This window comes from Sphingomonas qomolangmaensis, assembly GCF_024496245.1.
Classification (GTDB): Bacteria; Pseudomonadota; Alphaproteobacteria; order Sphingomonadales; family Sphingomonadaceae; genus Sphingomonas; species Sphingomonas qomolangmaensis.
Genome location: NZ_CP101740.1, coordinates 2,871,986 through 2,926,524, shown reverse-complemented (window position 1 = coordinate 2,926,524; position 54,539 = coordinate 2,871,986). Strand labels below are relative to the sequence as shown.

Genomic DNA, 54,539 nt, shown 5'->3' with positions numbered 1-54,539 from the left:
GCCGACGCTCGCGCGGCTGGCGATGACCGTGTCGAGCGCGCCGCCGAGCGCGTCGATCGCGCCCTCGGGAGATTCGCCCTCGCGCAGCGCCGCCGCCATCGCGCCGAGCGAGGCGAACAGGTCGCCGAGCGCGCGGTCGCCCGCTTCGGTCACCTGGATGTCGCCGCCGCTGCCGATCGGGATCGCGCCGGCGCCGGCGCCGCCGACATAGGAGATCGTGCCGTCGGCAGCGCGCGCAAATGCCTCGGCACCGCCGCCGCCGAAGATCGCCTGGCCGCGCACGTCGCGCGTATTGGCCAGCGTGAAGACATCATCGATGATGTCGTCGACCGACGTCGCGATCGCCTTGCGATCCTCGGCCGACAGCGTGCCGCTGCTCGCCTGCAGCGCAAGTTCCTTGGCGCGCTGGAGCTGTTCCTCGATCGCCGCGAGCGCGGTGTCCGACTGATCGAGCACACCCTGCGCCAACACGATATTGGCCTTCGCGCCGACATCGTCGGCGGTGGCTTGCTTGAGCGTCGACAATTGCTGATAGCCCGCGGCGTCGTCCGACGGCGCGGCGATCCGCTTGCCGGTGGCGATCTGCGTCTGCAACTGGTCGGCGGTAACGCTGAGCGCGCCCATCTGGCTGGTCGAGCGCGCGTAGAATTGGCTGGTGGAAACTCGAATCATCGTATTCACCTGATATCGAGGATCGACTGGATCGTTTCGCGCGCGACCTGGATCACCCGGCTCGACGCCTGATAGGCCTGCTGGAAGCGCATCAGGTTTACGGCTTCCTCGTCGAGATTGACCCCCGAGATCGAATCGCGCGATGCAACCGCCGACGATTGGATCGCGCTCTGCGCCTGCGCCACCGATCGCCGCCCGCTGATCGCCGCGCCGTTGCCAACGACCATGTCGGTGAGCGTGGTTTCAAAGCCGCCGCTGGTGCGCAGATCGGCCAATGCCTTGAGGTTGCCATTGTCGCGCGGGCCGGCGCCGACGCCCGCGGCGGCGATGCCCTTGGGGTCGGCCAGCACCATCGTCACCGATGCCGCGGTTTCGCCGGCGAACATCGCCGCGCCCGGGTTGCCCGCGGGATCGCGCCCGCCCGCCTGGACAGCGTTGACGCCGGCGACGAACTGCGCCGCGATCGTGTCGGTCGCGCTGCGCGCCGCGGCGATCCGCTGCGCGCCGTCGATGATCCCGGCGAGCTCGCCGCCATTGACCGGGGCGTTGGCGCGTTCGCCCGCGCGGTGCACCGCGATCGAGGCGGCGCCTTCGCTGTTGGTGGCGAAGGTGACGCTGCCCGCTTCGTCGCCGGCGACCAGCACCGGTCCCGAAGGCCCACCGATGCGGAGCGTCGCGCGCCCAGCGGCGTCGAATTCGGCACCGACATCGACCAAAACGCTCATCTGTTCGAGCAGCCGATCGCGTTCGTCGAGCAAACCGGCATGGCCGGCGCTGCCCGCACCGGTGCGGCCGAGCCCCGAATTGACCGTTCCCAGCGCCTTTGCCAGCGAATTGATTTCGCCCACTGTCGCGTCGGCCTGACCAGTCAGATCGGCGCCAGCGGCCTCGAGCGCAGCGCCGGTGCTGCGGAATGCCGAGGCGAGCCCGGCAGCCTGTTCGAGCATCACCGCGCGCAGCCCGCTGGCGGCGGGATCGGCGGCGAGATTCTGGCCGGCGTTGAAGAAGGCGGCGAGGCGTTCGTCGAGCTTCGAGGCGGTCAGCGCGCCCTCGATCCGTTCGAGCCAGACCAATCCGGCTTCGGTGCGCGCCAGGTCGCTGCCCGCGGTGCGCACTTCGGCGTTGCGAAAGGCGTCGGCGGCGCGGTCGATGCCGGTGACCAGCACCCCCTGCCCCGCCTGTGCGCCACCGTTCAACAGGCTGCTGTCCGAGGCGTTGACTTCGCCCAACGCCGCCGCACGGCGCGCGTAGCCGAGGGTGCCGGCGTTGGCGATGTTCTCAGACGTGGTGGTCAGCGCGCTTTGGTAGGCACGCACGCCGCTGGCGGCGATCGAGAGCATGTCGCTCATGTCGACGGCCCGCCGCTAGCAGCGCTCGGCGGCGTGGGCGATGCCCCTGCCTCCGCGGGCACCGACTTCGCGAGGAAATCGGTCATCGCCTTGCCGATTCCCAGCGGCGCGTGCGCTGCCATCGCCTTGGCGGTCTGCTGATCCTGCATGTCGCGAAACTGATCGAGCGCGTTCGATTCGAACAGCGATTCGCCCAGATTGGCCGAGCGCATCGATTTGAGCATCATGCCGACGAACAGGCTCTCGAACTGCTGCCCCGCCTTGTCCAGATTGTCGCGCGTCGCCAGCCGGCCGGTGTCGGTCGACACCGTCGGCTGGTTGACGCCCGGAAGCTGGACGGCGGGGATCGTCACAGGATGACGAGCTCGGCCTTCAGCGCGCCGGCTTCCTTCAAGGCTTCGAGGATCGCGACCAGATCGGCGGGCGACGCGCCGATCGCGTTCACCGCCTTGACGACGTCGGCGAGCTTGGGTCCGGGATCGAGCAGGAACATCGGCTTCACTTCTTCTTCGACCCCGATCGCGCTTTGCTGTTCGACCGCGGTCTCGCCTTGGCTGAACGGCGCGGGCTGAATCACCCGCTGGGCCTCGTCTATACGTACCGTTAGTTTACCGTGTGTTACCGCCGCCGGGCTCACGCGCACCGCCGAGTTGATCACGACGGTGCCGGTGCGCGCGTTGACGATCACCCGCGCCGCCGCCTCGGCCGAATCGACGGTGAGGTTCTCGATGTCGCTCATCAGCATCGTGCGGACGTCGGCGCCCGGCGGTGCCGACACCGACACCGACACCGCATCGATCGCGCGTGCGCGCATGGTCCCGAAGCGGCCGTTGATCACCGCCGCCACGCGCTGCGCGGTGGTGAAATCGGCGCGCGCCAGGTTGAAGGTGAGCGTAGGTGCGGTCGCGAACCCGGTTTCGACCGCGCGCTCGACCGTCGCCCCATCGGGGATCCGGCCGGTCGAGGGAACATTGACGACGATCTTCGATCCGTCGGCACCCTCGGCGCCCAATCCGCCGACCGCGAGATTACCCTGCGCCATCGCATAGATCTGGCCATCGGCACCGAGCAAGGGCGTCAGGATCAGCGATCCGCCGCGCAGGCTCTTGGCGCGCCCCATCGACGACACGGTGATGTCGATCCGCTGGCCGGGCTTGGCAAAGGCGGGCAGCTCGGCGGTGATCATGACGACCGCGCTGTTCTTGAGGCTGGGGTTGATCCCCGGTGGCAGCTGAAAGCCGAAGCGCGCGGTGACGCCCTTCATCGACTGGACGGTATATTCGAGATTGTCGTCACCGCTGCCGGGCAGCCCTACGACGATGCCATAGCCGGTCAGCTGGTTCGATCGGATTCCCTGGAAGCGACCGATATCCTTGACTCGCTCGGCGGCGAGCGCGGGTTGGGCGGCGAAGAGGGTGAGAAGCAGGGCAGTGACGAAGGCGCGAAGCATGTGCTGGCTCCAAGCGAAGAATGGCGGATGCCGCCGACCAAGCTCCCGTTCGCCCTGAGCCTGTCGAAGGGTCGGCCCGAACCATCCACTGGCGCGCGCGCGGATTATGCGGGCCGGCCCTTCGACAAGCTCAGGGCGAACGGGATTGGAGGTAGTGCGCATCAGAACGGGCTGATCGTCTGGAAGAAGCGGCTGAGCCACCCCTGGCGGCTGGCGCGGGCGACGTCGCCCTTGCCGGTATAGCTGATCCTGGCATCGGCGACGCGGGTCGAGGCGACGCGGTTGTTGGCGTCGACGTCGATCGTGCGGACGATGCCCTTGATCTGGACGAATTCGTCGCCGCGATTGAGCGTCAGCCGCTTTTGCCCCTGCACCAGCATCGTCCCGTTGGGATAGACTTCGGCGACGGTCACGCTGACCTCACCCGTCAGCGCATTGGCCTGGTCGGCGGCACCGACCCCCTGAAAGCCGCGATTGCCGCCGGCCTGCGCGTCGGTGGGGCGGAACAGCGACAGCGGACCGGTCGAGGGACCGGTGAGCCCGAAACTACCCTTGCTGTCGAGGTTCGACGCCGCCGATTTGGACGCGGCGGTACGCTCGACCAGCACGATCGTCAGCGGATCGCCGCGACGGCGCGCGCGCTGGCCTTCGTAGAGCGCGGCATAGCCGTCGGCGGGCTGGAAGATCGAGCCGTTGGCGGGCGCCGCGACCGCGACGGGCGTGGGCAAGGTTGCGGCGAAATCTTCGGGCGCTGCCTTCTTGCCGAAGATCTGCGCGTTGGCAGGCAATGCACCGACGCCGGCGAGCGCAAGGCCGCAGGCGAAGCGAAGCCAATTCGCCGGCATCTCAGAGGTTCTGGTTGACATATTGCAGCATCTCGTCGGTCGCGGTGATCATCTTCGAATTGACCTCATAGGCACGCTGGGTCTCGATCATGTCGACCAGCTCCTCGACCACGTTGACGTTCGATCCCTCGAGCATCCCCTGGCGGATCTGGCCGCGGCCATCGAGCCCGGCGACCCCCAGATTGGCGGCGCCGCTGGCGGCGGTTTCGATCAGGTAATTGTCGCCGGTCGCCTGCAGCCCGGCGGCGTTGGGAAAGCCTGCGACCTGGAGCTGGCCGATCTGGCTCGCCTCGGTCTGGCCCTGGATCGTCGCGCTGACGGTGCCGTCGGCGCCGATCGTGATCGTCGTCGCACCCTCTGGGATCGTGATACCGGGCATCACCTGATAGCCTTCGCTGGTGACCATCAGTCCCTCGGGCGAACGCGCGAAATTGCCCGCGCGGGTGTAGCCGAGCTGGCCGCCGGGCAATGTCACCTGAAAGAATCCGTCGCCGTCGAGCGCGACGTCGAGCGAATTGCCCGTCGTCTGCAGCGACCCTTGGGTGTTGATCCGCGCGGTGCCCTGGACGCGAACGCCGGTGCCCAGCGTCAAGCCGGTGGCGTAGTTGGTCTCCGAGGTGCTCGCCGATCCAGGTGCGGTCACCACCTGATAAGCGAGCGTTTCGAACGCCGCACGATCGCGCTTGAACCCCGTCGTGTTGACGTTGGCAAGGTTGTTCGAAATGACCCGCATGCGCGTATCCTGGGCGTCGAGCCCGGTCCGCGCGATATGCATTGCCGCACTGCCCATGAAATCGCTCCCTTAGCCCTGAATCCGCATCAGCGATGCGCTCGATTCGTCCATTTTCTTGGCCTCCTTCAACAAGTTGGCCTGCACTTCATACGATCGCTGGTTCTCGATCATGTCGACCAGCGCTTCGGTAAGATTGACGTTCGACTGTTCGAGCGACCCGCTCGCCACCTTGGCTTCCAGGTCCTGCGGCAGCACCCCGCCGCCTTCGACATGGAGCAGGTTGTCGAGCCCCTTGAGCGTCTGCGTCCCCTGGGTGCTCACCAGCTTCAGCCGGTCGATCACCTGCGGCGCGCTGCCGGGTTCGGCGCCGCGCGGGGTGATCGATACCGTGCCGTCGTCGGCGATCATGATGCGATCGTGCGGCGGGACGGTGATCGGGGTGCCGGTGGCGCCCAGCACCGGAAAGCCGTCCCCCGTCTCGAGCAGTCCCGACAGCGCGACGTTGAGGTCGCCGCGCCTTGTATAGGCCTCGCTGCCGTCGGTCGCCTGGACGCCGATCCACGCATCGGTGGTGACCGCGACGTCGAGCGGTCGCCCGGTCGACATGATCGTTCCCGCGCGGCGATCGGCGTCGGTGACTTCCTTGGCCGATGGCTGGCGCGAGTCGAACGCGCCATCGCCCTTGAGCATCAGCCGCTCGAAGGTGACGCGGTCCTGGCGATAGCCGATGGTCGATGCGTTCGCGATGTTGTTCGCGATCGAGGCTTGCGCCGCCATCTGGCTCTTGAGCCCCGACATCGCGGTGTAGACCAGACGGTCCATCGGCTATCGTCCCCCCGTCCGCTCGATCAATTGATGTTGAAGATCGTCTGCGAAATCTGGCTCGAGGTATCGAGCGCCTTCGCATTCGCCTGGAAGTTGCGCTGTGCCGCGATCAGCGCGACGAGCTCCTCGGTGATGTCGACGTTCGAACCCTCGATGATCCCCGACATCAGCCCGCCGAGCCCGCTCTGATTGGCCTCGCCGAGCACGACGTCGCCCGCCAGCCCGGTCGCCGACCAGGTGCCGTTGCCGAGCTGGCGCAGCCCCGATGGGTTGGCGAAGTTGGCGAGCGCCACCTTGCCGAGCGCGGTGTTGTCGCCGTTCGAGAAGCTGGCGAACACCATCCCCTCGCCATCGACCGAAACCGATTCGATCTGGCCGATCGCCGCGCCGTCCTGCGAACGGCTGTTGACCACGAAGGGCGCCGCGGTGAGCGTGGTGTCGATCCCGAAATCGAGCCCGAGCTGCTGCTCCGAATTGCTGCCCGACGGGGTGAACGGATCGAACAAGGTCGGCGTCGTCGGCGTCGTCAAGGCGCCGGTATCGTCGAAGGTCAGCGTCACCGCGGCGGCACCGCCGGCGGCGAGCGGCTGATCGCCGACGAAGCTGTACACCGCCCAGTCCGAGGTCGGCTCGGCGACGGTGGGCGCAGTCTGGCGGACCAGATAGCTGGTCATCGTCAGCGGGCTGCCATTGCCGTCATACACCGTGGTCTGGATCGACTGGTTGTAGCTGGCGGGATTGAAGCGATCGAAGGTCGTCGCCGACGGGATCGACGCGCCCGAATTGAGGTTCACCGACAAGGCGACGTTGCTGGTCGGGGTCGGCGTGCCGCTGGTCTGCGGCAGGCGCAGGCTGATCAGACTGTCGATCCCCGCCGCCACCACTGCGCCCGATCCGTCGACCGGATAGACCTGGAGGTTGTTGCCGTTCGAATCGACGACAAAGCGTTCGTTGTCGATCAGCATGCTGCCGTTGCGGGTGAAGTTGACCTTCGAACCATCGGCATCGGGCTTGACCGCGAAGAAGCCGTCGCCCGAGATAGCCAGGTCGAGGGTCGAGCCGGTCTGGATCAGCGTGCCCTGGCCGAATTGCTGGCGGATCGCCTTGGTGACGACGCCCGAGCCCACCACGCTGGTGGGGTTCACCGACACGCTCGAGGCGATGACGTCGGCGAATTCGGTGCGGCTCTTCTTGAAGCCGTCGGTCGCGACGTTCGCCAGATTGTGCGAAATCGTCGACATTTCCTTTTGGCTGGCCTGCAGCCCGCTGAGCGACGTGTAGAAGGACATGGCAGTGGCTCCTGTGCTTGGATTTCAGCCGATCGAACGGATGGCGGAGGATTTGACCTGGCCGATGCCAGGCAGGGTGAGGACGGGTTCGCCGGCGACGAGGCTGACCGAGCTGACCGGTGCCCAGACGAGCGTCTTGTTGTTCACCGCGGCGGCGCCGTTGCGCGCGGTCGGCACGATGGTGAAGGGACCATCCCCCGCCGCGGCGCCGGTCTCGGTCTTGCCGTCCCAGTCGAAGGTGACGGTGCCCGCCTTTTGCGCGCCCAGATCGAGCGTGCGCAGCGTGGTGCCGTCGGCTGCCTTGATCGCGACCGACAATTCGCTGGCATCGCCCGCCAGTTCGATTCCGCCCTGCAGCCCGCCGGTGGTGCGGCCATAGGCGACATTGCCCTCGGCGAGCACGGTGCGCCCGACCAGCGCGGCGGCGTCGGTCATTCCCGAGGCGCCGAGCTTGTCGGCGATCGCCTTCAGCGTCGACGACATCTCGGTGATACCTGCGAGCGAGGAGAATTGTGCCATCTGCGCGACCATCGCGGTGTTGTCGACGGGCTCGAACGGGTCTTGGTTCTTGAGCTGCGCGGTCATCAGCGACAGGAAATCGCCCTGGTCGAGCGTCTGCTGCGCGTTGCGCGTCGTCAGTTGCGGATCGGTGGCGCCGCTGCGCGCGATGCCCAGATTGGCGAGCGTGGTGTCGAAGCTGCTGGCCATGATCAGCGACCCAACCGAAGCGTTTCGGTGATCAGCGACTTGGCGGTCTGCATCACCTCGACATTGTTCTGATAGGTGCGCGCCGCCTCCATCATGTCGACCAGCTCGCGCGTTTCCTCGACCGCGCTTTCGTAGACATTGCCCTCGCCATCGGCGAGCGGGTTGCCCGGATCGTAGCGCTTGGTCGGCGCCTCCCCCGCGGTAACGATGCTTTCGACATCGACCGTCGCCATCTTCGACGCAGTGTCGAAATGGGTGCGGAACACCGGTTTCATCGTCCGGTATGCCGCCTCGGGCGTGGTCGCGACCGCGCCGGCGTTGGCGAGGTTCGATGCGGTCGTGTTCATCCGCACCAGCTGCGCCGACATCGCGCGCCCGCTGACCTGGAAGATGTTCATCGGGTTGGGACCGTTCATGCTCATTCGCCCTTCAGCGCGCGGGTGATCGTCGAGATGCGACCGTTGAGGAACGCCAGCGTCGTCTGATAGGCGACGGCGTTTTCGGCGAAGGCGGTCTGCTCGGTCGAAAGCTCGACGGTGTTGCCGTCCATCGAAGGCTGGGTTGGCACGCGATATTTGGTCGCGGCGCCGATCGCGCGATCGGTCGAGCCGCCGGGCGCGTCGATGCGCTTGAGCGCCGCTTCGAAATCGATGTCCTTGGCCTTGAACCCGGGGGTCGAGGCGTTGGCGATGTTCGACGCGAGAATGCCCATGCGCTGCGACCGCACCGACAATGCCTGTCCGTGTACGCCGAAGAGCCCTTCATTCGCCATCTGCCGGTTCCTTGTCCGAGGTCATGCGGACGGGGTTCAGCAAGGTGCGTGCCAGTTTGAGGGGCGGGGCGGAGAGGCGGCAGTAGATCGTCACCACAGCCATCCCAAAATCGTCACCCCACTTCGTCACCCCAGCGAAAGCCGGGGCCTCTCTCGGCAACCGCGCGCTCCATAACAAGAGAGCCCAGCTTTCGCTGGAGTGACGGGTTGGTGGGCCCGCCTCCCCCCGGCCAACCGGCAACGCCTTGCCGCCCCCGGCAATGCGCTGCCCGCGGCGGCAAGCGCGCAAATCGGCACGGTCCTTGCTGTAGTGCTGGCATGATCGATGCCCTCGCCCCCTTTCTCGACCCGATCGCCGCCGCCATCGTCGTCGGCGGGACGCTCGCGGCGTGCGTGCTGCGCTTTTCGCTCGTCAATCTGGCGCGCGCCGTCGGCGCCTTGCGCGTATTGCCGCGCGCCGAACACGACGCCGAACCCCAGCTCGCACAGATCGCCGCGCTCGGGAGGATTGCGCGCAAACATGGCGTGATGGCGCTCGACCGCTCGGTGATCGACGATTTCGACGTTGCGCTGGGTATCGCGCAGATCGTCGACGGCGCTGGCCCCGACGAGGTCGCCGCGACGCTTGCCCATGCGCGCGAGGCGCGGATCGAGCGGCATCTGGGCGCCGCCGAGATATGGTCCGCCGCTGCCGAGGCGGCCCCCGCCTTCGGCATGATCGGTACGCTGATCGGCCTGGTGCGGATGTTCACCGCGATGCAGGACCCCGCGGCGATCGGCGGCGCGATGGCGGTGGCGCTGCTCGCCACGCTGTACGGCGCGCTGATCGCCAATCTGGTCGCCGCGCCGATCGCCGGGCGATTGCGCCGGTTGGCGCGCGCCGAAGCATTCGAGCGCGCGCGGCTCGAGGCGCCGCTGGTGGCGCTGGCAGCGCGCGAGATGCCGCGCCGGCGCGAGATCGCGGCATGAGCATGGCGCGCTTCGATGCGGCGGCGCCCGCCCGACCGGTGTGGCTGATGACGCTGGCCGACCTTGCACTGTTGCTGGTCGGCTTCTTCGTGTTCGTGCAGGCGAGCCAACTCGACCGCGGGACGCTCGCCAGCGCGATCCGCGTGGGGTTCGATTCGCCCGAGCCGACCGCGCCGATCGCCCTCGACCGCGCGATCGTGCGCGGGTTCGCGGTAGGCGAGGCAGCACTGCCACCGAGCATCGTCACCGCCAGCCGCTGGGCGATCACCGCGGCGCGCGATCCGCGCACCCGGCTGCTGGTGACAGGCCATGTCGACGGGTCGCTCGCCGACCGCGACGCACTTGGCGACAATGCCGCGCTGCTCGCCAGCGACCGCGCGCGCGCGGTTGCCGCGGCTTTGGTGCGCGCAGGCGTAGTCGGCCGCGACCGCATCGTGATCTCGACCGACCCCGCGCCGCGCGGTCGCCACGTTACCCTCGCGATCGGCTTCGCCGGTAGCGATCCCGCCCCCCGGCAAGCCGCTGCCGCCCGGCAACCCTTGCTTGCCGCCCCCCAAAATCGGAGCCAGAAATGATCCGCCTGCTGATCCCCGCGCTGCTGATCGCGGCACCCGCCGCCGCGCAGCAACGCAGCTTCCAGAACACCGCGCTGCTCGATACCGCGGTCGCGCAATTCACCGGCGCCGCGATCGGCAGCGATGGCGGCGCGGTCGCGGCGATCGACCGCCGGCTCAAGCTCGCGCCTTGCGCGATGCCGCAGTTCGAGTGGCGCAGCCCGGCGCACGACACCGTAGTGATCCGTTGCATGGCGCCGGTGTGGCGGATCTATGTGCCCGTCATCGCTGAGCCCAAGGCCAGCGCCCCCATCCTCGCCGCTGCCGCTCCGGTCGCCCCCGCGCTCAAGCCCGCGATCGTCGTGAAGCGCGGCGATCCGGTGATGGTCGAGGCCGGATCGGCGGGGTTTTCGATTACGCGCGACGGCGTGGCTATGGGTGATGCCGCCGCGGGCGCGCGGCTGATGGTGAAGGTCGATCCCAAGAAGCCGCCGATCCAGGCGGTGGCGGTCGAAGCCGGGCGCGTCACCCTGCCCGGCTGGGCGGAATAATTTCTTCTAAAGCTTTTCGTAATGGCGTCGTTCCTTCCCTTGTCGGCAGCTATCGGGATGAGCGGACGTGGTGGATTCAATCGGCCCAAAGCCAATCGCAACGAACGGGGCGCAGCGCATCGCTGCGGTCGGTGCCGCGACGCGCGCCAAGGGAATGCAGACCGGGACCGATCCCCAGCCCGCCGATACCAAGGCCGCGACGTCGCTGTCGCAGACCATCGCTGCGCTGGCGAGCGAGCCGCCGGTCGACGCTGATCGCGTCGCGCGCATTCGCCGCGCGGTCGAGGATGGCAGTTTTCCGATTTCCCCCGCGACGATCGCCGATCGCATGCTGGCCCTGAAGCTGAACTGGAAGCCCAATGACCCGGCATGACGCATTGGTGCAGGTGATCGAATGCCTGCACGCCGAAATCGCAGCGCTCAAGGCGAGCGATGCCGCCGCGCTCGAACGCGCGACCGCCGAGAAGCTCGCCGCGATCGAGGCGGTGGCGTTGGCCGAGGAAGAAGCGATCACCCCCGGGCTTCGCGCGCTGGCCGAGGAAGCGCACCGGCTGAACGAAGCGGCGCGCATCTATGTGAACCTGATGGCGGCAAATGTTCGCCGCCGGTTGCAGGTGCTTGCCGGCAATGGCGCCGCGCCATATCGTGCGGGGGCGATGGCCGCGTACGCGTGAGCTGATTTCAGCCTTCTTCTCTCCTCCCTGGAAGGGAGGGGGACATGTTGTCCGTGGGCGAGCGCGCCGCATAGCTGCTATCTGCATCTGGCACGCTCCTTGCTGATCACCCCCCGCAAACCGGGGGCTTCATCAGACCAATGCGCGCACCACCTGCCGTTCCTACCGTCTCCGCAGCAACCGGCGTGCAGGGCGCGATCGCCAAGGCGAGCGCGAAGACCGGCGTCGATTTCTCCTATCTGCTCGGCCAGGCGCAGATCGAAAGCGGGATGCGCACCAATGCGCGTGCGCGCACCTCGAGCGCCACCGGCCTCTACCAGTTCATCGAGCAGAGTTGGCTCGGCGTGATGAAGCGCCACGGTGCCGAGCACGGCATGGGCTGGGCCGCCGACAGCATTCAGCAGACCGCCAGCGGCCGTTATGTCGTAAGCGATTCAGCAACGCGCAGCGCGATCCTGTCGCTGCGCACCGACGCCAACGCAGCCTCGCTGATGGCTGCGGAACACGCATCGGACAACAAGGCCGAGATCGAGGGCAGCCTTGGCCGCGAAGCCAACGGCACCGACCTGTACATGGCGCACTTCCTGGGGATCGGCGGCGCGAAGAAATTCCTGTCGGCGATGCAGGCCGCGCCCGATCGCGGTGCCGCCAGCATGTTCCCCGCCGCCGCACGCGCGAACCGCTCGATCTTCTACGCCGCCGACGGTAGCCAGCGCTCGCTGGGTGACATCTACCAGCGCTTCGCGGGCAAGCTCGATCGCGGCGCGCAAGCCGCCGGCGCAACGGGCACCGCATCGGGCAACTTCCTCGCGCAGGCGCAGGTGCCTGCCTTCGCGGCTCCCTTCCCCGGCGTCGACGTGATCCTGGGCAACGAAGCTAGCGGCGGCGACGATCGCTGGCTGCAGACGACGATGGCCAATCTCAACGTCGTGCGCGCCGCCGACCGCACCGACCAGGCCCGCGTCAACGCGTTGCGGCCGACACCCGAGACCGCGCGACTTGCGTATCTCATGCTCGCGAACCTGGGGGCGTGATGAACGCAGGCATGTTCTCGATGGCCAATCTCGGCCCGATGGTCCGCTCGACCGCGCTGCCCGGCGCGATCCTGCTGCTCGTCGTGCTGATGGTGGTGCCGATCCCCGCCTTCCTGCTCGACGTGTTCTTCATCCTCAACATCATGATCAGCCTCGCGGTGCTGATGGTCGCGCTCAACGCGCAGAAGCCGCTCGATTTCTCGGCTTTCCCCACGGTGCTGCTGTTTGCCACCTTGTTCCGCCTCGGCCTCAACGTCGCCTCGACCCGCGTGGTGCTGGTGCACGGGCATGAGGGCGAGGCGGCGGCGGGGCATGTGATCGAGGCGTTCGGCAGCTTCCTGATCGGCGGCGACTATGTCGTCGGGCTGCTGGTGTTCTCGATCCTGCTGATCATCAACATGATCGTCGTGACCAAAGGCGCCGGCCGCGTGTCCGAAGTATCGGCACGCTTCACGCTCGACGCCCTGCCCGGCAAGCAGATGGCTATCGACGCCGACCTGAACGCCGGGCTGATCACCCCCGACGAAGCCCGCGCGCGCCGGATCGAAGTGTCGACCGAGGCCGATTTCTACGGCGCGATGGATGGTTCGTCGAAGTTCGTGAAGGGCGATGCGGTCGCGGGGCTGCTGATCCTGGCGATCAACATCGTCGGCGGGCTGATCCTGGGCATGGTCAGCCATGGCATGGCGGTGGGCGAAGCCGCGCAGACCTACATATTGCTGGCGATCGGCGACGCGCTGGTGGCGCAGGTGCCCGCGCTGATGCTGTCGATCGCCGCCGCCGCGATCGTCACCCGCGTCAAATCGAGCCAGGATCTGTCGGGCCAGATCGGCGCGCAATTCGCCTCGCACCGCACCTGGACGCCGGTTGCGGGCATCCTCGGGCTGCTGGCGTTCCTGCCGGGGATGCCGACGCTGGTGATCCTCGCCGCCGCGGGTGCCGCAGGCTATGGCTCGTATCGCCTGCGCGCGATCGCCAACCGCCCGCCGCCCGCCGAGCCGCTGCCGCCGCCCGCCGACCTTTCGCGGATCGGCTGGGACGAAGTGACCGAGAACATGCAGGTGATGCTCGACATCGGCTATGGCCTCGTGCCGCTGGTCGACGAGCGCAAGGGCTCGCCATTGATGAGCCGGATCACCGGGGTGCGCCGCCAGCTTTCGAAGGATCTGGGCTTCGTCGTGCCGCAGGTGCGCGTGCGCGACGATATCAACCTGGCGCCCTTCACCTATCGAATCGTCGTCGGCGGCGTGATCGTCGGCGAGGACCATGTCTCGCCCGATGAGATGCTCGCGCTCAACACCGGCCAGGGTTTCGGTCGGCTGACCGGCAAGGCGGCGAAGGACCCGACCTTCGGGCTCGACGCGACCTGGATCGCGCCGGGCGATGCCGATGCAGCGACGGGCGCCGGCTATCTGGTGGTCGATCCGGGTACCGTCATCGCGACGCACCTCAACCATCTGTTGCTGCAGAACGCGACCGACCTGCTGGGGCCGGATGAAGTCCAGGCGCTGCTCGACGGGCTCAAGGACAAGGCGGGCGCGCTGGTCGCCGCGCTTTGCCCGGCGCCGCTGTCGCTCACGACGTTGACGCAGATCCTGCGCGGGCTGCTGGCGGAGAACATCCCGCTCAAGGAATTCCGCCGCATCGCCGCCGCAATCGCGGTCGCGGCGCAGCGCACCCACGACGCCGACGAGCTGATCGAGGCGATCCGCCCCGAGCTGGGCGCGCTCATTATCCAGAAATTGTGCGGGGTTCGCGAACCGCTGCGCGTCATGACGCTGGAGGGTCATTTGGAAGCATTGCTTGGCCAAGCGGTCCGTTCGGACCCATCGCGCCGCCACACGATCGAACCCGATCTCGGCCGCCGAATCGTCGACGCGCTGCAGCAGGCGGCGCAGCCTTTGCTCAACGAGGCCAAGCCCTTCGCGCTGGTCGTCCAGCCCTCGATCCGCATCGCGATCCGCAAGCTGGTGAAGACCTGCCTGCCCGACACCCCGGTGATGAGCTTCTTCGAAGTGCCCGAGGACAAGTCGGTCGAGGTCGTCGCGGTGATCGGCGCGCCCGAGGCGCTGGCGGCATGAACAACGCTGCACAGGCATTGGTCTATACGCCGACCACGACCGCGCGCGACATCGAGGCGCTGGTCCGCGAACATCTGCCGCTGGTGCGGCGGCTCGCCTGGCATATCCATGGCAGCATGTCGTCGCTCGTCGAGGTCGAGGACCTGGTGCAGGTCGGCATGGTCGCCTTGGTCGAGGCGGCGGGCGCGTTCGAGGATCGCGGTGCCGTCACCTTCCGCCAATATGCGATCACCCGGCTGCGCGGCAGCATGATCGACGAGCTGCGCCGCCAGGCGACGCTGACCCGCGGCGCGATGAAGCGCCGGCGTGCGTACAGCGAAACGCTGGCGGCGCTGACCGACGAGACGGGCAAGCGTCCTGACGACGCGGCGATCGCCGAGCGGCTGGGGGTGACGACCGAGAAATTGCGGCTCGATTATTCGGCCGCCGAGCCACTGCGCTTCGATTCGATCGACGATGTGTACACCGACGAAGGGCCCTGGTTCATGGACGATGGCCCCGACGCGTTCGAGCAACTCGCCGAGGGCGATCTGCGTACCGCCTTGGTGGCGGCGATCGCCGCGCTGCCGGTGCGCGAGGCGCAGGTGGTGCAGCTTTATTACGTCGAGGAATTGAACCTCGAGGAGATCGGCCAAGTGCTCGGCGTCGGCGCCGCGCGGGTGTGCCAGATCAAGGCGAGCGCGCATGCGCGGCTGAAGAAGGCGCTGGCAAGCGCGGTGTAGCTTGCGCTCTCCGCAAACGCGGTACCATGCGCTCGATCCTGCAGCGCGTTCGTCGTCATTCTGTCACCCCAGCGAAAGCCGGGGTCTAGAGCGGCTGGCGCGAACCATCTGCCTCGCGTGCCCGGACACAGTAGCCCGTTGGGCGACCGGTTCGCCACGCTTCCGGAGACCCCAGCTTTCGCTGGGGTGACGGGGAATGTGCAAGGCTTGAGAGCAACGGCTTCTCTTATGCACGCGCCTAAAAGGTCACGCACAAAACCCCGGTGACGGCAGAACCGTCACCGGGGTTTCGCGTGCACGCTCCGCTGGGAGGAAGAGCGGCTGGCCCCGACACCCCCGCCCTTTCGTGGGGGGAGGCGGCGGTGCCGGGAGGGTCGATTAACGCAGCAGCGACAGCACGCCCTGCTGGCTCTGGTTGGCCTGCGCCAGCATCGCGGTCGATGCCTGGCTGAGGATCTGCGCCTTGGCGAGTGCGGTCGTCTCGGCCGAGAAATCGGCGTCTTCGATGCGGCTGCGTGCGTCCGACAGGTTGGTCGCGTTGCTGGTCAGGTTGTTGACTGCCGATTCGAGGCGGTTCTGCGTGGCGCCGAGGTCGGCACGACGGTTGGCGATCGTCGCGATCGCGTCGTCGTAATTTTCGAGCGTCGCGGTGGCGACCGAAGCACCGGCGGTTACGACCGCGGCGATGGTGGTGTCGGCGGCCAGGTCGTCACCCAGGTTCAGCTCGATCGCATCCGAAACGTTGGCGCCTGCCTGGATCGAAACCACGCCAGCGGTGCCAGCGCTTGCGTCGAACAGCTTCTGGCCATTGAATTCAGTGTTGGTCAGCACATTGTCGATCTGCGCAGCGAGTGCGTCCTGCTCGAGCGTGATGTTGGCGATGTCATCGGTCGAATAGGTGCCGTTCTCCGACTGGACCTTCAGCTCGCGCATCCGCTGCAGCATGTTGCCGACTTCATCGAGCGCGCCTTCGGCGGTCTGCGCCATCGAGATGCCGTCATTGGCGTTGCGGATGCCCTGGTTCATGCCGCGGATCTGACCGGTCATCGACGATGCGATGGCGAGGCCAGCGGCGTCGTCCTTGGCCGAGTTGATGCGCTTGCCGGTCGACAGGCGTTCCATCGCCGTCGACAGCATGTCGGTGGCCTTGCTTGCCGCGTTCGACGAACGCAGCGCCGAGATATTGCTTCCGATAACCGTCATGTCCGTATCTCCATTTCCCGTACCGCCCACCTTTCCCCCCACAAGCGGGAGCCGAGCAGTCACAGCAAGGAACGGCCGCGCGGCGCGGGGCTTAAACGAAAAATTCGGACCGGCTTCCCGGTGATCGCTCTCGCGCGGGGAATCTACGCTCGCGTGCGCAAGCGGATGACAGAAGCAGAAAATTATTGCGGAGCCGGCACGACTTTACCCGGCGTTAACCAGCAAGCGGCCATAGGATGATTCGCAAAACGGGGGAATTTCAGTGGGTTCGATCTATCCAACGGCCGCAGTCATGCGGCTGCACTATCCTCTCGTTTCCACGCTCCGCGCACAAGGCCTCGCCGTCGCAACGACCGAGAGGGAACGTCCGCAGCCCGGCGACCATTTCCTGGTGGTAGAGGGTGAAAGCCCGCCGATCGCGGCCCGCACCCTGGTGCTGGGCGGCGGACCGGGCTCGGTCATCCCCTTCGTCGATGGCCATGCCGCGCGCGTGGGGTTCGATGCCGAGGATGCGGCGATCGCTTCGGGGTTCGCCAGCGCGCTGCTCCGCGGCGCCGAAGTCCCCGTTGCCGCCGACCCCGAGAGCCTGGCGCTGCTAACGCTCGCCGAACGCGTCGCCAAGGCCGACATCACCGTGCTGATCAACGGCCCCACCGGCACCGGCAAGGAAGTGCTGGCGCGGACGATCCACCGCGCATCGCCGCGCGCGAACGGTCCGTTCATCGCGATCAACTGCGCCGCGCTACCCGAGACGATGCTCGAAGCGATGCTATTCGGTCACCAAAAGGGTTCGTTCACCGGCGCGTCATCGGGCGGTCAGGGTTTCTTTCGCGCCGCCAATGGCGGCACGCTGCTGCTCGACGAAGTCGCCGAGATGCCGATCGGGCTGCAGGCAAAATTGCTGCGCGCGCTCCAAGAGCGCGAGGTCGTGCCGATCGGCGCGACCCAGGCCGAGGCGATCGACGTCCGCGTCATCGCGTGCGCGAACCGCGACCTGCATGCCGAGGTGCAGGCGGGCCGCTTCCGCGCCGATCTTTACTACCGGTTGAGCGTGTTCCCGCTCACCACCCGCCCGCTCGCCGAGCGGCTCGACGACGTGCCCGCGCTGGCGACCGCGATGATCGTCCGCCACGCCGGCGGCCGCAACACGCTGCCCTGGCTGTCGCGCGCCGCACTGGCGATGCTCGAGGCGCATGACTGGCCGGGCAATGTCCGCGAGCTCGAAAATGTCATCCAGCGCGCGTTGCTGCTGTGCCACGGCGACGCGATCGGTCCCGCCGACATCATCTTCGACCGCCCGACGCAGCTGCGCGCTTCGAACGATGGCCCGGCGCGGCTGAGCAACATCGTCCAGATGAGCGAATTTCAGGCAATCCGCGACACGCTGGCGGCGTGCAACGGCAGCCGGATCGAGACCGCGCGCCGGCTGGGGATTTCCGAACGCACGCTTCGCTATCGCCTCGCCAAGGCGCGTGAACAAGGTGACGATATCGGCCGCGCGCAGGATTGGAAGGCAACCGCATGAGCGTCAACGGCATCGGGGGCGGCGCCATGAGCGTCGACCGGATCATGGCGATGCGCGCCCAGATCCTCGAAAAGAACCAGGCGCTGTCGCGCGCCAACCCGGAGGTCGCGGTACCCGCGACCGAAGCGCCCAAAGGCAACAGCTTCACCTCGACGCTCGAGGGAATGCTCGGCGACGTCAACAAGGCGCAGAACCAGGCGGGGCAATTGTCCGCCGCCTATGAGCGCGGCGAGACGATCGACATCGCCAAGGTGATGCTGGCCCGCCAGCAAGCCTCGGTCGGGTTCGAGGCGACGCTGCAGGTCCGCAACAAATTGCTGTCCGCCTACAAGGACATCATGAGCATGCCGGTGTAATCGCAGATGGAAAACGCCCTCACCCCGCTCACCCCTGCGCGGCTCGCCGCGCCGCTCGCCCAAGCCAAGGGCTTCTTCGCGCAACCCGCGGTCAAGAAGGCGCTGCCGCTGGTGCTGATGATCGGGCTGATCGCCTCGGCAGCGCTGGCCTGGCTGATGCTGGCAACGCCGCCGCAGCGGGTGCTGTTCACCCAACTCGCCGACAACGACAAATCGGCGGTGAGCGACGCGCTTGCCGCGGCGAGCATTCCGACGCGTTTCGACCAGTCGGGCGCACTGACGGTGGGCGAGGATGATTACCACAAGGCGCGGATGCTGCTGGCGGGGCAGGACCTGCCCAAGGCGGCACCGGGCGGCTATGCGATCCTCGACGAACTGCCGATGGGGGTCAGCCGCGCGGTCGAGGGCGAACGGCTGCGCCAGGCGCGCGAGAGCGAGCTGGCGCGATCGATCGGCGAGATCGACGCGGTGGCCGATGCGCGGGTGCATCTGGCGATGCCCGAATCCTCGGTTTTCGTGCGCGACAATGCGCAGCCTTCGGCATCGGTGATCGTCCGGCTCGAACCCGGTCGCACGCTATCGGACGCGCAGGTGCGTTCGATCGTCAACCTCGTGGCATCCTCGGTGGGCGGCATGAAGCCCGACAGCGTGACGATCGTCGACCAGATGGGCGCCTTGCTCAGCCGCGACGACGACGAGCGCGGCACCAGCGTCGGCGATGCGCGGATCGATTATCAGCGCCGGGTGGAAGACAAGTTCCGCCTGCAGCTCAACAAGCTGCTGACCCCGTTGGTGGGGGCGGGCAATTTCAGCGCCGAAGTCCAGGCCGATGTCGATCTCGACGAAGCGCAGGCAACGCGCGAACGCTATGACAAGGAAGGCGTGATCCGCGCCGAACAGGGCAATTGGGTCGGGCCGAACGGCACGCCGGGCGCCCCCGGCGGGATCCCCGGTGCCCTATCGAACACCCCGCCCGCCGCGGCGTCGCTGACCAATCCCAATGATCCCGCGACCCAGCCCGGCGCCGCGGTGACCACCGCGCCCGCCAAGGCGAGCGAGGAGTTCGCGCGGACCTATGACCTGGGCAAGGAAGTGTCGGTCACCCGCACCGCCCCCGGCGGGATCAAGCGGCTGTCGGTCGCCGTGCTGTTGCGCGACCCCGAGGGCAAGGCGCGCACCCCCGCCGAAATCCGCCAGATCACCGATCTGGTCCGTGCCGCGGTGGGCTACAATGCGCAACGCGCCGACCAGGTGACGGTCGTCAGCCGCGCCTTTTCGCCCGCAGTCACCGATGTCGAGCAACCTGCCTGGTACGATGCCGCGTGGGTGCCCATGGTGGCGCGCAACGCGACCGCGTTGATCATCGCGCTGCTGGTGCTGTTCGTCGGCGTCCGCCCGTTGGTCAAATCGATGGGCAAAAAGCGCGAAGAGGTAACGGCGACCGATCGCGCCGCGCTGCCGCTGCCCGGTGCCGACGGCGGGCCTGCGCCCGAACAGCCGAGCGGATCCGCGCCGGTGAGCATCGACATGCTGCAAAATGCGCGCGGCTATGACGATCGCGTCGGCATGGTACGCGGCTTCACCCGGGACAATCCGGCGCGCGCTGCATTGGCGGTACGCGACATGATCAAGGCCGACGCGTCGTGATCGAGACCGCGGTTCGCCACTATAGCGGCGTCGAACGCGCTGCGGTGCTGATGATGCTGGTGGGCGAGGAGGAAGCCGCCGCGATCCTGCAGAAGCTCGATCCCGAAGAGGTTCGCCAGCTGGGCAAGGCGATGTTCGCGGTCGCCGATGTCAGCGAGATCGAGGTCGAATATGTGCTCGACGATTTCATCGACCGCGCGCGCGAGCGTACCGCGATCGGCTTCGACCCACGTCCGCGGATCGAAGGGATGATGAACCGCGCGCTCGGGCAGGACAAGGCCGACAGCGTGCTGGCGCGGATCACCCCGCCCGAGGCAGCCTGCGCGATCGACCTGCTCGACTGGCTCGATGCCGGCGAAATCGCCGCGCTGATCGAAACCGAGCATCCGCAAATCGCCGCGGTGCTGATCGCCAACCTCGATCCGACGGTGGCAGCGCAGGTGCTCGAACTATTGCCCGAAGCGATACAGCCGCAGATCGTCCACCGCGTCGCGCGGCTGGGGCCGATCACCCCCGAGGCGATCGAAACGCTCAAATCGGCGCTGTCGTCGCGGATCGGGCAATCATCCTCGAGCGCAGGCCTGCAACTGGGCGGCACCAAGGACGCCGCCAAGATCCTGTCGAGCGGCCGCAAGACCACCGAAACGCGCGTCATGCCCAAGATCGCCAAGATCGACCGCGAGACCGCGCGCGCGATCGAGGAGGCGATGTTCGTCTTCGACAATCTGCTCGACCTCGACGACAAGAATCTGGGCATCCTCATCCGCAACGTCGACACAGACCTGCTGGTGCGCTCGCTCAAGGGTGTCGACGAGGCGGCGCGCAACCGCTTCCTCGGGTGCATGTCGGCGCGTGCCGCCGACGGCATCCGCGACGAGATGGAGGCGCGCGGACCGATGCGATTGTCCGAAGTGCTCGATGCGCAAAAGGCGATCATCGCGATCGCGCGGCAGCTGGGCAAGGACGGCACGATCATGATGGGCGGGGGCGAGGACGATTATGTCTGAGTTCACCGCCGGCTTCGCCAGCCGCCACGCGCAAGCGGGCGAGGCGCTGCGCCGCGCCTTTGCGCCGCCCGAAGGATTTGCGCCGGTCGATCCGGGTGCGCGGGTCGCGCAAAAGGCCGCGCCCAAGCAGCCGCGCCATTTCGAACCCGCCGATCGCAGCGCCAAGCCGACGCAAGGCTGGGACATGTTCGATCCCGAGATCGAACAGCCGATGGCGGCGCCGGCGCCGCAGCCCTTCGTCGATCCGATCGCGGTCGCGCACGACCAGGGCTATGCCGAGGGGCTGGCAGCGGCACGCGCCGAGATCGAGGTGGCCGCCGCGCGTGATCGTGCGCTGGTCGATGCGCTCGGCCGCGGGCTTGCAGATGCCGCGCATTTCGATCGCGAACGCTTCGCGCAGCAATTGCGCCAGACGGTGCTCCACCTCGTCACGCGGCTGGTCGGCGAGATCGGGGTGTCGCCCGAACGGCTTGCTGGGCGGATCGACGCGGCGGTCGACCTGCTTGCCGACGCCGCCGAATCGTCGCTGGTGCGGATGCATCCCGCGGATGTCGTGCTGGTCGAAGGCAGGTTGCCCGCGACGGTGTTCGCGTGTGGCGATCCGGCGATTGCGCGCGGCAGCTTCGTGATCGAATCGGCATCGACGATCGTCGAGGACGGGCCCGAACAATGGATCGAACAGCTCACCGCGGCGATCGACCGCGTGCCGCTGCCCGCGCAATGCTGAGCCACCGATGCTGAACACCTTCGCCGACGATTATCTCGAGCGGCTCGCCGCGCCGATGTTCGTTGCCAAGCCGCGCGTTTCGGGACGTCTCGCGTCGTTCGACGGGTTGCTGATGGAAGCGGTCGGGCTGTTGCTACCGGTGGGGACGGTGTGTGCGGTCGGCAGCGGCAAGGGCGCGGTCGAGGCCGAGGTGATCGGCTTTCGCAACGGGCGCACGCTGCTGATGAACCTCGGCGGCCCCGCGCCGCTGCTGCCCAATGCGCCGGTCCGGCCGATCGGCCCGCCGGGCGAGGCCGAGGTCGGCTCCGCGCTGCTGGGCCGTGTTATCGACGGCGCGGGCAAGCCGATCGACGGCTTGGGGCCGATCCGCGGCGCCGACCACTGGCCGCTGGGGGGCAAGCTGCAGAGCCCGCTCGATCGCGGCCGGGTGCGCGAGCCGATGGATGTCGGGGTGCGCGCGATCAACGGGCTGCTGACGATCGGCCAGGGCCAGCGCGTCGGCATCATGGCGGGATCGGGGGTCGGCAAATCGGTGCTGCTCGGCATGATCGTGCGAGCAGCGCAGGCCGATGTCGTCGTCATCGGTCTGATCGGCGAGCGCAGCCGCGAAGTTTCGGACTTCCTCGAAACCAAGATCCACGGCGCCGCGCGCCAGCGTTCGGTGGTGGTGGCGGTGCCCGCCAACCACTCGCCCGTCCTGCGCATCCGCGGTGCGCTGCGCGCCACCGCGATCGCCGAGGCGTTTCGCGACGAGGGCAAGCGCGTGTTGCTGATCATGGATTCGCTCACCCGGGTGGCGCATGCCGGCCGCGAGATCGGGCTGGCGCTGGGCGAGCCCGCGTCGGCACGCGGCTATCCGCCGAGCGCGATCGCGATGCTGCCAAGTTTGATCGAGCGCGCGGGCACCTGCGTCCATTCGGGCGGGTCGATCACCGCGATCTATACCGTGCTCGCCGATGGCGACGACGGTAACGACCCCGTCGTCGATTCGGCGCGCTCGATCCTCGACGGGCATATCGTGCTCAGCCGTGCGCTCGCCGAACGCGGGGTGTACCCCGCGATCGACGTCGGTCCCTCGGTCAGCCGGGTGATGACCGACATTGCGGCCAAGCGCCACGTCCATGCCGCGCGGGTGCTGCGGCGGCATCTGGCGACCTATGAGGAAAATCGCGACCTGGTGCTGATGGGCGCCTATCGCGCGGGCGCCGATCCGGCGATCGACGCGGCGATCGCGGCGCATGGCGCGGTGCTCGAATATATCCGCCAGGACGCCGATTCGATCGTGTCGCTCGACGCCGCGATCGAGGAGCTGACCGGCGTGTTCGCCGATGGCTGAGCGATCGGCGAAGAAGCTCGAACGCTTGCTTCGCGTGCGTACGCTGCAATTGGGGCTGGTACGCGCCGACGAAGCGCGTGCGGCGGAGAAGGTGGCGAGCGAAACCGCGCTTCGCGACCGGATCGCGCAGCTGGCCGCCGAGGTGGCGCCCGCCCCCTCGCCTGCGCCGGCTGCCGCCTTGTCGCTGATCGCGGGGGCGCAGTATCGCGATCGGCTCCACCAATCGGCGTTCGCCGCCGAGCGCCGCGTCACCGTCGCGCAGGACAGCCTGGGTCAGGCGCGCGACGCCAGCCGCGAGGCGCGCCGCGACCAGAATGCGGTCGAAAAACTGATCGACCGCGCCGAGGTGCACGCCGCGCTCAAGGCGCTGCGCGCGCTCGAGACCCTGCCGCCCAGCGCCCCGCGCAAACGGCACGATCCTTGCTGATCGCGATAGCGATGCAGCCGACGACCAACCTTCCAAGTTCGAACCCGCTGGCGACCCTGTTGTCGCCCGCGCCCGCTCGTGCAGGTGTTCTGCAAGCGCCGCCGCGCGACGGGCTGCTATTCGCCGACGCGCTCGCGGGCGTGACCGCGGGTCCGGCGCCGATCGCCGTGCCCCCCCTGCCGCCGCTTGCCGCCCCCGGCAAAACCCTGCCGGTGGCGGCAGTGGCTGCGGTGGCCGCGACGGCATTGCCGGTCGCCGAAACGATTGCACGATCCAACCCGCCGCAAGCACCGCTCGATGAACCGGTACCGACCGAGCCGGCGGCAGCATCGCTGTTTGCGGGGCAGATGCCCAAGGCGACGCCGATCGTCGAACGCCCAGCCGCGAGGCGTCAGCCGGCGCGGCACCCCGCTCCAGAACCCGAAGCGCAGCAAAAGGCAGACGCAGCCGTTTCGGCCGGCGTGCCACTGCCGCTGGCTTCGCCTGCCTTGGTCGCGGCAGAGGCCATCCCGCCAACGGTTGTCACCAAGCCAGACCCGATGGCGCGCGACGCTTCGACTGCCACGCCTTTGGCCGATACCGGTGCGCTGCCGCCGATGGCGCTGCCGCTCGTCGCGGCCCCCGCGGATGGGGTAGCAAGTTTACCGCCTTCGTTGCCCGAAGCGGTGCTCGATCACCCGGAAGCGTTGACACCAGCCTCGATAGCGGTGCGAGCGGATCACGCTGCACCAGCGCTTATTGCTCCGCCGGTAGGCGTGCCGGTTATCGCAGGCGGCCGGCGATCGCCGACTGCGCCAACCGCCGATCGTGTCGCGCCAGCTACACCCCACCGCCATATGGTGCAGGCAGCCCTCGCGCAGCCCGACCCACCGGAGGCACCTGTGTTCGCAGCGCCGGACCGGTCGCTGGTGGAAGGCAGGCTGGATGCGCCGGCAGGCGAAACGCCCAACCATCACCCTGCCATCGCCGAAGCCGCAGCGTTGACAATTGCGGAGCAGCCAACAACGATCTCGCCGCTTGCGGCGCCGCAGGTCGGCGAAAGACCGAGCGTTCCGTCAACTACCAATGGCGATCGGGCCGACGCCGCGCCCACGACGATCTTGGGCAATGCGCCGCTTCCAACCATCGTCGCGTCGGTACCGGCTGACATTGCGCAGCCGCGGCAACCCGCGATGGTTCCGCCAGCGTTGCAGGTTCTGCCCCGGACTCCCGAGCCCGCGCTGCCGGCGCAGGATGCGATCGCGGCGAGCCAGTCGCCGGTCGTCGATCGTGCCGCTGCTCGCACGATTGCCGAGAGCGCAGCAACGCTCGCAGCGGCTTTCCCGGCCCCGCAGCCCGGGGCGGTGGCCGCGCCGGCGATCGGCTGGCGCTCCCCCGTGCTTCGCGAGCCGATCGACGAAACGGCATCGACGCCGACACCCGTCGACAGCGTCGATACCACGCAGGCGCTGCGCGCTCGGATCAACGTCGCCTTCGCCGACGCGGCCCCCACGGTGCCGCCAACCGAAGCACCCGAGCTCGACCTACGCGCGATCGATCCGATATCGGCAGCCACCGCGCCGCCGATCGATCGTACCGCCGCGATCGACGCACCTGCGGTCCTCGCCCCGGTCGCGACCAATGATCCGGCCTGGACCGCCGCGATGATCGATCGGATCGAGACGCTGCGCGACACCGCGGGGGCGCGCGAAACGCGGATCCGGCTCACCCCCGATGCGCTCGGCGCGATCGAGGTAACGATCCGCGAGACCACTGAGGGGCTGCAGGTCCAGCTGACCGCCGACACCCCCGCCGCGCGCGCGCTGCTGACCGAAGCCGCGCCGCGGCTGACCGAAATGGCCGACGCGCGCGGGTTGAAGCTCGGCCAGCACGATTCGGGCACCGGCCAGCAGGGGCAACAAGGTCATCAGCGCGCATCGCCCGAGCAGCAGCGCGCGCAACCCAATCGCAGCGCCGGCGGCGACGCCACCGACACCGACGAACGAATCGCATGAACGGGGACACTGAAACATGAGCGACAAGAAGGACGAAACGCCCAAGAAGAAGGGCGGGATCGGCAAGTGGATCGGCATCGGCGTCGCATTGGTGGCGCTGGTCGGCGGCGGGGTCGGCGCGGGGCTGTATGCCAGTTCGTCGGGGATGCTCGGCGGCGGCGAGGCCAAGGCCGAAGGACCGCGGCTGGTCCCCAAGGAGGAAGAAAAGCGCGCCGCGAAGAAGGAAGGCGAGGAAGGCGAAGCCCAAGCGAGCGGCGAAGCGCCGCCCAAGGGCGAGGGCGGCGACAGCTATGCGTCGAACTATTACGCGCTCGAAAAGGAGTTCACCTCGAACCTGCTGGGCAGCGTCCACTTCGTCCAGATCGGCGTCGCGGTCTCGACCCCCTATGACGACAGCGTGATCGAAGGGCTCAAGACGCACGAGATCGCGGTCCGATCGGCAATCCTGATGGCGCTCGGCGAAACCGACGAGGAACAGGTCTTCAGCACCGAAGGCAAGCGCCAGCTGCAGAAGCGGCTGGCCAAAGCGATCAACGACACTTTGAAAGAAAAAGAAGGATTTGGCGGCATCGGTAACGTCTACTTTACCAATTTCGTTGTTCAGTGAGGCATGGTTAACGGCCCATCAGGAACTGCGGCGTTCGATCGACGCGAACGCCCCCGGCACGACGCGGCACATGCCGCGTCGCTGGGGATCGCGAACCTGAATCCGTTCGGCGACCTCCACACGCTCCAGCACCTCTCGGCGCGGATGGCGCGCAGCATGCGCGGGGTGTTCGAGCCGGTGCTGCGCCGCGCGGTGCGCACCTGGGCGGAGCCGCTGTCGGTCGAGCGCTTCGGCAGCTATTGCGCCGAACGGCCCAAGGGAATGACGGTCTGGCTGCCGCTGGCGATGCAGACGCCTTCGCAGGCCAATCCGGGCCAGGCGCTGATGGCGATCGACGCGAAATTCGCGCTCGAGCTGCTCGACCTGTTCTTCGGTGGTACCGGCGAGGCACCGCACCCGATGCCGAGCGAATTGTCGCCGGCTGCGGAGGCGATGGTGAAGCGGATAGGGACGATGATCGCCGAGCCGCTTGCCGCCGCCTGGGAGCCGGTGGCGCGATTGTCGTTCGCGCCGGGGCATCCCGAGACCAGCTGCGCGATGCTCGCCAACCTCGACGACGACGATGCGATGATCGTCACGCGTTTCGGGATTGCGGCGGGCAACGACAAGCCGGTCTTCGTCGACCTGGTCTATCCAGTCGCGGCGCTCAAGCCGATCGGCCCATCGCTCAACGCCAAGGTCCATGGCCGCACCGCCGAGCCCGAGCCGCAATGGCGCACCGGGCTGACGCGCGCGGCGATGGCGGTGACCTTTCCCGTCCGATCGGTGCTCGCCGAGCCCACCATCTCGCTCGGCCGGCTGCTCGAACTCAAGGAAGGCGACGTCATCCCGATCAGCTTTGGCCAGCATGTGCCGGTGATGATCGGCACGCATCGCCTGGGCACCGGGATCGTCGGATCGGCCAACGGCCATGCCGCGATCTGCCTGCATTCGATCGAACGACTCGATGAAGAGGATTATCCATGAACGACATGACCGGCGCATTCCCGGTCGACTCCGCGGTCGCCGCCAATTTCCGGCTGCTGCAGGACGTCGACGTGAAGCTGACCGTCGAGATCGGCTCGACCAACCTGACGCTGCGCGAATTGCTGGCGCTGGGCGAATCGAGCGTGATCGAGCTCGATCGCCAGTCGAACGAACTACTCGACGTGTTCGTCAACGGCACGCTGATCGGTCGCGGCGAAGTAGTGACGGTGGGCGAGCGCTTCGGCGTGCGGATGACCGAACTGGTGAGCCCCGAGAAGCGCGTCCGCTGAGATGATGTGGTCCTATATCCTCAAGCTGCTGGTGCTGCTGCCGTTGGTGTGCGGGCTGCTGATCGGCTGCCTGTTCCTGTGGCGGCGGCTCGAATCGCGGCTGCCGGGCAACCAGGGCGACCGGCTGCTGAAGGTGCGCGAGACGATGATGCTGTCGCCGGGGCTCAAGCTGGCGGTGATCGATTTCGAGGGCCGGCGGTTGCTGGTGTCGGTGGGTCGCGGCGGGGTTTCGCTGCTCGACAAGTCCGACGCGTGATGGGCTTCGTGACTGGCACTGCTGCCCTATCCCCGATCGTGCTGAGCTTGTCGAAGCACTGTTTTTCTTTCGCCGGTCGAGAGGAAGAACGGCACTTCGACAAGCTCAGTGCGAACGGGGTTGGGGTGGTGGTCCAAACATTGGCGGTGCTTGCGGCAGCCGTTTTGGTCGCCCTCCTGTTCGCTGACCCCGCGATCGCGCAGACCGTCGCCCCGCCCGCCGCTCCCGTCCCCAATGCCGGCGACGCGATCGACCGCGCGCTAGGCGACCTCGGCGGAAACGGCGAGGCGCCGCTGGCGCTGTCGCTGCAGGTCCTCATCATCATGGGGCTGTTGTCGGTACTGCCCGGCATCCTGCTGATGATGACCAGCTTCACGCGGATCATCATCGTGCTGTCGGTGCTGCGCCAGGCGCTGGGGCTGCAACAGACCCCGCCCAACCAGGTATTGATCGGGCTCAGCCTGTTCCTGAGCTTCTTCATCATGGCGCCGACGATCAGCCAGATAAACACTCAGGCGATCCAGCCCTATGCCGCCGGCCAGATGGGCGCGACGCAGATGATCGAGGTGGGGGGGCAGTCGCTCCACGCCTTCATGCTCAAGCAGACGCGCAAGAAGGACATCACGATGTTTTCGGACATCGCCAAGACCGGCCCCTATGCGACGCCGCAGGACGTGCCCTTTTCGGTGCTGCTGCCCGCCTTCGTGACCAGCGAGCTCAAGACCGCGTTCCAGATCGGCTTTCTCATCTTCCTGCCCTTCATCATCATCGATCTGGTGGTGGCGACGGTGCTGATGAGCCTTGGCATGATGATGCTGTCGCCGACGATCATCTCGCTCCCGTTCAAGCTGCTGCTGTTCGTGCTGGTCGATGGCTGGGCGCTGACGATGGGGTCGCTCGCCAATAGTTTCGTGAGTTGAGGGCGATGGCTCGCCTTCTCCGCGCAGGGCGGCGCTGATGGACGCCGATTATTTCCTCACCGTCGCCCGACAGGCGATGTGGATTCTGGCGCTGGCGTCGGCGCCGATCCTGTTGCCGGCGTTGCTGTCGGGACTGATCCTGGGGATGATCCAGGCGGCGACGTCGATCCAGGAACAGACGCTGTCGTTCGTGCCCAAGCTGATCGTCGTGGCGATCAGCCTGGTGATCTTCGGGGGCATGATCCTGACGCTGATCGGTGATTTCACGATCAGTATCTTCGAGCGGATTCCGGATCTGGTGCGGTGAGGGATGTGTCTTCTTGCTCCCCTCCCGCTTGCGGGAGGGCCTGTTCGAACGACAGCCGAGCCTTTGTTGACATGCCCTCCCCTAACCCCTCCCGCAACCGGGAGGGGGATTTGGTGCCATGCTAGGCTTCGGCCTCTCGATCGAACCCGCGCTGTGGACCTTGGTGTTCACGATGGTGCGCGTGGGGGCCGCATTCATTGCCGCGCCGGTGTTTAGTGCGGTTTCGGTGCCGGTCACGGTTCGGATCACGCTGGCAGGCGCGATCGGTATCCTGGCGATGAACAGCAACGCGATCATCGCGCCCGAGCAGGTCTTTGCGTTCGAGACCTTCCTGTCGATCGCCGACGAGGCGTTGGTCGGGCTCGCGCTGGGCTTCATCCTGCAGATCGCCTTCGCCGCACCGTTGCTGGCGAGCGAGGTCATCGGCACCTCGATGGGGATCGGCTTCGCCGCGGCGATCAATCCGCAATCGGGCACCTCGACCCCGGCGCTCGGCAATTTCCTGTCGATCCTGCTGACCTTGCTGTTCCTGGCAGTCGACGGGCATCTGGTGCTGGTCGAGCTGGTGGTGCGCAGCTACGAGGTGCTGCCGCCGGGCGCTGCCTGGCTGAGCGTCGCGGCACTGCGCAACATCGCGTTCTTCGGCGGTTATGCGTTTCTGGCCGGGTTCCTGCTGGCGTTGCCGGTGGGGTTCCTGCTGCTGTGCCTCAACCTGATCGTCGGCATGCTGTCGCGCTCGTCGCCGTCGCTCAACCTCTTCGCGGTCGGGCTGCCCGCCAGCCTGCTCGCGGGCGTCATCGCGCTGTTCGTCGCGATGCCCGCGATGGGCGATTACATGCTGGTGATCATCCGTGAAGCGCTCGAGGCCGCGCGCACGCTGGTGCTCGGCTGATGGCGGAGAATGGCGGCGAAAAGACCGAAGCACCGACCCAGAAGCGCAAGCAGAAGGCGGTCGACGACGGCGATATCCTGAAATCGCGCGAGTTCGGTACGGCGATCGTCGTGCTGCTGGGGTGTAGCTGGCTGGTGCTGCTGGGGCCGGCAGTGCTGGGGGCGTGCCGAGAGGTGATGGCCGCCGGCTTCCAGTTCGGTCGCGCCGATGTCGAGGATTTCCAGCCCTTCCGCCCGATCGGCGAAGCGCTGTGGACGCTGGCCCCCAGCGTCGGCGGGCTGCTCGCGCTCACCTTCGTGGCGTCGATCCTCAGCCAGGCAGGGCTCGGCTCGATCCGCTTCAACGGCAAATTGCTCGTGCCCAAGGGATCGCGGATCAATCCGGGCGCAGGATTGAAGCGGATCTTCGGCGCGCAGGGGTGGATCGAGCTCGGCAAGTCGCTGCTCAAGGTCGTCCTGCTCGGCAGCATCGGCTGGTGGCTGCTCAAGGGCACCGCCGAATCGACGCTCGGCTATGTTTCGTCGGACCTGCAGCATGCGCTGGGCGGGCTCGGCGAACAGCTGACGCTGCTGTTGCTGTGGATGTCGGCGGGGCTGGTCGCGATCGCGGGCATCGACCTGCCGATCGCGGCCTTCCGCCGGATGCAGAAGCTGCGGATGAGCAAGCAGGAGCTGAAGGAAGAGCACAAGGAGAGCGAAGGCTCGCCCGAGGCCAAGGGGGCGCAGCGCCAGCGCCAGCGCGAGATGGCCAAGCGCGGTTTCCGCAAGGCGATGGGCGAGGCGCATGTGGTGCTGACCAACCCGACGCATTTCGCGGTCGCGCTGCGCTACGAACAGGGACGCGACCAGGTGCCGGTGGTGGTGGCCAAGGGGCGCGGCGCGACCGCGCTGGCGATCCGCGAGCTGGCGGGCGACATGGCGGTGCCGGTGCTCGAATATCCGACGCTGGCGCGCGCGGTCTATTACACCAGCCGCGAGGGGCAGGAGGTGCGCGACGACCTGTATCTGGCGATCGCGACCGTCCTCGCCTTCGTCTTCGGGGTGAACGTGCAGGCAGGCGGCATCCAGCCGCCGGTGATGGTGCCGCCGGGCGCGCGCTTCGACGAAAACGGCAACGCTTCGCCGCAAACGACTTAAGAAAGCGCGCGCGCGGTCGATCCTCAGCAAGACAATAGCCGGGAAAGATTTGCGCGATGGCCATCGAATCGATTGCGAAGACGCTCGGTACCGGATCGGGGATCGACATCGGCGAACTGGTCGGCGGGCTGGTCGATGCGCAATTCGCCAACAAGACCGCGACGCTCGATCGGCGCGACACCGCGCTGGCGGCGCAGATCTCGGCGGCTGCCGACCTCAAGAACGCGATCTCGGGGTTTTCCTCGGCGCTGGCGGCGCTGGCGCGCAACGGGTCGCTATCGACCCAGCCTACGACCTCGGATTCGAGCGTGCTGAAGGCATCGACCTTGTCGGGCGCGACCCCGGGGGCGATCGACGCGACGATCGAAGTGCGCCAGATCGCCTCGGCACAGGCATCGAACAGCGCGCCGCGCGCCGACCGCACCGCGGCGATCGGCACCGGCACGCTGACGCTGACCTTCGGCAGCGCGACGGTGGTCGATGGCGAGATGACCGTATTCAACGTCGGCCCCGGCACACCGATCGACATCGCGATCGATGCCGCCAATTCGAGCCTCGACGGCATCGCCGCGGCGATCAACGCGAAGGGCGCGGGCATCACCGCGAGCATCCTGAGCGATTCGGCGGGATCGCGGCTGATCCTGAAGGGCGCGACCGGCGACAGCCAGGCGTTCACGCTGACCGCCGATACCCCCGCCCTCGCCGCGCTCGACGTCGGTGTCGGCAAGACCGGGACCACGATCGGCACCACTGCACAGGACGCGATCGTCGCGGTCGACGGGGTGACGCTGCGTCGCGCGAGCAATTCGATCAGCAACATCATCGAAGGCGTGCGGCTCGACCTGGTGTCGGCCAAGCCCGGGACGAGCGTGCGGCTGGGCACGCAGGCGCCGACCGCGGGGCTGACGCAGGCAGTCGAGGATTTCGTCGCGACCTTCAACGAACTGCAGAATATCCTGCGGACCGCGACCGACCCGATGGGGGGCGCGCTGCGATCGGACAGTGCGGCATCGGCGCTCCAGCGTTCGCTGCGCCAGCTGATCACCGCGCCGCTGACGACCGGGGGCGCGGCAGGTTCGCCGAGCACGCTGGCGCAGATCGGCGTCGGCACGCAGCGCGACGGCAGCCTGCAGGTCGATGCCGCGGTGCTGGCGCGCGCGATGGCGAGCGACCCCGCGGCGATCGAGGCGATGTTCGCCAGCGGCAGCGGCCTGCCCGCCGCGCTGTCGGCGGTCGCGACCGCGGCGACCAGCCGGACGACCGGGCTCGGCGCCAGCGAGGCGCGCTACACCGCGCAGCAAGGCGACCTAGCTGACGAGCGGCTCGACATCGCCGAGGCGAGCGAACAGCTGCGCACGCGGATGACGCAGCAGTTCGCGAGCATGGATGCCAAGGTCGCCGCGTATAAATCGCAGCAGGACTTCCTGACCCAGCAGATCGACGCCTGGAACAGCCAGGATTGATGCGATGACACGCTATGCCACCGCCTTTGCCGGCGATCCCGCCGCGACCTATCGCACGATCGAGCTGGCGAGCCGGACCGGCGGCGCCGATCCGCACCAGCTGGTCGAACTGCTGTACGAGGAACTGGTGCGCGCGCTGGGCACCGCCGCCTGGGCGACCGAGCGCTGCGACTTCAAGCTGAAGGGCGAGCGGGTGACGCGCGCGACCGCGATCCTGTTCGCGCTCGAAAACGGGCTCGATTTCGAGCGCGGCGGCGACGTGGCGCGGACGCTGGCGACGCTGTATCGCGGGGTGCGGCAGCAGGTGGTCAACGCCAGCATCGGCGACGACCCCGCCCCCTTTCGCGCGGCGGCGAGCGACCTGGCCGAAATCGCCGCCGCGTGGCGCAGCCTGCGCGCGGGGTGAACGTCGACCTGAACGTCGGCATGGCGTCGGCGCGCTGCATGCGGTAGCGGGTGGGCGATGCAGCCGTTCCATATCGTCGCCATCGGCGGCACGCTCCGCGCCGAATCGGGTACCAGCCGCGCACTTTCCGCAGCGCTAGCGCATGCCGAACGCGGCGGCGCGCGCACGACCTTGCTGACCGGTTCGGCGATCGACTTCCCCAATTTCGATCCCGACCAGGCGCTCGCCAACGACGCGATCGTCCGCTTCCTCGAGGTGGTGCGAACCGCCGATGCGCTGGTGATCGGATCGCCGGGCTATCACGGATCGCTGTCGGGCTTGGTGAAGAACGCGCTCGACCATATCGAGCTGCTGCGCGGCGATTCGCGCGTCTATCTCGATTCGATGCCGGTCGGGATCGTCGCAGTGGCGGCGGGATGGCAGGCGGCGGTCTCGACGCTGCAGACGCTGCGCACGATCATCCACGCGCTGCGCGGCTGGCCGACGCCGATGGGGGTGGCGATCAATTCGTCGGCGCCGGGCGATCCGCTGGGCGATGCCGATTCGCAGCTTGGGGTGATGATGCAGCAGATCGATACGTTTTTGCGGCGGTGAGCTGGGGCTAACCCCGTTCGTCCTGAGTAGCCGCTGAGTAGCTGCGCAGCAGCGTATCGAAGCGGCGTATCGAAGGACGCGTCGGCGCGCGGGGCGGTGCTTCGATACGCGCCCTCGATACGGCTTCGCCTACTCGTTCGCTACTCAGCACGAACGGGTTGAGGGGACCGCTCTAGCGTATCATCGCCAGATCGACCGACAGGCCTTCGCCCGGATCGGCGGGCGGGGCGGCGCAGGCGATGCGGATCGCGTCGGCGCGGGCGCGGTCGAGGATCGCCGGCGGCACGCCCGGGCGGTGATAGACGCGGTCGGCCTGCGCCAGCATTCGTGCCGCGCGCAGCGTGAGCGCGTCGGGTTCGGCCGAGACCAGGTCGATCCGCACCAGCCGCGGCAGGCGCGCGCCCTGTTCGTTGGCCAGCCAGCGATCGACGCTGCCGGCGTCGATCCGCCCGAAGGGGTCGAGCGCCCCGCCCTCGCCCAGCGCATCGGAGATCGCGTTGCGGCGGGCGCGGCCGTCGGGGAAGCGCTTGCGCATCGCGCCGCGCGCGGCGGCGAGCGCGGTCGCTAGCGGGCCGAGCGCCTGGGGGAGCAGGCCTTCGAGCCGCTGGCGGAGTGCTGCCGCGAGCCCCGCCGAGGCGCCGCCGGTCGCGACCGCGATCAGCACCGGCGAGCGATCGACGATCGCCGGGAGCGTGAAATCACAGAGCTCCGGGCGGTCGACGACGTTGACCAGCTTGCCCGCCGCCTTGAGCGCGGCGGCGATGCGCGCGGCTTCATCGCCGTCGTCGAGCGCGACGATCGCGAGGCGGGCGGTATCGCTTTCGGGCACGGGGATGGCACCCGCGCGTTCGAGCAGGCGGCGCTTGGCGTCGGCGGCCTCGCCCTCGCCGACCAGGATCACGGGTTTGCCGTCGAGGCGGACGATGATCGGGAGGCCGGTTTCGCGCATGGCTTACCCGCGTGCCCCCGGCCCCGTCACAGCCACTCGGGAATCCGCTCGGCCGCAAGAATCGCCTGCGGGGTCACCCGCTCGGACACTACCGCGAACCGCGCACCGTCGACCAGCACTTCGGGCACCTTGGCGCGGCTATTGTAGGTGCTCGCCATCGTCGCGCCATAGGCGCCCGCGGTGCGGAACACCGCGAGGTCGCCGCTCGCCATCGCGTCGATCTCGCGGCCCATCGCGAAGGTGTCGCCGCTTTCGCAGACCGGCCCGGCGATGTTCGCAATCAGCCGCTCGCCGGTCGGGCGCACCGCGACGAAATCGTGATAGGCGTCGTACAGCGCCGGGCGCGCCAGGTCGTTCATCGCGGCGTCGACGATGACATAAGGGTGGCCGCTCGACGGCTTCACCCACACGACGCGCGTCAGCAGCACCCCGGCATTGCCCGCGATCACGCGGCCGGGCTCGAACATCAAGGTGACGTCCCAGCCCGCGGTCACGTGCGCGACCATCGCGCCGAACGCGGCGGGTTCGGGCAAGGTCTCGCCGGGGCGATAGGGTACACCGAGGCCGCCGCCGAGATCGACATGGCTGATCGCATGGCCCGCGGCGCGAAGCTGGGCCACGAGCTGCCCGACGCGTTCGAACGCGCGTTCGAGCGGGGCGAGATCGGCGAGCTGGCTGCCGATATGCACCGCGACGCCGCGCAGGTTCAGCCCCGGCTCCTTCGCCAGCCGGTCGAACATCGCCGGCGCCTGATCGATCGCGACGCCGAACTTGTTCTCGGCGCGACCGGTCGAGATCTTGGCGTGGGTGCCGGCATCGACATCGGGATTGACGCGCAGCGTCGCGGGCGCGCGCTGACCGCGGGCGGTGGCCAGCGCGCCGAGGACGCGGCCTTCTTCCTCGAGCTCGAGGTTGAACTGGCCGATCCCGGCATCGAGCCCGGCGGTCAGCTCGTCGCGGGTCTTGCCGACGCCCGAGAATACGATGTCGCCGGGCGCCATGCCCGCCGCCAGCGCGCGCGCCATCTCGCCGCCCGAGACGACGTCGGCGCCATAGCCCTGCCCGGCGAGGACCTTGAGCACCGCCAGGTTCGGATTGGCCTTTACCGCGTAGGCGACATGCGTCCGTCCCGCGGGGGCGACCGCGTCACGGAACACCTGTGCATGGCGTTCGAGCGTGGCGCGCGAATAGATGTACACCGGGGTGCCGACCGCCTCGGCGATCGCCTCGACGCTGACGTCCTCGACGTGGAGCACGCCGTCCTTGTGCGAAAAATGGTCCATCGGTTCAGCGCGGCGGCAAAGCGAAGGGGTCGTTGGGCCGCTCTTCGGAGGTGGTGAGGAGTTCGTCGCTGCGCACCGGGCGCTGCTGCGAGGTCGAGGTCAGCAATTCATCGGCATTGGGCCGTTCCTGCGCGCCATAGGGCGCAACGGGCAGCGTCTTGCCCGGCGCGGGTTCGAGCCGCCCGCGCGAGCCGCAGGCCGATAGCGCGAGCAAGGCGACGGGGATCAGGAGGAGGCGGATCATGCCCGCTTCTCGCGCAACGCCCGGCCTGCGGCAATGGCTTCGCGCACGCGATCCGGCGCGGTGCCGCCGAAGCTGCGGCGGCTGGCGACCGAGGCATCGATGCTGAGCACGTCGAACACCCGCGCGTCGATCCGCGCGTCGATCGCGGTGAGTTCGGCGAGCGGCATCGCTTCGAGCTTGCGACCGAGCGCTTCGGCGCGTGCGACGGCGCGGCCGGTGACGTGATGCGCCTCGCGGAAGGGCAGGCCGGCCTCGCGCACCAGCCAGTCGGCGAGATCGGTGGCGGTGGCGAAGCCCGCATCGGCGACCGCGCGCATCCGATCGGTGCGGAAGGTCGCGCTTTCGATCATCCCGGTCATCGCGGCGATCGACAGGCCGAGCAGGTCGTGCGCCTCGAACACCGGCGGCTTGTCGTCCTGCATGTCCTTCGAATAGGCAAGCGGCAGCCCCTTCATCGTCACCATCAGCGCCATCTGGCAGCCCAGGATCCGCCCCGAATGGCCGCGCACCAGCTCGGCGGCGTCGGGGTTGCGCTTTTGCGGCATGATCGAGCTGCCGGTCGACCATTGGTCGGACAGCGCGACGAAGCCGAAGGGCTGCGACGCCCAGAGCACGAATTCCTCGGCGAGCCGGCTGAGGTGGAGCGCGCATTGCGCAGCGCTGGCAAGATAATCGATCGCGAAGTCGCGGTCGCTGACCGAATCGAGCGAATTGGCGGTCGGGCCGTCGAAGCCGAGCGCGGCGGCGGTGGCGTCGCGATCGATCGGGAAGCCGGTGCCCGCCAAGGCGGCGGCGCCGAGCGGGCAACGGTTCATCCGCGCGCGCGCATCGGCGAAGCGGCTGGCGTCGCGCGCGACCATCGCGTGATACGCCATCAGGTGATGGCCGAGCGTCACGGGCTGTGCCGATTGCAGATGGGTGAAGCCCGGCATCACGTCGCCGGCATGCTGTTCGGCGCGGGCGAGCAATGCGTCCTGCAACGAATCGAGCGCGCCGAGCACTTCGTCGATCGCGTCGCGCACCCATAGCCGAAAGTCGGTCGCGACCTGGTCGTTGCGGCTGCGCGCGGTGTGGAGGCGCCCCGCGGCGGCGCCGATCTTGTCGGTCAGCCGCGCTTCGGTCTGCATATGGATGTCTTCGAGCGCCAGATCGTCGGCGGGACCGCCGCGCTCGTAATCGGCGGCGACTTGATCGAGCCCCGCGAGGATCGCTGCCACATCGTCTGCGGCGACGATGCCCTGCGCGCCGAGCATCGTGGCATGCGCCTTCGACGCGGCGATGTCCTGGCGCCACATTCGCTTGTCGAACGGGATCGATGCGTTAATCTCGCGCATCACCGCCGACGGGCCTTCAGCGAAGCGCCCGCCCCACATCTGATTGGAACTGTCCGTGCGTCCAGCTATCACGCTTCTCCTCGGGCTCGGCCTGCTTGCAGGCGGCTGCGATAGGCAAGACGGGGGAGCGGAGCAAGCGAACAGCGTCGTCCCCGCCAACACCGTCGCCGCCGCGCCTGCCTCCCCGGCGACCCCCGCAGCCCCGGGTGCCGACAACGCGATCGGCATGCTCGACCGCAGCCACAAGGGCGAAGCCGCCCCCGATTTCGCCTTTGCCGATGCCAAGGGCGTCAAGACCACGCTGGCGGCGTTCGCTGGCAAGCCGGTGCTGCTGAACCTGTGGGCGACCTGGTGCGCGCCGTGCGTGAAGGAAATGCCGACGCTCGATGCGCTGGCGCAGCGCGAGGGCGCTGCGCTGAAGGTGCTGACGATCAGCCAGGACCTCGACGGGCCGGCCAAGGTGGTGCCCTATTTCGAGAAGGCCGGGTTCGAGGCGCTCGAGCCGTGGACCGACCCCGACCTGCGCTTCTCGGTCGGGCTCGGCGCCAACCTGCCGACGACGATCCTGTACGATGCGGCGGGCAAGGAAGTGTGGCGGATGACGGGCAGCATGGACTGGTCGAACGACGCCGCACGCCAGCTGATCGCCGAGGCCAGCGCTGCATAGGAGCCCCGAACCCCGACCCGATCGGGCCCGGCAGCTACGGCAATCGGGGTTTCTTCCCTTGGCCCGTATTGCGCAGCGCACCAAAAAAGATGAGAAGGCCCTAATCCGGAACGTTCGCGTAAGGTAATTAGTTACTGGTCCGGTTATCGCGGCTTCATCCCTGGACCACTGGGACGGAGCAATCACCTTCCCTTCGTTCGTGCGAGGCCTGCTGTTGCATCGTAAAATCGCGTGCCTCGCCCCGGTACTTTGCCTGCTCGCCGCCTGCGGCGGGGGCGGTGACGACGAAGCGTCCGCCAAGGCAAAGGGCAAGGGCGGCACCCCCGAGGTCGGCGTGGTCACGCTCCAGGCCGAACAGGTGCCGTTGACCACCGAACTCGCGGGCCGCGCCGCGGCGTTCGAGACGTCCGATGTCCGGCCGCAGGTGTCGGGGGTCATCAAGGCGCGATTGTTCACCGAAGGCAGCATCGTCCGCCAGGGGCAGACGCTGTATCAGGTCGACCCCAGCATCTATCGCGCCGCGGTGGCCGAGGCCGAGGCGAACCTTGCCAACGCGCAGGCCAATCTGACCGCGCAATCGGCGCGCGCCGACCGCTTTCGCCCGCTCGCCGAGATCGAGGCGGTGTCGAAGCAGGAATATACCGATGCACAGGCGGCGGCGCGCCAGGCGGCGGCGTCGGTCCAGCAGCAGCGCGCCTTGCTCGAAACCGCGCGGATCAACCTGCGCTTCACCAATGTGCCCGCGCCGATCACCGGCCGGATCGGCCGTAGCATCGCCACCACCGGCGCGCTGGTGACCGCCAACCAGGCCGAGGCGCTGACGATGATCCAGCGGCTCGATCCGATCTTCATCGATATCCAGCAATCGAGCGCCGACCTGCTGGCGCTGCGCCGCGCGCTGGCGACCGACAACACCATCCCGTCGACCGCCGAAGTGCGGCTGCGGCTCGAGGACGGCAGCGATTACGGTCAGGTCGGCACGCTGCAGTTCGCCGAGGCGATGGTCGATCCCGAGACGGGCGCGGTGACGTTGCGCGCGCGCTTCCCCAATCCGCAAGGACTGCTGCTGCCGGGCATGTACGTCCGCGCGCGCTTCAGCCAGGCGACCGCGCGGCGCGCGATCCTGGTGCCGCAGGCGGGCATCTCGCGCGACCCGCGTGGCAATGCGACGGTGCTGATCGTCGGCCCCGACAACAAGGCGGTGCGCCGCAACGTGCGTGCCGAACAGACGGTGGGCGACAAATGGCTGGTCACCGGCGGCGTCCGCGCGGGCGACCGGGTGATCGTCGAGGGGCTGGCGCGCGCACAGCCGGGGCAGACGGTTCGCCCGGTGCCCGCAGGTTCGGCGCCGCGGCAGCGGCCGGCGACGCAGGGCGGAGCGCAGGGCGCAACCAAGGCCGGGAACTGACCGCGCCATGATCTCGCGTATCTTCATCGACCGGCCGATCTTCGCCTGGGTCATTTCGCTCGTCATCATGCTGGCGGGGCTCGGCGGCATCCTGTCGCTGCCGATCGAGCAATATCCCGACATCGCGCCGCCCGAGATCAACATCCGCGCCAATTATCCCGGTGCGTCGGCCGAGATCCTCGAATCGTCGGTGACGCAGATCATCGAACAGCAGATGACCGGGATCGACGGGCTGATCTACTTCTCGTCGCAGTCGAGTTCGGCGGGATCGGCGACGGTCACCGTCACCTTCGAAAAGGGCGTCGATCCCGACATCGCGCAGGTGCAGGTGCAGAACAAGGTGCAGCAGGCGCTGCCGCGGTTGCCCGCGCAGGTGCAGCAGCAGGGCCTGACGGTCACCAAGTCGAACGCCGACTTCCTGCTGGTCGTCTCGGTCTATGACGAGACCGACCGCACCACCAATATCGACGTGTCGGACTTCCTGGTTTCGAACCTGCAGGACCGGATCGGCCGCGTTCCAGGCGTCGGCGACGTCAATGTGTTCGGCACCCAATATGCGATGCGGATCTGGCTGAACCCGTTCAGCCTTTCGGGGTTCAACCTGGTCCCCGCCGACGTGATCGCGGCGATCGAATCGCAGAATACCCAGGTCGCGGCGGGCCAGATCGGTGCGTTGCCCTCGCTGCCGGGGCAGATGCTCAACGCGACGGTGACCGCCAAGTCGCGGCTGACATCGCCCGAGCAGTTCAAGGAGATCATCGTCAAGACCCAGACCGACGGGTCGAAGGTGCTGCTGAAGGACGTCGCGCGGGTCGAGCTGGGCTCGGAGAACTACAACACGATCAGCCGGCTGAACGGGCATCCCGGCGCGGGCATCGCGGTGCAGCTGGCGCCCGGCGCCGACGCGCTCGAGACCGCCGAACTGGTGAAGGCCGAGATCGAGCGCCAGGCGGAGAATTTCCCGCCGGGCTATAAATACGCCTACCCCAATGATTCGACGACCTTCATCAAATTGTCGGTCGAGGAGGTCGTCAAGACGCTGATCGAGGCGATCATCCTGGTGATCATCGTCATGTTCGTGTTCCTGCAGAGCTGGCGCGCCACGCTGATCCCCGCGATCGCGGTGCCCGTGGTGCTGCTGGGATCGTTCGGGGTGCTGGCGATCTTCGGCTTCACGATCAACACGCTGACCTTGTTCGGGCTGGTGCTCTCGATCGGCCTGCTCGTCGACGACGCGATCGTCGTGGTCGAGAATGTCGAGCGGGTGATGGAGGAAAACCCCGAAATGTCGCCGCGCGAGGCGACGATCCAGTCGATGGGCGAAATCCAGACCGCGCTGATCGGCATCGGGCTGGTGCTGTCGGCGGTGTTCGCGCCGATGGCGTTCTTCGGCGGATCGGTGGGCGAAATCTATCGCCAGTTCTCGATCACCGTGATCTCGTCGATGCTGCTGTCGGTGGTCGTCGCGCTGGTGCTGACCCCGGCACTGACCTCGACATTGCTCAAGCGGCCGACCGAGAAGAAGGAGCCCAAGACGCGGGTCGGTCGCTTCGGCCGGCGGATGGGCGACAAGTTCAACCGCGGGTTCGAGCGCACCTCGGACAAATATCGCGACGGCGTGCGCTGGGTGCTGGGGCGGCGGATCGTCGCGCTGGTGGTCTATGCGGGGCTTTGCGCCGCGCTGGTGCTGCTGTTCGTCGGATTGCCGACCAGCTTCCTGCCGACCGAGGACCAGGGGCGCGCGCAGATCCAGTACACGCTGCCCCCCGGCGCGACGAGCGAGCGGACGCTGGCCGCCGCGATCGAGATCGAGAAGTATTTCCTGGGGCCCGCGGGCGCCAATGTCGACGTCGTCTATACGATCGTCGGGTCGGGCCCCGGTGGTGCGGGGCAGAATGCCGGGCGCGGCTTCGTCAGCCTGGCACCGTGGAGCGAGCGCGAGGGCGCCGAGAACGCCGCGGCGGCGATCACCCGCCGCGCGACGCAGGACCTGTCGACCCTGCGCGATGTCGAATTCTTCGCCACCAACCCGCCGCCGGTGCGCGGCCTAGGCCAGGCGGGCGGCTTCACGATGCAGCTGCTCAACACCGGGGGGCTCGACCGCGAGACCTTCCGCGCGCGCCGCGATGCGCTGCTCGAGGCGGCGCGCGGCGACCCACTGCTGACCGCGATCCGCCAGAACGAGCTGGCCGATATCCCGACGCTAGAGGTCGTGATCGACCAGGCACGCGCGGGGGCGCTGGGGCTCAACCCCGGACAGGTCGATGCGACGCTGTCGGCGGCGTGGGGCGGCGTATACGTCAACGACTTCGTCGATCGCGGACGCGTGAAGCGCGTGTTCGTCCAGGGTGACGCACCCTATCGCGCGCGGCCCGAGGACCTGACCAACTGGTTCGTGCGCGGCGCGAACGGACAGATGGCGCCCTTCTCGTCGTTCGCCGACACGCGCTGGTCGACCGCGCCGACCACGCTCGGGCGCTTCCAGGGACAACCGAGCTACCAGATCCAAGGCGAACCCGCCGAGGGCGAAAGCTCGGGCGTGGCGATGAATCGGATGATGGAGCTCGCCGCCGAATTGCCCGGCGTCTCGGTCGAATGGTCGGGCCTGTCGTATCAGGAGCGCATCTCGGGCGGGCAGGCGCCGTTGCTGTACGGGCTGTCGCTGCTGGTGGTGTTCCTGTGCCTTGCCGCGCTGTACGAAAGCTGGTCGGTGCCGTTTTCGGTGATGCTGGTCATTCCGCTGGGGCTGCTCGGCGCGGCGCTGGCGGTGTGGCTGCGCGGCCTTGAGAACGACGTGTATTTCCAGGTCGGGCTGCTGACGACGATGGGGCTGTCGGCCAAGAACGCGATCCTGATCGTCGAATTCGCCGAACAGGCCGAGCGCGAGGGCGCCTCGCCGGTCGAGGCATCGCTGGAGGCGGCCAAGCTGCGGCTGCGGCCGATCCTGATGACCAGCTTCGCCTTCATCTTCGGCGTGGTGCCGCTGGCGATCTCGACGGGCGCGGGCGCCGCCAGCCGCGTCGCGATCGGCACCGCGGTGATCGGCGGGATGATCGCCGCGACGGTGCTGGCGATCTTCTTCGTGCCGTTGTTCTACGTGATGGTGCGCAAATTGTTCGGCGGCGAGGTGCACGGCCATCCCGAAAGCGTCAGCGAAAAGCACAAGGCGCAGGAAGCGCCGCGACCGCGCGGCGACGACGACGGCCGGGGACCGGTGACCGCATGAAGACCTTGAAGAACCGGTGGGCGATCCTGGCCGCGATGGCGCTGCCGATCGCCGGCTGCAGCCTGGAGCCCAGCTACGAACGGCCGGGCCCTGCGGTGCCGGGGCAATTCCCGGTGGGCGGCCCCTACCCCGCCTTGCCGGTGAGCGGGGCGCAGCCGGTGCGCTATACCGACATCTTCCGCGACCCGCGGTTGCAGACGATCATCGGGCGCGCGCTGGCGAACAACCAGAATCTGCAGGTGGCGCTGGGCAATGTCCGCTCGGCGCGCGGCCAGTTGCGCAGTGCGCGCGCCGACCTGCTGCCGTCGTTCACCGGATTGGCAGGCGCGTCGGTCGCGCGCAATCGCGGGGCGGCGCAAGGGTTCGGCGGCGCGGGCGGCGGCGTGACGCAGATCTACAACGCATCGGCGGGGCTGACCGCGTTCGAGATCGACCTGTTCGGGCGGGTGCGATCGACCGCCAATGCGGCGCTCAACGAATATCTGGCGACCGAGGCGGGGGTACGCGCGGCGCGGCTGACCTTGGTCGGCGAAACCGCCAGCGCCTATTACACGCTCGCCACCGATCGCAGCCTGCTGGCGATCGCCGAGGACACCGTGCGCAGCGCGCAGCGCTCGGTCGAGCTCACGCGCGCGCGGCTGCAGGGCGGAATCATCGGTCGCACCGACCTGCGCCAGGCAGAGACGATCCTGCAACAGGCGCGCGCCGATCGCGCCGATCTGACCGCGGTGGTCGCGCAGGACCGCAACGCGCTCGAGTTGCTGGTCGGCGCGCCGGTGACCGATGCCGAGCTGCCGCAATCGATCGAGACCGCCGATCCGCTGCTCGCCGAACTGCCCGCCGCGCTCGATTCGCGGATCCTGCTGGCGCGGCCCGACGTGGTGCAGGCCGAATATACGCTGCGCGCCGCCAACGCGCGGATCGGGGCGGCGCGCGCGCAATTCTTCCCGTCGATCAGCCTGACCGGGCTGGTGGGGTTTGCGAGCAACGCGCTGGGGTCGTTGTTCACCAATAGCGGCTTCACCTACAATGGCGGTGCCGATGCCGGGGTGCCGTTGTTCGACGGCGGCTTCAACCGCGGCAATCTCGAGACGACGCAGGCGCAGCGCGACATCGCGGTGGCGCAATATCGGCTGACGATCCAGACCGCGTTCCGCGAAGTCTCCGGCGCGCTGGCGCGGCGCGGGGTGATCGCCGAGCAATATGCCGCGCAGCTCGCGCTGCAGGAGGCGGCGGCCGATACCTTTCGGCTGTCCGATGCGCGCTATCGCGAGGGGATCGACGGGTTCCTGACAACGCTCGACGCACAGCGAACGCTGTACGGCGCGCGGCGCTCGCTGGCGCTGACGCGGCTGGTGCGTGCCGACAATCTGGTGACATTGTACCGCACGCTGGGCGGCGCCGACCTGGTGCCCGAGGCATCGATCGCGCCGCCCGATGCGCCGCGCGGCAGCGAGGTGCTGCGCGGGGAACGGTGACGGCAGCGGGCCTCCCCTCCCTGGAAGGGAGGGGTTGGGGGTGGGTCGGCTGGTTGGGCAAAGTGCCGCCCGCCAACTGGCCTACCCTCCCCCGGCCCCTCGCTTCCAGGGAGGGGAGGGAGAAGCAGAAGGCCCTCACCCAACCCTCTCCCGCAGGCGGGAGAGGGCTTAAGACGGCCCGTTACTCCTTCTCGCCCCAGAATGGCAGCGTTCGGCTCAGCGACGGGTCGACTACCGCCATCAGGAAATAGGCCGCTGCCTGGCTGATCCGGCGCGGGATCGACATGCGTTCGCGGTGAAGCGCGGGGGTGATCAGTTCGGACTGCGCAACCTCGCCATCGACATAGGCGTGGACGTGGCGTGCGAATGCCGGATCGTCGATCCGCAGCATCAGCTCCATGTTCACGAACAGGCTGCGAATGTCGAAATTGGCCGACCCGATATGCACCGCATCGTCGATCGCGATCAGCTTGGTGTGGAGCTTGGTCGCCTGATATTCGTGGATCGCGACGCCGCGGCGGAGCAGCCCGGCATAGGTGAAGCGCGAGGCCCAGATCGCCATGTAATTGTCGGTGCGCGCCGGCAGTACGATCCGCACCGTACCGCCCCGCGCCGCCCGCCCCAGCCGGCGCAGCAGCAGCGGGCCGGGGGCGAAATAAGCGGCGATCAGGTCGATATGGCGGCCGCGCTTGAGCTCGCGCTGGATCACCCGCGCCCAGGGCGACAGCCGCCGCGTCGGCCCGCCCAGCAGCCAGCGCACCGGCCCCTCGTCCTCGCTCCACACGCGAAGCAACCGGTTGAGCGCACGGATCGGCGCCTTGGGGCGCTGCGCCCAGCGCAACAGCGCGTCGAAATAGCCCGCCAGCCGCGCCGCGGCGGGGCCCTCGACCAGTAGGCCGAGGTCGCGCCACGCCTCGTGGTCATCGCCCGGCGCGCCGAAATAGTCGCTCTTGATGTTGAACCCGCCGATGATGACGCGCGCTTCGTCGGCAAGCGCGAGCTTCTGGTGGTTGCGCAGCAGATAGCGCCGGCCGAAGCGCGGGATGAAGCGGCAGACATCGACCCCGCCCGCCGTCAGCCCCTCGAAGAAGTCGCGCCCCGCGGCTGCCTCGCTGCCGAGCCCGTCGACGAGCAGCGATACCTTCACCCCGCGCGCCGCCGCCGCCGCCAGCGCCTCGCCAACCGCGTGCCCTGCGGCGTCGTCTTCGTAGATGTAATAGAGCATGCGCAGGCTGTGCTGCGCGCCTTCGATCAGGTCGAGCAACGCGCGATAGCGGCGCGGGCCGGTGTCGAGCATCGTCAAGCGGTTGCCGTCGACGGTGAAGGTCGGTTGCGGGGGCGGCTCGTCCATCGCGCCCTCATGCGGCGTGACCGGCGCAGGCGCAACCGGCGGAAAATCTTGACTTGCGCCCCGCCCCCGCCTAGGCGGAAGGCTTATTCCCTACACCATCGTCTTGCGAAGGAAGCGTTCATGGCGCGCGTCACTGTCGAGGATTGCGTCGACAAGATCCCCAACCGGTTCGATCTGGTCCTGCTGGCTGCCCAGCGTGCGCGCCAGATTTCGGGCGGCGCCGAACTGACGCTCGAGCGCGACCGCGACAAGAACCCGGTCGTCGCGCTGCGCGAGATCGCCGAGGAGACGGTGCGCCCCGATCACCTGCAGGAATCGGTGGTGTCGAGCCTGCAGCGCGTGATCATCGACGATGACGAGGCACCCGATGAGGTCGGCTCGCTCTCGGCATCGGCCGAAGCGCTTCGCCTCACCGCCGCTGCCCCGCCGCGCAACCAGAATGTCGGCGGCGACTACGAGGGCTGAAGCTCCGGCTTCCTCCAAGCGAACCAAAAAAGCCGCGGCATTGTTGCCGCGGCTTTTTTGTTGGGCGATCGACGGCGCTACAGCGCGAAGCGCACCCGGCCGAGCAGCCGATCGCCCGAATGGCGCGCGTCGGCGAACGGTCCGAAGGCTTCGGCGCGGTCGATGTCGGTGCCGAGATAATCGACTCCTAGCGTCAGCGGCCCCTGGCGGAGCTCTACCCCCAGCCGCCAATCGGCATAGCTGCCACCCGGGCGTAGCCGCTGCGCGCGGATCGGGTCGTCCGCGCTTCCCGACGAATGGCCAAATCCGGCGATCAGCGTGAACGGCGTGCCGGGAATGCCGGCATCGGCATTGGCGTAGAGATAGACGTTGCTGCCACCGATCGCGTGCTGCGCGGGGGCGAACTCGACGCCGCCGGTCAGCTGCGCGGGGCCGTAGGTATAGCTCGCCGATCCGCCGAGTTCGACATAGTCCATCTTCGATCGGGCGCCCGCGAACAGATGCGCGGCGGCGCCGCCGCGCAGCTGGATCGGCCCTACGTCGGTCGCGGTGGTAAGCCGCAGGTCGGCGACCGACCAGGCACCATCGTGGCGGATCGAATCGCGCGTCGTGACGACGCGTGCCGAGGCCTCGATTGGCCCGAGCGTGCCCGAGGCATCGGCCGACAGCGCGGCGCGCCCTTCGCTCCAGCTCAGGCCGCGGCGGACCTCATCGGTCGCTGCCTCGAACCCGATCGTGGGGCGGTCCTGCGCCGCCGCGGGCGCGATTGTTGCCGGCAAGGCGGCGGCTATGATCAAGCTAGCGCGCTTCATCCTTCGCGCACCGCGCCGTGCAGCCGGTCGAGCTCGCTGCGCAGGACGTCATGGTCCTCCTGCGCGACCTCGACGATATGCTGGTTGAGGTCGCGGGTCCGCGCCGCGACTTCCTTAGCGATCGCTGCTTTGTTGGTGGTGCACCAGCCCGCGCGGCTGCCCGAGGCGATGCCTTCGCGGACGAACTGGCGGGTCATCAGCGTGCCCGGCGTCGCCTTGGCTTCGCGCGTCACTGCCATATTGGCCTGCCAGGCGCAGCGCAGCGTCGAGGCGCGGCCACCGGGGGCGACGCTGCCGATCTGCTGATGATCGATCGTCACCGCGCCGTTGTAGCGCACGTCGACCGGGCCGCTGGCATGATCGATCCGGGTTTCATGGGCGACGGTCGCGCTCGAGACGGCCACCGTCATGCCGAACATTAGTCCGGCTGCGAGTAGATTGGTCATGTTGTGCTCCTTGCGGTTTTCCCGGTTCGTATCGACCGGTGAGGCTCCCCGCTGACGCGAGGGCAATAATATTACAACGGATAATGGCGCGTTTTGTTGCGGAACTTCGGCGGAAACGGGGTGCTGCCGGGAGCCCGTCGCGGCAAAGCCGCGCCGTCGGTCGGGTCCTGCGGCCCGCCGGCCGGGGGCGGCGCGAGACGCCGATTAGCGCGGCTAATCGGCTCGCCGCCCCTTGAACCCGCTGGCCACCACAAACCATTCGACCGACCCCTTGCGGCTGGCGGGGGGCTTGGCGTGCTTCACGCTGGTGAAATTGCGCTTCATTTCGACCACCATCGCTGAATCGCCGCCGCCCGCGAACACCTTCGACACGAAGGTGCCGCCGGGGCGCAGCACCTCGATCGCGAAGGCGAGCGCGGCCTCGACCAGCGCCGAGGTCCGCAGCGCGTCGGTCTGCGGGTGGCCGACGGTGTTTGCCGCCATGTCCGACAGCACCAGATCGGCCTCGCCGCCCAGCGCCTCGACCAGCCGCTGCGGCGCGGCGTCGTCGAGGAAGTCCATCTGGAGGATCGTCACCCCGTCGATCGGATCGACCGGCAGCAGATCGATGCCGACCACCGCCGCCTGCGGCACCGTGCGGCGCACCACTTGGGCCCAGCCGCCCGGCGCGAGTCCCAGATCGACGACGCGGCGCGTGCCCTTGAGGAAGCCGAACTTCTCGTCGAGCTCGATCAGCTTGTACGCGGCACGGCTGCGATAGCCCTCGGCCTTGGCCTTCTTCACATAGGGGTCGTTCAGCTGGCGCTCGAGCCAGCGCGTCGATTGCGGGGTGCGCTTCTTCGACGTCTTGACCCGGACGCGGCCGGGACTGCCCAAGGTGCGGGTCATCGAACAATTCCAATAGATGAGTAGGTCATGCTCCGCCCTGCATCAGCCGGCGCAAAATGCCCTCGCGAATACCGCGATCGGCGATGCCCAGCCGCTCGGCGGGCCAGATGTCGAGGATCGATTCGAGGATCGCGCAGCCCGCCACCACCAGATCGGCGCGCTCATGGCCGATGCACGGCACCTGTGCGCGCTCGTTGAGGTCGAGCCCCGCCAGCCGCGCGCTGACCGCGCGCATCGCCCCGGTCGGCACGATCAGCCCGTCGATCACCGAGCGATCATAGGAGCTGAGCCCCAGATGGACGCTGGCGAGCGTGGTGACGGTGCCGCTGGTGCCGAGCAGCCGCGGCGTTCCCACCGGCAACCCCACCCGATCGGCGAAGGGCGCGAAGCTGGCGGTGACGAGGTCGCGCATCCGGGCGTAGAGGATCGCCAGCCCCTCGCCGCTTGCGGCGCCGGCGGCCGAGGCTTCGGTGAGCGAGACGACGCCCCAGGGCGCGCTGTGCCAGTCGATCACCGTCGGCACCGTGGTGCGGGTATCGACCAGCACCAATTCGGTCGATCCGCCGCCGATGTCGAACACCAAGGCCGGCCCGTCGCCGGGCTCGAGCAATGCGTGGCAGCCGAGCACCGCGAGCCGCGCTTCCTCCTCGGCGGTGATGACGTCGAGCATGATCCCGGTTTCGTCGCGGACGCGGGCGATGAATTCGGCGCCGTTGCTTGCGCGGCGGCAAGCCTCGGTCGCGACCGAGCGCGCGAGCGACACGTTGCGCTTGCGCAATTTGTCGGCACAGACGCGCAGCGCCGCCAGCGTCCGATCGATCGCAGCGTCGCTGAGCCGGCCGCTGGTGGCCAACCCCTCGCCCAGCCGAACGATTCGCGAAAAGGCATCGACCACGGCAAAGCCCGGCCCTTGCGGGCGGGCGATGAGCAGCCGGCAATTGTTGGTGCCGAGATCGAGCGCGGCATAATGGCGCGCATCGGGCCAGCGCGGGCGGCTGGCGCGGGTGGTATTGGCCGGCAACTCGGCGCCCTGGCCGCGCCGCTGCGGCAGTCGGGCGAAATCTTCCCCCATGCCGTCACTCACTTATGTTCTGATCCGTCACGGCAAATAGCCGCCGGTGCTTGGGTGCGAAGCTATCGTATGTGCGCCGGTGGAGCAAGGCGCGCACCAAAAGCGGCGCATTCCCCCCTTGACCCCCGCGAACCGGCTGGGTAGTTGCCGCGCTCGATTGCCCTGTCGTCTAATGGTAAGACAACGGACTCTGACTCCGTTAATCGAGGTTCGAATCCTCGCGGGGCATCCAACACTTCTCCAGCGTTTACAGGGGCTTATCCCCAAACGAACCGGCTAAAGTCGCGGATTGCGTGTTGCATCGTGCTTCCGCCATTTGCCACGGATTTCCGCCGTTTCTGTTTGCCTCTCGGCGCCTCCGTGCAACATGGATGCGACATGCGATGCGGATTTTGGATTGAATGCATTGACCCCTGCCGAAACCTACCGGGCGAACGCAGCCGCTCAGCGCGAGGCCGCGGCAAAGACGCCGCTCATCAACCGCCGCCATATGCACGAGCGCGCTGCTGCCACCTGGGACGCCATGGCACAGGCTACCGAAGACACGGCGGCGCGAGCAGTGGTCAACGCTGCGGCAAAGGCGCAGCAGTAAGCGGTACGAGTTCACGCAATTGAGGGTGGGCCCTCCTCAAGAGGATCGCTTACGAGCGTCCGCAAGCCAGCTGCCGCTGCCCCATGTCCCCACACCCTATGCATAGCTGCTCGATCGTAAGGGGCGCGAGGCTCAACCGTGGCCATTGCGCGGCGTTGTAAAGACATGCGTACATTAATTTCTCTTTAACCAAATTCGTTCACTGAAATCGCCCTAGATCTCCAAGTGAGATATGAGTCGTTCGTTTCGGTATTGATCAAAGTAAGTGAGATGCATCATGGTTGCCTCCCAGAGACTATACTTCCCCGCAGCGCAATCGGCGGCGTACTCGATGGTTGGTCGGTACGGGGTGGACGCTGCGTTCGTCGCTCAGCGCGAAGTTGATGCCAAGATTAGACGAGGAGACTTTCACGGCGCGATTGAAACCGATCAAATCCGTCGCAAGCTTCTAGACCTTATCATAGATATAGATCCTCCGGCGCATTACTGAGCCTCCAAGTGTTTGACGAGCCTGAGCCGATCGCGCTCTATCTCGTTGCGCTCCTCGAGGTAGCGTTCGGCATTGCGCCTGTCGGGCGATAGGCGACCTTGCAACCGCGCTGCACCGCACGGTTCTTTTGCGTTACCCACAGCCTATCCACAGGCTGTGCACGTGAAGCCTGCATGATAGCCGCGCGCCAGCCTCTTAACTGGTGGTGATGCCCAACGGCTAGAGCCGGGGAACGTTGCTACGTTCTCCCCGGTTGGCACGTTCCCCGGCTGATAGCGCCCTGGGGAAGCGCGCCGGCATAGGCGTGATGGACTCAGAGCCGAACATCAGGAACAAGCTGTCGCAGGGCAAATTTACAGCGGTGTTCTTCCTGCAATGTCTAGAAGCTATTGGGTCACAAGAGCTACGTCTAAATTAGGTTGGCTGATTGCTGGGACCGTTGCTTCCGGTGGGATAGCTAGTTTTGTCGCCTACGGCCTATTCCAGCAGTCCGCTTATGAGCAGGAAGCACAGCGGAATGCTACCGATTATGCCAAAAACGCTGCTGATAAGATAAGGCAGTCCTGTTTCAGCATTTCCCTTATCGAAGAGGCGGACTGCATACGCAAAGCACTTCCAGAATATAATGTGGAGACCGCAAAACAACGCCACGACGCCGCCGATTTGGTAGCTCAGCAACGATCGGCTTTGTGGACGAGCATTATGGGCATCGCGGCCCTGATTGGTATGGCCCTGAGCGCGCTCGGCGTCGCTCTGGTTTGGATTACCTTCCGAGAACAGCGCCGGATTACCAATCTTGCTCATCAAGAAGCTGAGCGATCGAAAAAAGAAGCCGGTGAGAGTGCGCGAACATCGATGAGAGCGATAGAGATAGCAGAGCGGAACGCTGCCGCCGCTGCCGCTCAAGTGGAAACGATGCAAGCTGCCATGACGGCCCAGATACGACCTTTTATGAAGGGCGCCCTTAAGCTGGAGGCCGAATTCGCTAACGACGAATTGCACCTGCTCAGGATAACTCCGACGTGGCAAAATGTCGGCAAGTCGGTTGCCAAAAGCGTTCGATGGGGGTGCACTTTGGGAACCCGCTCCGATCAACTTCCGCACGACTTTGATTTTGAAACCAAAGGATACTGCGTACCGGTCGACTTGGCCCCTGAGGAGTTCGCGCAAGGCACTGTCCAAACGGTAGAAAAAGCCGAGTTTGACGCAGTGACTGCTGGCACCCTCCATGTGTATTTTTGGACGGAAGTTCGCTACGCGATGGAAGGGAAGCCGGACGAATATTTTATCACTCGCGGAGCCTACGAGCTCACTCCGGACAAATACCGCACTGGCAACGTGCCCTTTTCGTGGGAACGTTTCGGCGTGACCTGCAATCGCATGTCCTAGCGCCATCGAAGCCGCAAAAAAGATAGACACGCTCTAAGCTCCTATTGGAGCGGCGTTTCGAGCATCATCACCATCTGCGGTACATTCGCCATCACCGAAGCGGACGGACGCAATCGCCTTGGTGCATTTGCTACATAATGCCGCAAAAAGCAGGAGCCAGGTGGGTTAGGGGCGATCAGCTATCGGGCTTAGGCACCCCTCGCCAGCTTAAGCTGCCGCGACGCGAAGCACCCGGATAGCGCGCGGGTCCAGCACGCCACCACCGACCCGCTTCGTCGCATAGAACAGCACATAGGGCTTCGCGGTGTACGGGTCGCGAAGGATGCGGACACCGATCCGGTCGTTGACCAGATAGCCGCGCGCGAAGTCGCCGAACGCGATCGGGGTCGCGGCGGCGCCAATGTTGGGCATGTTCTCATCGATCTCCACCGGCCGACCCAGAAGGGTCGCCGGCTGATCGAGGGTTAGCCCCTCGCGCCAGATATAGGCCCCGTCACCGTCCTTCAGCTTGGCGATGCGCGCCGCCGTGCCGCTGTTCATGACGAACGTGGCTCCCTGCCGGTACGGCGTCGCCAGCGAGTATTTCAGATCGATCAGTGAATCGGCGGTGACGTCCTCGGCTGATCCCGTCACCGTCACCGACAGTTCGCCGCCAGGGTGCGCGCCAGGCGTCCCGGTCGCTGCCGCCCCGCCGGGGAGGTACTGCAGGAATCCCATCGGCTTGTTGGCACCATCGCCGGACACGAAGGCGATGCCTTCCTGCCGGCTGAATTCCTCCCCCAGCTCGGTTGCGATCCAGCCCTCGAAGTCCAGCAGCGCGTCATCGATCAGGCGCTGCGTTGCCGCCGGCTGCGCATAGATTTCGCCCGTGGGGAAGGTCAGCGGCTGAAGCGAAGCGGTCGTGGTCTGGGGGCGGGTGGCGGTTTCGCCAACCCACCCCGAACCCCAGCTTTCGTTGCTCCAAAGGGTCGAATATCCCGCCACGCCGGACGTCACGACCTGCGCCAGGCGGCGCATCGGCGACAGGTGCCGCTGCGCCTTGCGAACCTGCCGGTCCCACTCGACCGGCGCGAGATAGCCGCCAGCCGAATTGTCGCCTTCAGACATGGCGGCGCGGATCGCGGCACGGTCGCCGGTGCCGTTCGCGAGTTTCAGCTCGGCTTCGACGTCGGGTGCACCGCGGCGGGCATAGCTGGCGAACGTGGCGCGATATTCGGGATCGGCGGCAGGTTCGTTCGTGCCAGGCCCGTTCAGCCGCAAGCCGGCCTCGGTCAGCGCCGACTTGTCCATGTTGGCTTCGATCGCGCTGTAGCGTGCTTCGTGCTTTTCCTTGAAGGCCTCGAAGGCGGTAACGAGTTGATCGATCGTGGCCTTCGGCGACGCTTCGGCGCGAACGGAACGAAGGCCGCGCGGCAGGGCGCGAGGGACGGCAAGGGCGGCGGTTGTCATCGGGGCAATCTCCGGTTTCATCCCCGTCACGTTGGCACCTTCGCGCTGACAAAAACCCGGTTTACGTCAACAATCGACAAGGTGCGCCCGATACCGCCGCGCCAAGACGTGCGCGACTTCGGCGGCTATTTCCCGATCCTCATTCGCCCATCCCGCCTCCGGCAGCCGTCTGCCGCCACGCGCCTCCAGCCGCCGTGTGCGCGCGGCAACCACCAGCGCCGCCGTGTCGATCTCCGCGTCGGTCGCCAAGGCCGTCACCGGGTCGCCTGTCATGGCGTTCAGCAGCGACAGGATGCGCTCGGCATGCGGGCGGTCTATTTCAGCGATCGTCGCCGCCGCGACCCGTCGCGCCAGCGCAGTCGCCCGGCATGTAACCGATCCAGATACACCCGCCGCCGCGCGCACGGCGTCGCGCTCGCTCAGCGGCCGCCGCGGGCGCGCCATCGCGTAGACGCGCATGATCGTCACCGGGCCACCACCGCGATCAGATCGAAGTCCTCCAGCAGCGATCGCATCAGGGGGCGGCGCACCGTTCGTGGTATCCCGGCCTTGGCGAACGCGACGTCCAGATCGCGAACCCCAAGGGGTGCGCTCAGCTCGTCGAGCAACGTCAGCACCGTGTCACGCTCCGCGGGCGACAGCCGCGCCAACTTCGCCGCGCCGGTCAATGGGGCACCCGTCCGCCGCCCATCGCCTGGCCCTCAATCGTGTCGATGGCATCGCGAAGCCACTCGACCGCCGCGATCGGATCCCCATGAAATTTCGTCGCCAGCTGGTGCAGCGCGTAGGTGCCCGCGATCAGCGCGTCGATCGGGGCTACGCCCTTGTCGACAAGCTTGGCGTGCAGCGAGGTGTTCAGTCGCTGTGCCATCTCGATCACCGCGCGGATGCGCTCGAATTCATCGTCATGCTGGGGCATCGGGCTCTCCGTTGGGCTCATCGCCGGGGCGCGGCAGCCGGGACCCGCCGTCCATCGGCCGCAGGAACCGATCCGCAGGGGTGGCGCGTCGCGGCGGCGCCGGAAGCTCCCCGCCAGCGTCACGCGAACGGGGCGTGATCGTCAGTTCGGCTTCGATGCTGGCAGCGGTCTTGCCGGCCTGGGTCATCGCCGTGAACCACGGGTTGTGCATCGGGGTCTTCGTCTTCGGCGCTGGCACGATCGGGCCCGACCGCGCGACTTCCAGGGCTGCCCGGTCGTAGATCATCCAGGCGAGCACCAGCCGCTTGATGGCGTGCGCGTTCGCCACCGCGAGCTTGTTCGCTCCGCGAAGCTCGCGGACCACCGTCCCCCAGTATCGGCTAGCGGTCGTGCGTGTGGCCAAAGCCAGTTTTGATTGGCCGGGGAATTCGATTTGCCAATCCGGCTCGGGCAGGTCCGCCGGTTGCGGATCGAGGGTTACGACGTTCATCGGGTTTCTCCATGTGGCGGGGGCAAGGTCCCCCCTTTCGGTTTTGCTTTCGGTGCGCAGGGAGGGATGCCTCCGGTCTAGGCGGGCGTGCCTCTCAGAGTTTTGCCCGGGGGGTGGTGGGCCCGGCAGGACTTCCAGCAAGCTGTTCGGCACCGGCGTTGGCGTGGCCCGGCACTGCTCGCCTTCGGCGGCAGAGCCTAGCGACGTGCGACCCTCGATCGTCATCGATCGTCGTCCGCGTCGGAGCTGTCCGACCAGTCGAGATCGTCAGGGCTGAAGTGGGGGGCGGGGGCCTCAGGG

62 protein-coding genes and 1 tRNA gene (2 of these 63 running past the window's edge) are annotated in these 54,539 nt (G+C 67.7%); 36 read left to right on the top strand and 27 right to left on the bottom strand.

All coding sequences use genetic code 11. The features are described 5' to 3' along the window. The 11 genes from flgL to flgB all read right to left on the bottom strand — a co-directional run. On the bottom strand, positions 1-672 hold the 5' portion of the coding sequence (flgL, locus tag NMP03_RS14030) for a flagellar hook-associated protein FlgL (protein WP_256506088.1). Its footprint begins 201 nt before the window's first position; 672 of the gene's 873 nt are visible here — the first part of the coding sequence; the start codon lies at positions 670-672; the stop codon falls past the left edge of the window. Between the two features lie 5 nt (positions 673-677). Next, positions 678-2,021 carry a flagellar hook-associated protein FlgK gene (gene flgK, locus NMP03_RS14025; protein WP_256506087.1) on the bottom strand — a complete coding sequence of 448 codons (1,344 nt, stop codon included), beginning with the start codon at positions 2,019-2,021 and terminating at the stop codon, positions 678-680. After that, positions 2,018-2,374, bottom strand: coding sequence for a rod-binding protein (locus NMP03_RS14020; RefSeq protein WP_256506086.1), 357 nt, complete (start codon positions 2,372-2,374; stop codon positions 2,018-2,020). Before NMP03_RS14020 ends, flgK begins: the two co-directional genes overlap by 4 nt. Further along, positions 2,371-3,471 carry a flagellar basal body P-ring protein FlgI gene (locus NMP03_RS14015; RefSeq protein ID WP_256506085.1) on the bottom strand — a complete coding sequence of 367 codons (1,101 nt, stop codon included), beginning with the start codon at positions 3,469-3,471 and terminating at the stop codon, positions 2,371-2,373. Before NMP03_RS14015 ends, NMP03_RS14020 begins: the two co-directional genes overlap by 4 nt. Before the next feature lie 161 nt (positions 3,472-3,632). Then, positions 3,633-4,316, bottom strand: a complete 684-nt coding sequence (locus tag NMP03_RS14010) for a flagellar basal body L-ring protein FlgH (RefSeq protein WP_256506084.1) — start codon at positions 4,314-4,316, stop codon at positions 3,633-3,635. A 1-nt stretch (position 4,317) separates the two neighbouring features. Next, on the bottom strand, positions 4,318-5,106 hold the full coding sequence (gene flgG / locus NMP03_RS14005; protein WP_256506083.1) for a flagellar basal-body rod protein FlgG: 789 nt from the start codon (positions 5,104-5,106) through the stop codon (positions 4,318-4,320). 12 nt (positions 5,107-5,118) lie between these two features. Then, positions 5,119-5,871, bottom strand: a complete 753-nt coding sequence (locus NMP03_RS14000) for a flagellar basal body rod protein FlgF (RefSeq protein WP_256506081.1) — start codon at positions 5,869-5,871, stop codon at positions 5,119-5,121. Between the two features lie 26 nt (positions 5,872-5,897). Continuing rightward, the gene (locus tag NMP03_RS13995; protein ID WP_256506080.1) at positions 5,898-7,163 is read right to left on the bottom strand and encodes a flagellar hook protein FlgE; all 1,266 of its coding nucleotides are present in this window, start codon (positions 7,161-7,163) and stop codon (positions 5,898-5,900) included. Between the two features lie 24 nt (positions 7,164-7,187). Continuing rightward, positions 7,188-7,871, bottom strand: coding sequence for a flagellar hook assembly protein FlgD (locus NMP03_RS13990; RefSeq protein WP_256506079.1), 684 nt, complete (start codon positions 7,869-7,871; stop codon positions 7,188-7,190). Between the two features lie 2 nt (positions 7,872-7,873). Then, positions 7,874-8,287, bottom strand: coding sequence for a flagellar basal body rod protein FlgC (gene flgC / locus NMP03_RS13985; protein ID WP_256506078.1), 414 nt, complete (start codon positions 8,285-8,287; stop codon positions 7,874-7,876). A gap of 2 nt (positions 8,288-8,289) precedes the next feature. Beyond that, positions 8,290-8,643 (bottom strand): flagellar basal body rod protein FlgB, encoded by a 354-nt coding sequence (gene flgB, locus NMP03_RS13980; protein ID WP_256506077.1) that lies wholly within the window; start codon positions 8,641-8,643, stop codon positions 8,290-8,292. Between the two features lie 318 nt (positions 8,644-8,961). Between flgB and NMP03_RS13975 the strand changes: the two genes are divergently transcribed. From NMP03_RS13975 to NMP03_RS13940, 8 genes are all read left to right on the top strand, one after another. Beyond that, entirely contained in the window at positions 8,962-9,612 is a 651-nt protein-coding gene (locus tag NMP03_RS13975; protein WP_256506076.1) for a motility protein A, read from the top strand. Further along, entirely contained in the window at positions 9,609-10,187 is a 579-nt protein-coding gene (locus NMP03_RS13970) for a flagellar motor protein MotB (protein WP_256506075.1), read from the top strand. Before NMP03_RS13975 ends, NMP03_RS13970 begins: the two co-directional genes overlap by 4 nt. Then, positions 10,184-10,717: a flagella basal body P-ring formation protein FlgA gene (locus NMP03_RS13965; protein WP_256506074.1), complete on the top strand. Its 534-nt coding sequence runs from the start codon at positions 10,184-10,186 to the stop codon at positions 10,715-10,717. The genes NMP03_RS13970 and NMP03_RS13965 overlap by 4 nt, the downstream gene beginning before the upstream one ends. Before the next feature lie 154 nt (positions 10,718-10,871). Further along, positions 10,872-11,090 (top strand): flagellar biosynthesis anti-sigma factor FlgM, encoded by a 219-nt coding sequence (flgM, locus tag NMP03_RS13960; RefSeq protein ID WP_319937602.1) that lies wholly within the window; start codon positions 10,872-10,874, stop codon positions 11,088-11,090. After that, positions 11,077-11,391 (top strand): flagellar protein FlgN, encoded by a 315-nt coding sequence (locus NMP03_RS13955; RefSeq protein WP_256506072.1) that lies wholly within the window; start codon positions 11,077-11,079, stop codon positions 11,389-11,391. Before flgM ends, NMP03_RS13955 begins: the two co-directional genes overlap by 14 nt. A 140-nt stretch (positions 11,392-11,531) precedes the next feature. Beyond that, positions 11,532-12,425, top strand: a complete 894-nt coding sequence (locus tag NMP03_RS13950; protein ID WP_256506071.1) for a lytic transglycosylase domain-containing protein — start codon at positions 11,532-11,534, stop codon at positions 12,423-12,425. Continuing rightward, a complete protein-coding gene (gene flhA / locus NMP03_RS13945) occupies positions 12,425-14,506 on the top strand; it encodes a flagellar biosynthesis protein FlhA (protein ID WP_256506070.1) in 2,082 nt (693 codons plus the stop codon). Before NMP03_RS13950 ends, flhA begins: the two co-directional genes overlap by 1 nt. Then, positions 14,503-15,228: a sigma-70 family RNA polymerase sigma factor gene (locus tag NMP03_RS13940; RefSeq protein ID WP_256506069.1), complete on the top strand. Its 726-nt coding sequence runs from the start codon at positions 14,503-14,505 to the stop codon at positions 15,226-15,228. Before flhA ends, NMP03_RS13940 begins: the two co-directional genes overlap by 4 nt. 378 nt (positions 15,229-15,606) lie before the next feature. Here the strand turns inward: NMP03_RS13940 and NMP03_RS13935 are convergent, their stop codons facing one another. Next, positions 15,607-16,431 (bottom strand): flagellin N-terminal helical domain-containing protein, encoded by an 825-nt coding sequence (locus tag NMP03_RS13935; RefSeq protein ID WP_256506068.1) that lies wholly within the window; start codon positions 16,429-16,431, stop codon positions 15,607-15,609. A gap of 292 nt (positions 16,432-16,723) precedes the next feature. On the opposite strand from NMP03_RS13935, the gene NMP03_RS13930 reads away from it, so the two are divergent. From NMP03_RS13930 to NMP03_RS13840, 19 genes are all read left to right on the top strand, one after another. Beyond that, complete coding sequence (locus tag NMP03_RS13930; RefSeq protein WP_256506067.1) at positions 16,724-17,956, top strand: sigma-54 interaction domain-containing protein; 1,233 nt, start codon at positions 16,724-16,726, stop codon at positions 17,954-17,956. Continuing rightward, positions 17,953-18,312, top strand: coding sequence for a flagellar hook-basal body complex protein FliE (fliE, locus tag NMP03_RS13925; RefSeq protein WP_256506065.1), 360 nt, complete (start codon positions 17,953-17,955; stop codon positions 18,310-18,312). Before NMP03_RS13930 ends, fliE begins: the two co-directional genes overlap by 4 nt. A gap of 6 nt (positions 18,313-18,318) precedes the next feature. Then, positions 18,319-19,959 carry a flagellar basal-body MS-ring/collar protein FliF gene (gene fliF / locus NMP03_RS13920; RefSeq protein WP_256506064.1) on the top strand — a complete coding sequence of 547 codons (1,641 nt, stop codon included), beginning with the start codon at positions 18,319-18,321 and terminating at the stop codon, positions 19,957-19,959. 50 nt (positions 19,960-20,009) lie between these two features. Then, complete coding sequence (gene fliG / locus NMP03_RS13915) at positions 20,010-20,966, top strand: flagellar motor switch protein FliG (protein ID WP_406698472.1); 957 nt, start codon at positions 20,010-20,012, stop codon at positions 20,964-20,966. After that, the gene (locus NMP03_RS13910; RefSeq protein WP_256506063.1) at positions 20,959-21,693 is read left to right on the top strand and encodes a FliH/SctL family protein; all 735 of its coding nucleotides are present in this window, start codon (positions 20,959-20,961) and stop codon (positions 21,691-21,693) included. The genes fliG and NMP03_RS13910 overlap by 8 nt, the downstream gene beginning before the upstream one ends. A gap of 7 nt (positions 21,694-21,700) precedes the next feature. Then, positions 21,701-23,029: a FliI/YscN family ATPase gene (locus NMP03_RS13905; protein ID WP_256506062.1), complete on the top strand. Its 1,329-nt coding sequence runs from the start codon at positions 21,701-21,703 to the stop codon at positions 23,027-23,029. After that, positions 23,022-23,456, top strand: a complete 435-nt coding sequence (locus NMP03_RS13900; protein WP_256506061.1) for a hypothetical protein — start codon at positions 23,022-23,024, stop codon at positions 23,454-23,456. Before NMP03_RS13905 ends, NMP03_RS13900 begins: the two co-directional genes overlap by 8 nt. 11 nt (positions 23,457-23,467) lie before the next feature. Further along, the gene (locus NMP03_RS13895; protein ID WP_256506058.1) at positions 23,468-25,450 is read left to right on the top strand and encodes a flagellar hook-length control protein FliK; all 1,983 of its coding nucleotides are present in this window, start codon (positions 23,468-23,470) and stop codon (positions 25,448-25,450) included. A 16-nt stretch (positions 25,451-25,466) separates the two neighbouring features. Next, positions 25,467-26,057 (top strand): flagellar basal body-associated FliL family protein, encoded by a 591-nt coding sequence (locus NMP03_RS13890; RefSeq protein WP_256506057.1) that lies wholly within the window; start codon positions 25,467-25,469, stop codon positions 26,055-26,057. Between the two features lie 3 nt (positions 26,058-26,060). After that, entirely contained in the window at positions 26,061-27,023 is a 963-nt protein-coding gene (locus NMP03_RS13885; protein WP_256506056.1) for a flagellar motor switch protein FliM, read from the top strand. Further along, positions 27,020-27,313 (top strand): flagellar motor switch protein FliN, encoded by a 294-nt coding sequence (fliN, locus tag NMP03_RS13880; protein WP_033921843.1) that lies wholly within the window; start codon positions 27,020-27,022, stop codon positions 27,311-27,313. The genes NMP03_RS13885 and fliN overlap by 4 nt, the downstream gene beginning before the upstream one ends. Before the next feature lies 1 nt (position 27,314). Then, positions 27,315-27,569 (top strand): flagellar biosynthetic protein FliO, encoded by a 255-nt coding sequence (locus tag NMP03_RS13875; RefSeq protein ID WP_256506055.1) that lies wholly within the window; start codon positions 27,315-27,317, stop codon positions 27,567-27,569. 128 nt (positions 27,570-27,697) lie between these two features. Beyond that, positions 27,698-28,489 carry a flagellar type III secretion system pore protein FliP gene (gene fliP, locus NMP03_RS13870; protein WP_256506054.1) on the top strand — a complete coding sequence of 264 codons (792 nt, stop codon included), beginning with the start codon at positions 27,698-27,700 and terminating at the stop codon, positions 28,487-28,489. Between the two features lie 37 nt (positions 28,490-28,526). Then, positions 28,527-28,796, top strand: coding sequence for a flagellar biosynthesis protein FliQ (gene fliQ, locus NMP03_RS13865; RefSeq protein ID WP_033921840.1), 270 nt, complete (start codon positions 28,527-28,529; stop codon positions 28,794-28,796). Positions 28,797-28,914: 118 nt separating this feature from the next. Next, a complete protein-coding gene (fliR, locus tag NMP03_RS13860; protein ID WP_256506053.1) occupies positions 28,915-29,688 on the top strand; it encodes a flagellar biosynthetic protein FliR in 774 nt (257 codons plus the stop codon). Beyond that, positions 29,688-30,824 carry an EscU/YscU/HrcU family type III secretion system export apparatus switch protein gene (locus NMP03_RS13855; RefSeq protein ID WP_256506051.1) on the top strand — a complete coding sequence of 379 codons (1,137 nt, stop codon included), beginning with the start codon at positions 29,688-29,690 and terminating at the stop codon, positions 30,822-30,824. Before fliR ends, NMP03_RS13855 begins: the two co-directional genes overlap by 1 nt. Before the next feature lie 56 nt (positions 30,825-30,880). Next, a complete protein-coding gene (gene fliD / locus NMP03_RS13850) occupies positions 30,881-32,287 on the top strand; it encodes a flagellar filament capping protein FliD (RefSeq protein ID WP_256506050.1) in 1,407 nt (468 codons plus the stop codon). Between the two features lie 4 nt (positions 32,288-32,291). Continuing rightward, entirely contained in the window at positions 32,292-32,693 is a 402-nt protein-coding gene (locus tag NMP03_RS13845; RefSeq protein WP_256506049.1) for a flagellar export chaperone FliS, read from the top strand. 57 nt (positions 32,694-32,750) lie between these two features. After that, positions 32,751-33,287, top strand: coding sequence for an NADPH-dependent FMN reductase (locus NMP03_RS13840; RefSeq protein WP_256506048.1), 537 nt, complete (start codon positions 32,751-32,753; stop codon positions 33,285-33,287). Between the two features lie 172 nt (positions 33,288-33,459). Here NMP03_RS13840 and NMP03_RS13835 read toward each other — a convergent pair whose 3' ends face one another. Genes NMP03_RS13835 through argH form a run of 4 tightly spaced genes read right to left on the bottom strand, consistent with a single transcriptional unit; the run spans position 33,460 to position 37,136 of the window. Next, entirely contained in the window at positions 33,460-34,236 is a 777-nt protein-coding gene (locus tag NMP03_RS13835) for an NAD(P)-dependent oxidoreductase (RefSeq protein WP_256506047.1), read from the bottom strand. A 26-nt stretch (positions 34,237-34,262) separates the two neighbouring features. After that, positions 34,263-35,519 carry a diaminopimelate decarboxylase gene (gene lysA / locus NMP03_RS13830; protein WP_256506046.1) on the bottom strand — a complete coding sequence of 419 codons (1,257 nt, stop codon included), beginning with the start codon at positions 35,517-35,519 and terminating at the stop codon, positions 34,263-34,265. Positions 35,520-35,523: 4 nt separating this feature from the next. Then, entirely contained in the window at positions 35,524-35,763 is a 240-nt protein-coding gene (locus NMP03_RS13825) for a hypothetical protein (RefSeq protein WP_256506044.1), read from the bottom strand. After that, a complete protein-coding gene (argH, locus tag NMP03_RS13820; RefSeq protein ID WP_256506043.1) occupies positions 35,760-37,136 on the bottom strand; it encodes an argininosuccinate lyase in 1,377 nt (458 codons plus the stop codon). The genes NMP03_RS13825 and argH overlap by 4 nt, the downstream gene beginning before the upstream one ends. Positions 37,137-37,152: 16 nt before the next feature. Between argH and NMP03_RS13815 the strand changes: the two genes are divergently transcribed. The 4 genes from NMP03_RS13815 (at position 37,153) to NMP03_RS13800 (ending at position 43,876) form a co-directional block, all read left to right on the top strand. After that, positions 37,153-37,764, top strand: a complete 612-nt coding sequence (locus NMP03_RS13815; RefSeq protein WP_319937601.1) for a TlpA family protein disulfide reductase — start codon at positions 37,153-37,155, stop codon at positions 37,762-37,764. 211 nt (positions 37,765-37,975) lie between these two features. Next, entirely contained in the window at positions 37,976-39,172 is a 1,197-nt protein-coding gene (locus NMP03_RS13810; protein WP_406698470.1) for an efflux RND transporter periplasmic adaptor subunit, read from the top strand. Between the two features lie 7 nt (positions 39,173-39,179). Beyond that, positions 39,180-42,398, top strand: a complete 3,219-nt coding sequence (locus NMP03_RS13805) for an efflux RND transporter permease subunit (RefSeq protein ID WP_319937600.1) — start codon at positions 39,180-39,182, stop codon at positions 42,396-42,398. Further along, a complete protein-coding gene (locus NMP03_RS13800; RefSeq protein ID WP_256506041.1) occupies positions 42,395-43,876 on the top strand; it encodes an efflux transporter outer membrane subunit in 1,482 nt (493 codons plus the stop codon). Before NMP03_RS13805 ends, NMP03_RS13800 begins: the two co-directional genes overlap by 4 nt. A 181-nt stretch (positions 43,877-44,057) precedes the next feature. Here NMP03_RS13800 and NMP03_RS13795 read toward each other — a convergent pair whose 3' ends face one another. Continuing rightward, positions 44,058-45,227: a phospholipase D-like domain-containing protein gene (locus tag NMP03_RS13795; protein ID WP_256506039.1), complete on the bottom strand. Its 1,170-nt coding sequence runs from the start codon at positions 45,225-45,227 to the stop codon at positions 44,058-44,060. Between the two features lie 120 nt (positions 45,228-45,347). Between NMP03_RS13795 and rpoZ the strand changes: the two genes are divergently transcribed. After that, positions 45,348-45,692, top strand: a complete 345-nt coding sequence (gene rpoZ / locus NMP03_RS13790; RefSeq protein WP_256506037.1) for a DNA-directed RNA polymerase subunit omega — start codon at positions 45,348-45,350, stop codon at positions 45,690-45,692. A gap of 77 nt (positions 45,693-45,769) precedes the next feature. Here the strand turns inward: rpoZ and NMP03_RS13785 are convergent, their stop codons facing one another. The 4 genes from NMP03_RS13785 to NMP03_RS13770 form a co-directional block, all read right to left on the bottom strand. Continuing rightward, complete coding sequence (locus tag NMP03_RS13785; protein WP_256506036.1) at positions 45,770-46,471, bottom strand: TorF family putative porin; 702 nt, start codon at positions 46,469-46,471, stop codon at positions 45,770-45,772. A 29-nt stretch (positions 46,472-46,500) separates the two neighbouring features. Next, positions 46,501-46,950: a hypothetical protein gene (locus NMP03_RS13780; RefSeq protein WP_256506034.1), complete on the bottom strand. Its 450-nt coding sequence runs from the start codon at positions 46,948-46,950 to the stop codon at positions 46,501-46,503. 213 nt (positions 46,951-47,163) lie between these two features. Then, on the bottom strand, positions 47,164-47,838 hold the full coding sequence (locus tag NMP03_RS13775; RefSeq protein WP_256506032.1) for an RlmE family RNA methyltransferase: 675 nt from the start codon (positions 47,836-47,838) through the stop codon (positions 47,164-47,166). Positions 47,839-47,863: 25 nt separating this feature from the next. Further along, a complete protein-coding gene (locus NMP03_RS13770; RefSeq protein WP_256506030.1) occupies positions 47,864-48,910 on the bottom strand; it encodes a Ppx/GppA phosphatase family protein in 1,047 nt (348 codons plus the stop codon). Between the two features lie 158 nt (positions 48,911-49,068). Here NMP03_RS13770 and NMP03_RS13765 point away from each other — a divergent pair. From NMP03_RS13765 to NMP03_RS13755, 4 genes are all read left to right on the top strand, one after another. Further along, positions 49,069-49,142 (top strand) — tRNA-Gln (locus tag NMP03_RS13765). A gap of 174 nt (positions 49,143-49,316) precedes the next feature. After that, positions 49,317-49,502 (top strand): hypothetical protein, encoded by a 186-nt coding sequence (locus NMP03_RS13760; protein ID WP_256506029.1) that lies wholly within the window; start codon positions 49,317-49,319, stop codon positions 49,500-49,502. Positions 49,503-50,299: 797 nt separating this feature from the next. Next, positions 50,300-50,410: a DUF6471 domain-containing protein gene (locus tag NMP03_RS16220; protein WP_406698468.1), complete on the top strand. Its 111-nt coding sequence runs from the start codon at positions 50,300-50,302 to the stop codon at positions 50,408-50,410. Further along, positions 50,368-51,381, top strand: a complete 1,014-nt coding sequence (locus NMP03_RS13755) for a hypothetical protein (protein ID WP_256506028.1) — start codon at positions 50,368-50,370, stop codon at positions 51,379-51,381. Before NMP03_RS16220 ends, NMP03_RS13755 begins: the two co-directional genes overlap by 43 nt. A 207-nt stretch (positions 51,382-51,588) precedes the next feature. Here the strand turns inward: NMP03_RS13755 and NMP03_RS13750 are convergent, their stop codons facing one another. The 6 genes from NMP03_RS13750 to NMP03_RS13725 all read right to left on the bottom strand — a co-directional run. After that, positions 51,589-52,830, bottom strand: coding sequence for a phage major capsid protein (locus tag NMP03_RS13750; protein WP_256506027.1), 1,242 nt, complete (start codon positions 52,828-52,830; stop codon positions 51,589-51,591). A 66-nt stretch (positions 52,831-52,896) separates the two neighbouring features. Beyond that, entirely contained in the window at positions 52,897-53,298 is a 402-nt protein-coding gene (locus tag NMP03_RS13745; RefSeq protein ID WP_256506026.1) for a hypothetical protein, read from the bottom strand. After that, positions 53,295-53,498: a hypothetical protein gene (locus NMP03_RS13740; RefSeq protein ID WP_256506025.1), complete on the bottom strand. Its 204-nt coding sequence runs from the start codon at positions 53,496-53,498 to the stop codon at positions 53,295-53,297. The genes NMP03_RS13745 and NMP03_RS13740 overlap by 4 nt, the downstream gene beginning before the upstream one ends. Next, positions 53,495-53,749, bottom strand: coding sequence for a hypothetical protein (locus NMP03_RS13735; protein WP_256506024.1), 255 nt, complete (start codon positions 53,747-53,749; stop codon positions 53,495-53,497). The genes NMP03_RS13740 and NMP03_RS13735 overlap by 4 nt, the downstream gene beginning before the upstream one ends. After that, complete coding sequence (locus tag NMP03_RS13730) at positions 53,736-54,239, bottom strand: P27 family phage terminase small subunit (RefSeq protein ID WP_256506023.1); 504 nt, start codon at positions 54,237-54,239, stop codon at positions 53,736-53,738. Before NMP03_RS13730 ends, NMP03_RS13735 begins: the two co-directional genes overlap by 14 nt. Positions 54,240-54,460: 221 nt before the next feature. After that, positions 54,461-54,539, bottom strand: the 3' portion of a protein-coding gene (locus tag NMP03_RS13725; RefSeq protein WP_256506022.1) for an AAA family ATPase. It continues 1,208 nt past the right edge of the window; only the last 79 of its 1,287 coding nucleotides appear in the window; the start codon falls outside the window, past its right edge; its stop codon occupies positions 54,461-54,463.

Coding starts and splice junctions, on each gene's coding strand:
- NMP03_RS13890 (WP_256506057.1), top strand. CDS start 25,467: ATGAGCGACAAGAAGGACGAAACGCCCAAGAAGAAGGGCGGGATCGGC.
- NMP03_RS13770 (WP_256506030.1), bottom strand. CDS start 48,910: ATGGGGGAAGATTTCGCCCGACTGCCGCAGCGGCGCGGCCAGGGCGCC.
- lysA (WP_256506046.1), bottom strand. CDS start 35,519: ATGGACCATTTTTCGCACAAGGACGGCGTGCTCCACGTCGAGGACGTC.
- flgG (WP_256506083.1), bottom strand. CDS start 5,106: ATGGGCAGTGCGGCAATGCATATCGCGCGGACCGGGCTCGACGCCCAG.
- rpoZ (WP_256506037.1), top strand. CDS start 45,348: ATGGCGCGCGTCACTGTCGAGGATTGCGTCGACAAGATCCCCAACCGG.
- NMP03_RS13795 (WP_256506039.1), bottom strand. CDS start 45,227: ATGGACGAGCCGCCCCCGCAACCGACCTTCACCGTCGACGGCAACCGC.
- NMP03_RS13730 (WP_256506023.1), bottom strand. CDS start 54,239: ATGAACGTCGTAACCCTCGATCCGCAACCGGCGGACCTGCCCGAGCCG.
- NMP03_RS13970 (WP_256506075.1), top strand. CDS start 9,609: ATGAGCATGGCGCGCTTCGATGCGGCGGCGCCCGCCCGACCGGTGTGG.
- NMP03_RS13935 (WP_256506068.1), bottom strand. CDS start 16,431: ATGACGGTTATCGGAAGCAATATCTCGGCGCTGCGTTCGTCGAACGCG.
- NMP03_RS14010 (WP_256506084.1), bottom strand. CDS start 4,316: ATGCCGGCGAATTGGCTTCGCTTCGCCTGCGGCCTTGCGCTCGCCGGC.
- NMP03_RS13885 (WP_256506056.1), top strand. CDS start 26,061: ATGGTTAACGGCCCATCAGGAACTGCGGCGTTCGATCGACGCGAACGC.
- NMP03_RS16220 (WP_406698468.1), top strand. CDS start 50,300: ATGGACTCAGAGCCGAACATCAGGAACAAGCTGTCGCAGGGCAAATTT.
- NMP03_RS13805 (WP_319937600.1), top strand. CDS start 39,180: ATGATCTCGCGTATCTTCATCGACCGGCCGATCTTCGCCTGGGTCATT.
- flhA (WP_256506070.1), top strand. CDS start 12,425: ATGAACGCAGGCATGTTCTCGATGGCCAATCTCGGCCCGATGGTCCGC.
- NMP03_RS13965 (WP_256506074.1), top strand. CDS start 10,184: ATGATCCGCCTGCTGATCCCCGCGCTGCTGATCGCGGCACCCGCCGCC.
- fliD (WP_256506050.1), top strand. CDS start 30,881: ATGGCCATCGAATCGATTGCGAAGACGCTCGGTACCGGATCGGGGATC.
- NMP03_RS13775 (WP_256506032.1), bottom strand. CDS start 47,838: ATGACCCGCACCTTGGGCAGTCCCGGCCGCGTCCGGGTCAAGACGTCG.
- NMP03_RS13780 (WP_256506034.1), bottom strand. CDS start 46,950: ATGACCAATCTACTCGCAGCCGGACTAATGTTCGGCATGACGGTGGCC.
- flgB (WP_256506077.1), bottom strand. CDS start 8,643: ATGGCGAATGAAGGGCTCTTCGGCGTACACGGACAGGCATTGTCGGTG.
- NMP03_RS13855 (WP_256506051.1), top strand. CDS start 29,688: ATGGCGGAGAATGGCGGCGAAAAGACCGAAGCACCGACCCAGAAGCGC.
- fliF (WP_256506064.1), top strand. CDS start 18,319: ATGGAAAACGCCCTCACCCCGCTCACCCCTGCGCGGCTCGCCGCGCCG.
- NMP03_RS13900 (WP_256506061.1), top strand. CDS start 23,022: ATGGCTGAGCGATCGGCGAAGAAGCTCGAACGCTTGCTTCGCGTGCGT.
- NMP03_RS13835 (WP_256506047.1), bottom strand. CDS start 34,236: ATGCGCGAAACCGGCCTCCCGATCATCGTCCGCCTCGACGGCAAACCC.
- NMP03_RS13845 (WP_256506049.1), top strand. CDS start 32,292: ATGACACGCTATGCCACCGCCTTTGCCGGCGATCCCGCCGCGACCTAT.
- NMP03_RS13940 (WP_256506069.1), top strand. CDS start 14,503: ATGAACAACGCTGCACAGGCATTGGTCTATACGCCGACCACGACCGCG.
- flgC (WP_256506078.1), bottom strand. CDS start 8,287: ATGAACGGTCCCAACCCGATGAACATCTTCCAGGTCAGCGGGCGCGCG.
- fliQ (WP_033921840.1), top strand. CDS start 28,527: ATGGACGCCGATTATTTCCTCACCGTCGCCCGACAGGCGATGTGGATT.
- flgM (WP_319937602.1), top strand. CDS start 10,872: ATGCAGACCGGGACCGATCCCCAGCCCGCCGATACCAAGGCCGCGACG.
- argH (WP_256506043.1), bottom strand. CDS start 37,136: ATGTGGGGCGGGCGCTTCGCTGAAGGCCCGTCGGCGGTGATGCGCGAG.
- NMP03_RS13735 (WP_256506024.1), bottom strand. CDS start 53,749: ATGCCCCAGCATGACGATGAATTCGAGCGCATCCGCGCGGTGATCGAG.
- NMP03_RS13975 (WP_256506076.1), top strand. CDS start 8,962: ATGATCGATGCCCTCGCCCCCTTTCTCGACCCGATCGCCGCCGCCATC.
- NMP03_RS13990 (WP_256506079.1), bottom strand. CDS start 7,871: ATGGCCAGCAGCTTCGACACCACGCTCGCCAATCTGGGCATCGCGCGC.
- NMP03_RS13910 (WP_256506063.1), top strand. CDS start 20,959: ATGTCTGAGTTCACCGCCGGCTTCGCCAGCCGCCACGCGCAAGCGGGC.
- NMP03_RS13930 (WP_256506067.1), top strand. CDS start 16,724: ATGCGGCTGCACTATCCTCTCGTTTCCACGCTCCGCGCACAAGGCCTC.
- NMP03_RS13755 (WP_256506028.1), top strand. CDS start 50,368: ATGTCTAGAAGCTATTGGGTCACAAGAGCTACGTCTAAATTAGGTTGG.
- fliE (WP_256506065.1), top strand. CDS start 17,953: ATGAGCGTCAACGGCATCGGGGGCGGCGCCATGAGCGTCGACCGGATC.
- flgK (WP_256506087.1), bottom strand. CDS start 2,021: ATGAGCGACATGCTCTCGATCGCCGCCAGCGGCGTGCGTGCCTACCAA.
- NMP03_RS13955 (WP_256506072.1), top strand. CDS start 11,077: ATGACCCGGCATGACGCATTGGTGCAGGTGATCGAATGCCTGCACGCC.
- fliN (WP_033921843.1), top strand. CDS start 27,020: ATGAACGACATGACCGGCGCATTCCCGGTCGACTCCGCGGTCGCCGCC.
- NMP03_RS13800 (WP_256506041.1), top strand. CDS start 42,395: ATGAAGACCTTGAAGAACCGGTGGGCGATCCTGGCCGCGATGGCGCTG.
- fliG (WP_406698472.1), top strand. CDS start 20,010: ATGATGCTGGTGGGCGAGGAGGAAGCCGCCGCGATCCTGCAGAAGCTC.
- NMP03_RS13750 (WP_256506027.1), bottom strand. CDS start 52,830: ATGACAACCGCCGCCCTTGCCGTCCCTCGCGCCCTGCCGCGCGGCCTT.
- NMP03_RS13905 (WP_256506062.1), top strand. CDS start 21,701: ATGCTGAACACCTTCGCCGACGATTATCTCGAGCGGCTCGCCGCGCCG.
- NMP03_RS13950 (WP_256506071.1), top strand. CDS start 11,532: ATGCGCGCACCACCTGCCGTTCCTACCGTCTCCGCAGCAACCGGCGTG.
- NMP03_RS13895 (WP_256506058.1), top strand. CDS start 23,468: ATGCAGCCGACGACCAACCTTCCAAGTTCGAACCCGCTGGCGACCCTG.
- NMP03_RS13995 (WP_256506080.1), bottom strand. CDS start 7,163: ATGTCCTTCTACACGTCGCTCAGCGGGCTGCAGGCCAGCCAAAAGGAA.
- NMP03_RS13825 (WP_256506044.1), bottom strand. CDS start 35,763: ATGATCCGCCTCCTCCTGATCCCCGTCGCCTTGCTCGCGCTATCGGCC.
- NMP03_RS13875 (WP_256506055.1), top strand. CDS start 27,315: ATGATGTGGTCCTATATCCTCAAGCTGCTGGTGCTGCTGCCGTTGGTG.
- NMP03_RS13840 (WP_256506048.1), top strand. CDS start 32,751: ATGCAGCCGTTCCATATCGTCGCCATCGGCGGCACGCTCCGCGCCGAA.
- NMP03_RS14000 (WP_256506081.1), bottom strand. CDS start 5,871: ATGGACCGTCTGGTCTACACCGCGATGTCGGGGCTCAAGAGCCAGATG.
- fliR (WP_256506053.1), top strand. CDS start 28,915: ATGCTAGGCTTCGGCCTCTCGATCGAACCCGCGCTGTGGACCTTGGTG.
- NMP03_RS14015 (WP_256506085.1), bottom strand. CDS start 3,471: ATGCTTCGCGCCTTCGTCACTGCCCTGCTTCTCACCCTCTTCGCCGCC.